This window comes from Adhaeribacter arboris, from assembly GCF_003023845.1.
Taxonomy (GTDB): domain Bacteria; phylum Bacteroidota; class Bacteroidia; order Cytophagales; family Hymenobacteraceae; genus Adhaeribacter; species Adhaeribacter arboris.
The window spans coordinates 1,497,814-1,555,484 of record NZ_PYFT01000001.1; the positions used below are offsets into that span (position 1 = coordinate 1,497,814).

General features: G+C 42.1%; 44 protein-coding genes and 1 pseudogene (2 of these 45 only partly in view). 25 read left to right on the forward strand and 20 right to left on the reverse strand.

Features of this window, described 5'->3' with window-relative positions; all coding sequences use genetic code 11:
- A protein-coding gene (locus AHMF7605_RS06250) for a putative porin (RefSeq protein ID WP_158267459.1) crosses the window boundary here: on the reverse strand, positions 1 to 430 show its beginning. It extends 1,490 nt beyond the left edge of the window; only the first 430 of its 1,920 coding nucleotides appear in the window; its start codon is at positions 428 to 430; its stop codon lies beyond the left edge, outside the window.
- A gap of 31 nt (positions 431 to 461) precedes the next feature.
- Complete coding sequence (gene lpxK / locus AHMF7605_RS06255) at positions 462 to 1,508, reverse strand: tetraacyldisaccharide 4'-kinase (protein ID WP_106927508.1); 1,047 nt, start codon at positions 1,506 to 1,508, stop codon at positions 462 to 464.
- 76 nt (positions 1,509 to 1,584) lie between these two features.
- On the opposite strand from lpxK, the gene AHMF7605_RS06260 reads away from it, so the two are divergent.
- The 11 genes from AHMF7605_RS06260 (at position 1,585) to groL (ending at position 13,474) form a co-directional block, all read left to right on the forward strand.
- On the forward strand, positions 1,585 to 2,682 hold the full coding sequence (locus AHMF7605_RS06260) for a Nif3-like dinuclear metal center hexameric protein (protein WP_106933365.1): 1,098 nt from the start codon (positions 1,585 to 1,587) through the stop codon (positions 2,680 to 2,682).
- 7 nt (positions 2,683 to 2,689) lie between these two features.
- Positions 2,690 to 3,424 carry a zinc ribbon domain-containing protein gene (locus tag AHMF7605_RS06265; RefSeq protein WP_106927510.1) on the forward strand — a complete coding sequence of 245 codons (735 nt, stop codon included), beginning with the start codon at positions 2,690 to 2,692 and terminating at the stop codon, positions 3,422 to 3,424.
- 183 nt (positions 3,425 to 3,607) lie between these two features.
- Positions 3,608 to 4,891 carry an anthranilate synthase component I family protein gene (locus AHMF7605_RS06270; protein WP_106927512.1) on the forward strand — a complete coding sequence of 428 codons (1,284 nt, stop codon included), beginning with the start codon at positions 3,608 to 3,610 and terminating at the stop codon, positions 4,889 to 4,891.
- A 52-nt stretch (positions 4,892 to 4,943) separates the two neighbouring features.
- Positions 4,944 to 5,585 (forward strand): hypothetical protein, encoded by a 642-nt coding sequence (locus AHMF7605_RS06275; RefSeq protein ID WP_106927514.1) that lies wholly within the window; start codon positions 4,944 to 4,946, stop codon positions 5,583 to 5,585.
- A 245-nt stretch (positions 5,586 to 5,830) separates the two neighbouring features.
- Positions 5,831 to 7,261: a tRNA (N6-isopentenyl adenosine(37)-C2)-methylthiotransferase MiaB gene (gene miaB, locus AHMF7605_RS06280; protein WP_106927516.1), complete on the forward strand. Its 1,431-nt coding sequence runs from the start codon at positions 5,831 to 5,833 to the stop codon at positions 7,259 to 7,261.
- A gap of 124 nt (positions 7,262 to 7,385) precedes the next feature.
- Positions 7,386 to 8,648 (forward strand): sigma-54 interaction domain-containing protein, encoded by a 1,263-nt coding sequence (locus AHMF7605_RS06285; protein ID WP_106927518.1) that lies wholly within the window; start codon positions 7,386 to 7,388, stop codon positions 8,646 to 8,648.
- Between the two features lie 100 nt (positions 8,649 to 8,748).
- Entirely contained in the window at positions 8,749 to 9,156 is a 408-nt protein-coding gene (gene lptE / locus AHMF7605_RS06290) for an LPS assembly lipoprotein LptE (RefSeq protein ID WP_233218962.1), read from the forward strand.
- A gap of 154 nt (positions 9,157 to 9,310) precedes the next feature.
- The gene (locus AHMF7605_RS06295; protein ID WP_106927520.1) at positions 9,311 to 10,744 is read left to right on the forward strand and encodes a hypothetical protein; all 1,434 of its coding nucleotides are present in this window, start codon (positions 9,311 to 9,313) and stop codon (positions 10,742 to 10,744) included.
- A gap of 3 nt (positions 10,745 to 10,747) precedes the next feature.
- Entirely contained in the window at positions 10,748 to 11,155 is a 408-nt protein-coding gene (gene secG / locus AHMF7605_RS06300; RefSeq protein ID WP_106927522.1) for a preprotein translocase subunit SecG, read from the forward strand.
- 321 nt (positions 11,156 to 11,476) lie between these two features.
- Positions 11,477 to 11,767 (forward strand): co-chaperone GroES, encoded by a 291-nt coding sequence (groES, locus tag AHMF7605_RS06305; RefSeq protein ID WP_106927524.1) that lies wholly within the window; start codon positions 11,477 to 11,479, stop codon positions 11,765 to 11,767.
- A gap of 66 nt (positions 11,768 to 11,833) precedes the next feature.
- A complete protein-coding gene (groL, locus tag AHMF7605_RS06310) occupies positions 11,834 to 13,474 on the forward strand; it encodes a chaperonin GroEL (RefSeq protein WP_106927526.1) in 1,641 nt (546 codons plus the stop codon).
- Between the two features lie 98 nt (positions 13,475 to 13,572).
- On the opposite strand, the gene AHMF7605_RS06315 is transcribed toward groL, so the two are convergent.
- Positions 13,573 to 14,172, reverse strand: a complete 600-nt coding sequence (locus AHMF7605_RS06315) for a hypothetical protein (protein ID WP_106927528.1) — start codon at positions 14,170 to 14,172, stop codon at positions 13,573 to 13,575.
- A 225-nt stretch (positions 14,173 to 14,397) separates the two neighbouring features.
- On the reverse strand, positions 14,398 to 15,924 hold the full coding sequence (locus tag AHMF7605_RS06320; protein ID WP_106927530.1) for a peptide MFS transporter: 1,527 nt from the start codon (positions 15,922 to 15,924) through the stop codon (positions 14,398 to 14,400).
- Between the two features lie 217 nt (positions 15,925 to 16,141).
- On the opposite strand from AHMF7605_RS06320, the gene AHMF7605_RS06325 reads away from it, so the two are divergent.
- On the forward strand, positions 16,142 to 16,858 hold the full coding sequence (locus tag AHMF7605_RS06325) for a 16S rRNA (uracil(1498)-N(3))-methyltransferase (protein WP_106927532.1): 717 nt from the start codon (positions 16,142 to 16,144) through the stop codon (positions 16,856 to 16,858).
- Positions 16,859 to 16,868: 10 nt separating this feature from the next.
- A complete protein-coding gene (locus tag AHMF7605_RS06330) occupies positions 16,869 to 17,531 on the forward strand; it encodes a DUF4159 domain-containing protein (RefSeq protein ID WP_106927534.1) in 663 nt (220 codons plus the stop codon).
- Positions 17,532 to 17,546: 15 nt separating this feature from the next.
- Here the strand turns inward: AHMF7605_RS06330 and AHMF7605_RS06335 are convergent, their stop codons facing one another.
- Positions 17,547 to 18,044 (reverse strand): hypothetical protein, encoded by a 498-nt coding sequence (locus AHMF7605_RS06335; protein WP_106927536.1) that lies wholly within the window; start codon positions 18,042 to 18,044, stop codon positions 17,547 to 17,549.
- A gap of 240 nt (positions 18,045 to 18,284) precedes the next feature.
- On the opposite strand from AHMF7605_RS06335, the gene smc reads away from it, so the two are divergent.
- Positions 18,285 to 21,812: a chromosome segregation protein SMC gene (smc, locus tag AHMF7605_RS06340; RefSeq protein WP_106927538.1), complete on the forward strand. Its 3,528-nt coding sequence runs from the start codon at positions 18,285 to 18,287 to the stop codon at positions 21,810 to 21,812.
- A 736-nt stretch (positions 21,813 to 22,548) separates the two neighbouring features.
- On the opposite strand, the gene AHMF7605_RS06350 is transcribed toward smc, so the two are convergent.
- The 3 genes from AHMF7605_RS06350 to AHMF7605_RS06360 form a co-directional block, all read right to left on the reverse strand.
- The gene (locus AHMF7605_RS06350; RefSeq protein WP_106927540.1) at positions 22,549 to 23,442 is read right to left on the reverse strand and encodes a glycoside hydrolase family 16 protein; all 894 of its coding nucleotides are present in this window, start codon (positions 23,440 to 23,442) and stop codon (positions 22,549 to 22,551) included.
- 388 nt (positions 23,443 to 23,830) lie between these two features.
- Positions 23,831 to 25,135 (reverse strand): MFS transporter, encoded by a 1,305-nt coding sequence (locus AHMF7605_RS06355; protein ID WP_106927542.1) that lies wholly within the window; start codon positions 25,133 to 25,135, stop codon positions 23,831 to 23,833.
- Positions 25,136 to 25,341: 206 nt separating this feature from the next.
- Positions 25,342 to 26,340, reverse strand: a complete 999-nt coding sequence (locus AHMF7605_RS06360; RefSeq protein ID WP_106927544.1) for a 2-dehydro-3-deoxygalactonokinase — start codon at positions 26,338 to 26,340, stop codon at positions 25,342 to 25,344.
- Between the two features lie 517 nt (positions 26,341 to 26,857).
- On the opposite strand from AHMF7605_RS06360, the gene AHMF7605_RS06365 reads away from it, so the two are divergent.
- From AHMF7605_RS06365 to AHMF7605_RS06385, 5 genes are all read left to right on the forward strand, one after another.
- Positions 26,858 to 27,883: a LacI family DNA-binding transcriptional regulator gene (locus AHMF7605_RS06365; protein ID WP_106933368.1), complete on the forward strand. Its 1,026-nt coding sequence runs from the start codon at positions 26,858 to 26,860 to the stop codon at positions 27,881 to 27,883.
- Positions 27,884 to 27,951: 68 nt separating this feature from the next.
- Positions 27,952 to 29,193, forward strand: a complete 1,242-nt coding sequence (locus AHMF7605_RS06370; protein ID WP_106927546.1) for a mandelate racemase/muconate lactonizing enzyme family protein — start codon at positions 27,952 to 27,954, stop codon at positions 29,191 to 29,193.
- Positions 29,194 to 29,518: 325 nt separating this feature from the next.
- Entirely contained in the window at positions 29,519 to 30,880 is a 1,362-nt protein-coding gene (locus tag AHMF7605_RS06375) for an enolase C-terminal domain-like protein (protein ID WP_106927548.1), read from the forward strand.
- Between the two features lie 574 nt (positions 30,881 to 31,454).
- Positions 31,455 to 32,912 (forward strand): glycoside hydrolase family 140 protein, encoded by a 1,458-nt coding sequence (locus AHMF7605_RS06380; protein ID WP_106927550.1) that lies wholly within the window; start codon positions 31,455 to 31,457, stop codon positions 32,910 to 32,912.
- A 254-nt stretch (positions 32,913 to 33,166) separates the two neighbouring features.
- Positions 33,167 to 34,159 (forward strand): hypothetical protein, encoded by a 993-nt coding sequence (locus AHMF7605_RS06385; protein WP_106927552.1) that lies wholly within the window; start codon positions 33,167 to 33,169, stop codon positions 34,157 to 34,159.
- A 314-nt stretch (positions 34,160 to 34,473) separates the two neighbouring features.
- On the opposite strand, the gene AHMF7605_RS06390 is transcribed toward AHMF7605_RS06385, so the two are convergent.
- From AHMF7605_RS06390 to AHMF7605_RS31270, 10 genes and pseudogenes are all read right to left on the reverse strand, one after another.
- The gene (locus AHMF7605_RS06390; RefSeq protein ID WP_106927554.1) at positions 34,474 to 34,905 is read right to left on the reverse strand and encodes a nuclear transport factor 2 family protein; all 432 of its coding nucleotides are present in this window, start codon (positions 34,903 to 34,905) and stop codon (positions 34,474 to 34,476) included.
- A gap of 202 nt (positions 34,906 to 35,107) precedes the next feature.
- Positions 35,108 to 36,136 carry a mannonate dehydratase gene (locus AHMF7605_RS06395; RefSeq protein ID WP_199200204.1) on the reverse strand — a complete coding sequence of 343 codons (1,029 nt, stop codon included), beginning with the start codon at positions 36,134 to 36,136 and terminating at the stop codon, positions 35,108 to 35,110.
- A gap of 5 nt (positions 36,137 to 36,141) precedes the next feature.
- On the reverse strand, positions 36,142 to 36,267 hold the full coding sequence (locus AHMF7605_RS06400; RefSeq protein ID WP_106927556.1) for a twin-arginine translocation signal domain-containing protein: 126 nt from the start codon (positions 36,265 to 36,267) through the stop codon (positions 36,142 to 36,144).
- Between the two features lie 182 nt (positions 36,268 to 36,449).
- On the reverse strand, positions 36,450 to 37,172 hold the full coding sequence (locus AHMF7605_RS06405; RefSeq protein WP_199200205.1) for a mannonate dehydratase: 723 nt from the start codon (positions 37,170 to 37,172) through the stop codon (positions 36,450 to 36,452).
- A gap of 26 nt (positions 37,173 to 37,198) precedes the next feature.
- Positions 37,199 to 37,633 (reverse strand): twin-arginine translocation signal domain-containing protein, encoded by a 435-nt coding sequence (locus AHMF7605_RS30125; protein ID WP_199200206.1) that lies wholly within the window; start codon positions 37,631 to 37,633, stop codon positions 37,199 to 37,201.
- Positions 37,634 to 37,721: 88 nt separating this feature from the next.
- Positions 37,722 to 39,326, reverse strand: a complete 1,605-nt coding sequence (locus AHMF7605_RS06415; RefSeq protein WP_106927558.1) for a SusD/RagB family nutrient-binding outer membrane lipoprotein — start codon at positions 39,324 to 39,326, stop codon at positions 37,722 to 37,724.
- Positions 39,327 to 39,373: 47 nt separating this feature from the next.
- A complete protein-coding gene (locus AHMF7605_RS06420) occupies positions 39,374 to 42,802 on the reverse strand; it encodes a SusC/RagA family TonB-linked outer membrane protein (RefSeq protein WP_233218963.1) in 3,429 nt (1,142 codons plus the stop codon).
- 203 nt (positions 42,803 to 43,005) lie between these two features.
- Positions 43,006 to 44,061: a FecR family protein gene (locus AHMF7605_RS06425; protein ID WP_106927562.1), complete on the reverse strand. Its 1,056-nt coding sequence runs from the start codon at positions 44,059 to 44,061 to the stop codon at positions 43,006 to 43,008.
- Positions 44,062 to 44,242: 181 nt separating this feature from the next.
- Entirely contained in the window at positions 44,243 to 44,824 is a 582-nt protein-coding gene (locus AHMF7605_RS06430; RefSeq protein ID WP_106927564.1) for an RNA polymerase sigma-70 factor, read from the reverse strand.
- A 297-nt stretch (positions 44,825 to 45,121) separates the two neighbouring features.
- A pseudogene (locus AHMF7605_RS31270) lies at positions 45,122 to 47,324 on the reverse strand (outer membrane protein assembly factor BamB family protein).
- 485 nt (positions 47,325 to 47,809) lie between these two features.
- Here AHMF7605_RS31270 and AHMF7605_RS06440 point away from each other — a divergent pair.
- The 3 genes from AHMF7605_RS06440 to AHMF7605_RS06450 all read left to right on the forward strand — a co-directional run bounded on the left by AHMF7605_RS06440 (position 47,810) and on the right by AHMF7605_RS06450 (position 51,971).
- On the forward strand, positions 47,810 to 49,651 hold the full coding sequence (locus AHMF7605_RS06440) for a PQQ-dependent sugar dehydrogenase (RefSeq protein ID WP_233218964.1): 1,842 nt from the start codon (positions 47,810 to 47,812) through the stop codon (positions 49,649 to 49,651).
- A 107-nt stretch (positions 49,652 to 49,758) separates the two neighbouring features.
- Positions 49,759 to 51,141, forward strand: coding sequence for a glycoside hydrolase family 88 protein (locus AHMF7605_RS06445; protein WP_106927569.1), 1,383 nt, complete (start codon positions 49,759 to 49,761; stop codon positions 51,139 to 51,141).
- Positions 51,141 to 51,971, forward strand: coding sequence for a sugar phosphate isomerase/epimerase family protein (locus tag AHMF7605_RS06450; protein ID WP_106927571.1), 831 nt, complete (start codon positions 51,141 to 51,143; stop codon positions 51,969 to 51,971). The genes AHMF7605_RS06445 and AHMF7605_RS06450 overlap by 1 nt, the downstream gene beginning before the upstream one ends.
- A 516-nt stretch (positions 51,972 to 52,487) precedes the next feature.
- Here AHMF7605_RS06450 and AHMF7605_RS06455 read toward each other — a convergent pair.
- Positions 52,488 to 53,204, reverse strand: a complete 717-nt coding sequence (locus AHMF7605_RS06455) for an IS1 family transposase (protein WP_106925291.1) — start codon at positions 53,202 to 53,204, stop codon at positions 52,488 to 52,490.
- A gap of 163 nt (positions 53,205 to 53,367) precedes the next feature.
- Here AHMF7605_RS06455 and AHMF7605_RS06460 point away from each other — a divergent pair, with 163 nt between their 5' ends.
- The 3 genes from AHMF7605_RS06460 to AHMF7605_RS06470 all read left to right on the forward strand — a co-directional run bounded on the left by AHMF7605_RS06460 (position 53,368) and on the right by AHMF7605_RS06470 (position 57,025).
- The gene (locus AHMF7605_RS06460; RefSeq protein WP_106927573.1) at positions 53,368 to 54,519 is read left to right on the forward strand and encodes a Gfo/Idh/MocA family protein; all 1,152 of its coding nucleotides are present in this window, start codon (positions 53,368 to 53,370) and stop codon (positions 54,517 to 54,519) included.
- Between the two features lie 296 nt (positions 54,520 to 54,815).
- Complete coding sequence (locus tag AHMF7605_RS06465; RefSeq protein ID WP_106927575.1) at positions 54,816 to 55,586, forward strand: 3-ketoacyl-ACP reductase; 771 nt, start codon at positions 54,816 to 54,818, stop codon at positions 55,584 to 55,586.
- Between the two features lie 143 nt (positions 55,587 to 55,729).
- Positions 55,730 to 57,025, forward strand: coding sequence for an MFS transporter (locus AHMF7605_RS06470; protein ID WP_106927577.1), 1,296 nt, complete (start codon positions 55,730 to 55,732; stop codon positions 57,023 to 57,025).
- 465 nt (positions 57,026 to 57,490) lie between these two features.
- Here AHMF7605_RS06470 and AHMF7605_RS06475 read toward each other — a convergent pair whose 3' ends face one another.
- Positions 57,491 to 57,671: the 3' end of a glycoside hydrolase family 31 protein gene (locus AHMF7605_RS06475; RefSeq protein WP_106927579.1), read on the reverse strand. 1,967 nt of this gene lie beyond the right edge of the window; only the last 181 of its 2,148 coding nucleotides appear in the window; its start codon lies off the right edge, out of view; it ends in the stop codon at positions 57,491 to 57,493.

Genomic DNA, 57,671 nt, shown 5'->3' on the forward strand with positions numbered 1-57,671 from the left:
TCCCGTCAAAAATTTGCTGACCGTTGCCCCCCTGCACGTAATTTAACCGCGAATAAGGCGACTTGGTATCGAAATAAACCTGGTTAGTTGGATTAAGATTGTACCGGTCAAAAATGGAGCGGCCGTACCGGGCGCCAATTTGGTCGGGCAAGGTAAAAAGCAAACGTTTAGAGGGAGTAGCTAAATTGCCTAAATCCTGGTAAAAAGTAGTATCATGATACCAATTCCGCAGTTGCTGTAAGTTATTGAGGGTGGTATCTACCGTGGATAAATCGTAATTGCCCCGGAAAATTTCAGTTTCCCGGATTACCTTGGTGGTTTTGGGGCTATAAAGATTAACGGTAGAATCGTTTAGTATTTGCGCTTGAGCGGGGGAAAGTACTGAGAAAGCAAATAAAAACGAGGTTAAAACGGTTAGGATATACTTCACGTTCAAAATTAATTAAATTCCGGTTCTTTCTTTACCTCTTACCGGCCACATGGTTTAAAATAAGAGCGTTAAAACCTATTTGATCTTTTACAAAATTAACTTTTACCGGAATATAAAATAAAGGAATTGTCTTCCAGATGGCAGCTAAGTTTGGTTCAATAAGTTTAACGGCATCTTTTCGGGTAGTTATAACACTCACCGGCTTATCCTGAGCATAACGCCGCCAGTCTGATAAAATTTTCTCTAAATCCTTGATTGTATACGCGTGATGATCGGGAAACTGGTAATGGTGCAGAATTTCATACCCTTGTTGCTGTAAATACTCTTTTAAAGGTTTAGGTTGTGCAATAGCGGTAACTAATAAAATGGCGGTAGCCTGTTGCGTGTGGCTACTGCACGCTACTGGCTTCCCGTACACGTAATGGGTAAAAAATACAGGTACTGGCTTATTCACGTAGTGTTTAATTGTTTTTTGGATAGTATGTACTTCTTCCTTGGGCAAAAAAATTGGGCATTTGGTTACTACTACGGCATCTGCCCGGGCGGCGCCTTGCGGAAACTCACGCAACCGACCGGCCGGAAGTACATAATCCTGAAAAAATAATCGGGAATAATCGGTTAATAAAATATTGAAGGAAGGGCAAACTTTGCGGTGCTGAAAAGCATCGTCCAAAATAATAACTTCTAAATCGGGCTGACTTTGTAATAATTGCGCAATACCACTCACCCGATCTTCGGCTACGGCCACGCTTACCTGAGGAAAATCAAGATAATACTGAAAGGGTTCGTCGCCCAAGGTAGCAGCGGAAGAAGAAGAATTTGCCAACCAGAATCCTTTGGTTTGGCGCTTGTACCCGCGGCTGAGCGTAGCCAATTTTTTATCGGCGAGTAATCGTAGTAGGTATTCCACGTGCGGAGTTTTGCCCGTTCCGCCCACGGTTAAATTACCCACACTAATTACAGGTATGCGAAATTGAGTAGTCGAAAAATACCGACGATCGTACAATTGGTTCCGCACCGCCATTACCGCACCGTAAAGCAACGAAAAAGGATACAGTAAAAATTGGCTTACATTCATGTCCCTCGTAATTTGGAGCAAACTTAAAATTTTTACGGGCCAAAAAAAGGCTCACCATAAAATATCCCTTGCAACCATGACCAAAATTAAAGAAATAATAGCTCTGCTCGAAAAAGTAGCGCCTCTCTCCTACCAAGAAAGTTACGATAATGCGGGTTTGCAGACCGGAAACTCAGAAGAAACCGTTACCGGAATTGTAGTTACTCTGGATTGTACCGAAGCTGTACTGGAAGAAGCCCTAACGAACAACTGTAACCTAATTATTGCTCACCATCCGGTCATTTTTAAACCCTTAAAAAAATTAACCGGTCAGAATTCAGTAGAGAGAATTATAATAAAAGCTTTACAAACTAACCTGGCTATTTACGCCTGCCACACCAACCTGGACAGCATTTTAACCGGGGTAAATAATAAAATTTGCGAAAAGTTAGGTTTACAAAACCGGAAGATTTTAACTCCTAAATCGGGTTTGCTGCGCAAGCTCGTCACTTTTGTCCCCATCGAGAATACCGAAGCAGTGCTGCAGGCTCTTCATTTAGCGGGTGCGGGCAATATCGGGGATTACAAAAATTGCTCTTTTCAGGTTTCCGGAACCGGCAGTTTTCAGCCCACCGGTAATGCTAATCCGGCTATTGGGGAAATTAATAAACAGGAATTTGTAAAAGAAAACCGGATAGAAGTAATTTTCCCGGCTCCAGTAGAAGGTACTCTCTTAAAAGCTTTGCGCGATTCGCATCCTTATGAAGAAGTTGCTTATGATGTCATCCCGCTCACTAACGTAAACCAGGAAGTAGGTGCCGGTATGATCGGGGAATTGCCGGCAGCTTTATCCGAAAAAGATTTTATTCAGTATTTAAAACAAAGCATGAATCTTACGGTGGTGAAACACACCGGTTTTCGGTCAAAAAACATTAAAAAAGTTGCCGTATGCGGAGGCGCTGGCAGTTTCCTGATAAAAGAGGCTATTCGGCAACAAGCAGATGTATTTGTTACCGCCGATTTAAAATACCACGAGTATTTTGACGCCGAAAACAAAATAATCTTGGTCGACATCGGTCATTACGAGAGTGAAGTTTTTACAAAGGAGTTATTTTATGATATTATTACGAAAAGTTTTACTAATTTTGCAGTCTTGTTATCAAAAGTAAATACCAATCCTGTCAGATATAGTTAAGCACTACATGGAAAGTACCGTAGCTAGTAAATTAGAAGCCCTCATGAAGCTTCAGCAAATTGATTCCCAGTTAGATGAAATTAGACGCGTTCGGGGAGATTTACCGGAAGAAGTTAGGGATTTAGAAGATGAAATAGCTGGTTACGAAGTTCGGGTAAACAAATTTGATGAAGAAATAGAAAACCTAAATCAAACGATTGCCGCTAGAAAACAAGCCATTAAAGATTCGGAAAGCCTTATCCGGAAATACGAAGACCAACAATCTAACGTTCGTAACAACCGGGAGTACGATGCCATTACCAAGGAAGTAGAACTGCAAAGATTGGAAATTCAGATATCTGAAAAGAAAATTAAAGAAGCCTACTACCAAATTGATCAAAAACACAACGAAATTGCCGGTACGAAGCAAAGGTTAGAAGAGCGCCGCAAAGATTTGAACTCCAAAACCGGTGAATTAAACGTTATTGTTTCGGAGAGTGAAGAAGAAGAACGTAAACTACTCGCCGACCGCGAGAAAGCCGTTCAAAATATTGAAGATCGTTTATTAAATGCCTACACCCGTATTCGCCAGAACGTACGCAATGGATTAGCGGTCGTGACAGTAAAACGCGATGCTTGCGGTGGTTGCTTTAATACCGTTCCGCCGCAACGCCAGTCGGATATTGCTTCGCATAAAAAAATTATTGTTTGTGAGCACTGCGGCCGTATATTTGCCGATGTAGAGCAAAAAGCAGTTATCTAAGTCTTTCAAAAATTTATAGAATATTACTTAAAAGGATGGCTAATAGTCATCCTTTTTTGTTGATACCATTATGAAAGATACCGCCTCATTCTTTAGCCATTAAATTATATCTAAAGCTTTACATACATTTTTAAAATCTAGTCTTTTGGCTTAAAGTAAGATTTATAAGTTTTAATTTAGCTTATGTTCCAACAGGAATTTTCAGTGGAGGCCTTGCCTATAACTACAGGAGAGTTTAAACAAAAAGCTTTGTATTGGGCCGACTCGTTTCAGCAGGTAGCGTTTTACGAACCTAATCAAATTAAATTCCCGCACCAAGGCTTTCAAAATTTTTTAGCGGTGAGCAACGTTTTTCTGAACTTTGACCGGAATAATGCCTTAGAATCCTTGCAAACCGAAGTGGATCATTTGCAGCAAACCCTGTGTTGTATTCTTAGTTACGAATTAAAAAATCAAATTGAGCCTTTAACAACCAGCCACACCCATAAAATTAAATTTCCCATAATCCATTACTTTTATCCAGATATAAGTATAGTCTTCCGAGACAATATAATTACAATAATTTCAAAATCAGACGATTGTAACCTGGTATATAAAGCAATAGTACACACTACCATTCTTCCTAATAGTGCAGAATCTCCAATTCCAGTTAAACCAATTATTTCGCAGAATGATTATATCCAACGAGTAAACCAAATAAAACAACGCATTCTGGAGGGCGATGTTTACGAACTTAACTACTGCCAGGAATTTCAAGCGGAGGTAAATGAATTTCATCCGGTTACAACTTTTATAGCTTTAAACCAACTTTCGCCCATGCCTTTTGCCGGCTTTTACAAGGTGAATGATTGTTATCTACTTTGTGCTTCACCCGAACGTTTTTTAAAGAAATCAGGCAACACTTTAATTGCCCAGCCCATTAAAGGAACCATCCGGCGCGGCAGAACTGACTTTGAGGACAATCAATTAAAGCAGGAATTAGCTTCCAACGAAAAGGAAATTGCCGAGAATATGATGATTATGGATTTGGTGCGCAACGATTTGGCCCGCTGCTCCATAACTGGTTCCGTTAAAGTGGAAGAAATGTTTGCCGTGTACAGGTTTAAACAGGTGTTTCAAATGATAACAACCATCCGTTCCCAAGTAACTCCCGCTACCCGTTTAAGCCAAATCTTACGCTGTACCTTCCCGATGGGTAGTATGACCGGGGCACCGAAAATTCAAGCCATGCGCTTGATTGACCAGTACGAAGTTTTTGCCCGCGGATTGTACTCAGGAAGTATGGGTTATATTTTACCCAACGGTGATTTCGATTTTAATGTCGTTATCCGGAGTATTCAATATAATCGTTCCGCGAAGCATTTAACCTTTGCGGTGGGTAGCGCTATTACCTACGATTCTGATCCGGAAAAAGAATACGAGGAGTGTATTTTAAAGGCAGAAGCCATTCTAAATACACTGAAATAAATATATATTATTGGCATAATATTAGTTATGAGTCAAAAAACCTGATTCATATATGAAAAAAATTCTACCTATTTTATTATTAAGCGGTTCTATTTTCGTTACTGGTTGTGCCTCTTCATTTAAAAGTATTAATCCGGAGAAAGTTTCTTACACCTACACCAACAAAGAAGCTGCGGTGCAGTACTCTTATGCCTATGATGTGTTAGCTATGAAAGGGAACCGGAAATACGTTAAAAAAGAGCGGAAGCATGGCTTGCGGGTGGTTGCCGTTAAAATTGTAAACACTACCGATCAGACATTGCGGTTAAACGATAATTTAAAATTATTAGTAGGCAACAACCAAACTGTACCGGTAAACCCGGTAATTGCCGCGAAAGAATTAAAACAAGGAGTACCTATTTACTTACTTTATATGCTTTTAAACTTTACGGTAGGAGCTACCCAAACTACTACTAATGGGGTAACTACCACTACCGGAGGCACCTATATTCCGAGCGGCCCGTTTATTGCCGCCGGTAACATGATAGTAGCCGCTTCGGCTAATAAAAATCTTAAAACAGAACTCTTAAAGTATAACTTAATAGATAAAAATATTGCTCCCGGGGAAACTGCTTTCGGCTTAATTACCTTGCACACTTTGTCGGCTGATCCTATCCGTTTTGAAATTAATACCGCCGAAGTAAGTAATAAATAAGGTAATATACTTTTAGGTTATTATGAAAACTTTTCAACTTGGTAGATAATAGCCATTTGTTTGATGAATACTTTTTGGTAAAATGAGTATTTAGTTTTTAATTTTTATTCTTGAAAGAATGCCAGGTAAATAAATTACCTGGCATTTTCGTTTAAATTAAGTATTTACCCGCATTATAATTTATATAACTGCCATTCTGTCATTCTAAATAAAATTTGTAAATTTGCCCTCTCTAAAATAATAGCATGAACAACTTAGTGGTAGATCTGGATTTTATCGATAACCGGACAGCGGAACAAGCCGCTTGCGAAACGAAAATCAGCGCGGAGACGAACACCGGTAATTCCCGGAAATTATATATTGAAAGCTATGGCTGCCAAATGAATTTTTCGGACAGTGAAATAGTAACGTCTATCTTATTTAAAGAAGGTTTTGACACTACGGCGGATATTAACAAAGCCGATGTAGTTTTTCTGAATACCTGTTCCATTCGCGAAAAGGCCGAACAAACCGTCCGTCACCGCTTGGTGCACCTCAATGGTTTACGGAAACGTCGGCCGGGTTTAATAATTGGCGTTCTGGGTTGTATGGCGGAGCGGTTAAAGAAAAACTTCCTGGAAGAGGAAAAGATTGTAGATTTAGTGGTAGGTCCGGATGCTTACCGGGATTTACCTAATCTCATTAACGAAGTAGATAATGGCCATAAAGCCGTCAACGTACTTTTATCGCGCGAAGAAACTTACGCCGATATCAACCCTATTCGTTTAAATTCTAACGGCGTTTCGGCTTTTGTGTCCATTATGCGCGGATGCAATAACATGTGTTCTTTTTGCGTAGTGCCTTTCACCCGGGGTCGCGAACGGAGCCGCGACTCTTTTTCCATTATCCGCGAAGTAGAAGAATTGGTGGCGAATGGATTTAAAGAAGTTACTTTATTAGGGCAAAACGTAGACTCTTACCGGTATACCTCCGAAGACAGCTCCGTAGATATAAATTTTGCTGGTTTATTGGCAAGGGTGGCGCAGGTAAGTTCCGATTTACGCGTTCGTTTTTCTACGTCGCACCCGAAAGATATTACCGATGAGGTATTGTACACCATAAAAAAGTACGACAACATCTGCAATTACATTCATTTGCCGGTACAAAGTGGTAATTCCCGGATTCTGGAACTAATGAACCGTACCTATGACCGCGACTGGTACCTGAACCGGGTAGATGCTATTCGTCGGATTTTAGGCGAAGACTGCGGGATTTCCTCGGATATGATAACCGGTTTTTGTTCTGAAACTGAAGCAGAACATGAGGATACGCTTTCTTTAATGGATTACGTTCAATACGATTACTCGTACATGTTCTATTATTCTGAACGCCCAGGCACCTTGGCGGCCCGTAAACTGCAAGATGATGTACCGTTGGAAGTAAAAAAACGCCGGCTGGCCGAAGTGATAGAAAAACAGCGTCAACTTTCCCTTCAACGGAATCAATTAGCTTTAAATCAAATTCACCGGGTTTTAGTGGAAGGATTTTCTAAAAAATCGACAGAATATTTGAGCGGGCGTAACGATCAGAACAAAGTGGTAGTATTTCCTAAAAAGAATTACCAGAAAGGTGATTACGTGAACGTTCAAATAACGGATTGTTCGGTTGGCACTCTAATAGGCGAAGCAATTAATTAGTCGATAGTCCACAGACCGCTGTTAAGTAGGTACGGCTAATAATTTAAAATAACCGATTAAAAACCTTTAAAAATTATTAAATAATTCTATGGACTATGGTCTGTGGTCTATGGACTAATAAAACATGAATCATTCAGAGATACAAAGTATAAAACAAAGGTTCGGCATTATTGGTAATTCCCCCCTGTTGAATTATGCGATTCAGGTGGCGGCTCAGGTGGCTCCTACCGATATGACCGTTCTCATTACCGGAGAAAGTGGCAGCGGAAAAGAATCTTTTTCAAAAATTATTCATTCGCTAAGTCCGCGTAAGCACGGGCAATTTATTGCCATTAACTGCGGCGCTATTCCGGAAGGAACTATTGACTCCGAATTATTTGGTCACGAGAAAGGATCTTTTACCGGAGCCCAGGAAGCCCGTAAAGGTTATTTTGAAGTAACGAATGGCGGCACTATTTTTCTGGATGAAATTGGTGAAATGCCCTTAGGTACCCAAGCGCGCTTACTCCGGGTACTCGAAAACGGCGAATTTATTAAAGTAGGATCATCTAAAGTACAAAAAACCGATGTACGGGTAGTTACCGCTACTAACGTAAATCTATTAAATGCGGTGCGGGACGGAGCTTTCCGGGAAGATTTATATTACCGGCTCAATACCGTACCTATTACCGTGCCTCCTTTGCGCGAACGCGGGGATGATGTGTATTTACTCTTCCGGAAGTTCGCGGCTGATTTTGCCGAAAAATACCACGTAAAACCCATAACCTTGACCCCCGATGCTATAATAGAATTACAACGTTTTCGTTTTCCGGGTAACATTCGCCAGTTAAAAAATATTGCTGAACAAATCTCGGTACTGGAATACGACCGGGAAATAGATAGTACCAAATTGCGGCATTACTTACCCCAGGAAGAAGTGAGTTCGGTACCCATGTTACTTCCTGGCCACCGAGCTGCCGAACAAAACTTTTCGGAACGCGACCTCTTGTACAAGGTGCTTTTCGACATGAAAAAAGACGTAACAGATTTAAAAAAATTAGTGTACGAATTTATCAGTCCGCAAACAAACAAAGCCTCTATACTACAGGAGCACAGCCATCTATTTGAAAATCTGGATAATATAGACCGGCACGCGTATTCCGCTCCTGAAAAAGCCGAAAATATTTTACTTTCGGTAAATGACCACGCCGACGATTACGAAAAAGTAGAGGATATTCCGCACGAAACAGAAGAGGAAACTCTATCTTTAGAAAGTAAAGAAAAGGAAATGATTTTAAAAGCGCTCAAAAAGCACAATAATAAACGAAAGTACGCTGCCCACGACTTAGGCATTTCCGAGCGTACTCTTTACCGCAAATTAAAACAATACGACATTGAAGAGTTATAATGCACTTATCACCAGCTTCATTTTTTGGCTTACTTTTGCATTAACCGGGTGCGGAATTTATTCTTTTACCGGTACGAATATAGATCCATCCATCAAAACCATGAGTGTTCTTAACTTTGAGAATAACTCGGGCCAGGGACCTTCCAATCTTACCCAATTAGTAAGTGAAGAATTTCGGGATTATTTTCAGCGGAATACCAATTTAAAGCTAATACCGCAAAACGGTGATTTACAATTCGAAGGGCAAATTTTATCTTTCAATTTTAGTCCGGCGGCATTACAAAAACAAGGAGAAACGGATGTGGCCTCCGTTAACCGGCTCACCATTAGCTTGCAGGTGCGCTACAAAAATAACAAAGATCCAAAGCAGGATTTTGAACAATCTTTCTCTGCTTTCAAAGATTTTCAGCAAAATCAAAATATTTCATCCATTGATAATGCCGCTCTGCGCCCAATAGTAGAACAATTGGTAATGGATGTTTTTAACAAATCATTGGCAAATTGGTGATAGGTTGCAAGTTACAGGTCGCTGGTTACAAGTTTTACGCTATCGTTGATAAAATAACAAGCAATTAACCTTTCGACTTTTCAACCTTACTTCTAACCTGCCAACTATTCAACTTGTAACTTGTAACCTGCAACCTGTAACCTGCAACTCATATATGAATAAATCAGCTTTACTCCACATGATGCATCACGTCTCGGCCTTGACTGACCAGGACGTGGAAGAACTGGAAAAGTTGGTTAAGAATTTTCCGTACTGCCAGACGGCCCATCTACTTATTGCAAAAGCCTCGTACGATAAGGGTAATATGCTCTCGAATCAAAAGTTGCGCAAAGCGGCAGCTTATGCCACAAATCGGCACTTACTTAAAAAGCTAATTTACACTTCGGATTCGAGCATTTCACTCGCAGAAATCAAGGAACATGAGACTTCTGACATTAAAGCAGAAGCGCCAATAGCAACTCATCCCAATCTTTTAATCAGTTCAACCGCTGATGTTCTACATGAGGTTCCGGAAACATCCAACGAGATGGATGTAGAAAATGCGGAACTAGCTCCGGAAAATACTGGCTTAAACAACGATGTACCGATTCATTCAGCCATTGTTCCAGAGGAAGAATCATTGGTTTCCAGTACAGAAGATGCGGTTTTAAAGACGGTTGAAGAAGAAAAAGAAGAAGAAATTATTGAAGAAGTAATTTCAGGAGAAGAAAGCGATGCTTTAATTCCAGAGTTAGTGGTTTTTTCAAATGATGATTCACTAGTTGAAGAGGAGGCGCTGTTAATCGGTCCAAAACCCGAAGATATATCCCTTTTAAAGCCGGCAAATTCTTTTACTCCAGCGGAAGTAGACGAGTTGCTCCAGGTGGATCATTGGAAAACTAACTTTTCTCAAACAGTAAATGGTGCTTCGATAACGTTTGAGCCAATCGTACCTGAACAGCCCTCCGAAACAAGCATAAACACTCCGGAACCCGCAGAAATTATCCGCTATGAATTAGACGTTCCGGAAGAAATGGAAGAAAGTTCTCTGGACCTAACTTTAGTGAATTTTGATTCTTATTTGTTTAAACCGGAGTGGGACGAATTTATACCTGGTGAATTAAAAGCGGCCACAAACGAAGAATTTATCCGGGAAGTATACTTATCGAACCAGGTAGGTTATTGGATGGGATCGAGCCGATTAGGCGAGTTATTACAAGTGAAAGACGAAGTAACCCGTCATACCCCTTTGCAGTTTTATCCTGATTTAATATTAGAGTACAGCAAACAAAACTACCTTACTCCTACCAATCCGCCAAAGGTAACTACTGTAAGCCGGCAGTTCGAGATAATCGATCAATTTTTGAAGTCTAACCCTAAATTAAAAACTTTTTCAAACGAGAAGGTGCGTTCCGAGCCGCATGATGATTTAGCTTTTAAAAGTACGAAAAACACCAAAAATTTAGCTTCCGAAAATTTGGCTAATATTTTGATACAACAAGGAAAACTTAAAAAAGCTATCAAAATTTATGAGCATCTGATAGTTAAAATACCGGAAAAAAAAGCTTACTTTGCGTCTCAAATTGAAAATCTAAGAAATCAGTTATAGTATATGTACATTACCCTTATTTGTATTATTATTTTTGTTTGTGTTCTGCTCGTTTTAGTAGTTTTATCCCAAAATTCAAAAGGCGGCGGTTTATCCAGTCAGTTTGGAGCGGGCTCCAGCCAGTTAATGGGTGTAAAGAGAACCGGCGATTTACTTGAAAAATTAACCTGGGGTTTTGCCATTGCTTTAGTTCTACTCACTTTAACTTCGCACATTATTTTAGACGAAAATAGCAGCGAGGTACAATCACGGAGCGTTAATATTGAAAAAGCAAGTCAGGAAAGATCGGCTCCCGCAGCAGCTCCGGTTATTCCGCCAGCCGGCACTAGAACACCCGCTGGTAATACCGCTCCTGCTCGGCAACCAGCCGTAAGTACTCCCGGAGTAACCACGGACACCACTACCAAATAACACTTTTAACCAACTAATAAGGATACCGGTATTGCCCCAAGCAGTACCGGTTTTTTTCTTTACACGTTTTACCTTATCTTTCCCGGTTGCCTTACCAGATGGATGGTCAAAAAATGACAGTCATCTTTTACCTGACAGAGGCACCCTGACATTTATGACAGTTTTCAGAGCAGTTAAACTGAAAAAATGGCGATATTAGATAAGATTAAACGCTTGGCACAGGAAATGTAGGAGTCCTTAACGCTAAAGAAAGTATAGCATCTGCTTTAGTCATGCATTCATTTAAAACATCCATATTTACTTTAAACTATAGAAAAACCTATGGCAATTAACATTAAACCATTAGCAGACAGAGTAATTGTTGCTCCTGCAGCAGCTGAAGAAAAAACCAAATCAGGTATTATTATTCCGGATACTGCCAAAGAAAAACCACAAAGAGGTGAAATTGTGGCAGTAGGCGAAGGTAAAGTTTCGGAGCAGGGCGTTTTAGTAAAACCCCAATTGCAAGTCGGCGATCAGGTTTTGTACGGTAAATATGCCGGCACTGAAATCACTATTGAAGGTCAGGATTACTTGATCATGCGTGAGTCTGATATTTTTGCGGTAGTTTAATGTAACCGCTCTTTTATCTGAATAAACTAACTAAACTTTTCATTTACTTTTAAAGATTTAAAAATTATGGCTAAGAACATTTCGTTTGATACCGATGCCCGTAATAAAATTAAAGTTGGCGTAGATAAACTTGCTAATGCAGTTAAAGTTACCCTCGGACCGAAAGGCCGTAACGTAGTAATTGATAAAAAATTCGGGGCTCCTACCATTACAAAAGATGGGGTAACCGTAGCTAAAGAAATTGAACTGAAAGATCCTATTGAAAATATGGGTGCTCAGTTAGTAAAAGAAGTAGCTTCTAAAACTGCTGACCAAGCAGGCGATGGAACAACTACTGCTACTGTTTTAGCACAGGCAATTTACACTGCCGGATCTAAAAACGTGGCGGCTGGTGCTAATCCAATGGATCTGAAAAGAGGTATTGAGAAAGCTGTTACCGCGGTAGTTGCCAATTTAAAAGCGCAATCGAAAAAAATTGAAAACTCAAGTGAGATTTCTCAAGTAGGTACTATTTCGGCTAATAACGATGCTGAAATTGGCAAAATGATTGCCGATGCCATGGACAAAGTGGGCAAGGATGGTGTTATTACCGTAGAAGAAGCAAAAGGTACTGAAACCGAAGTAAAAACGGTAGAAGGTATGCAATTCGACCGTGGTTACTTGTCACCTTACTTCGTAACCAATCCCGAGAAAATGGAAGCTGATTTAGAGAATGCTTTCATTTTAATCTACGACAAAAAAGTATCTACCATGAAGGAATTACTGCCGGTATTAGAGCAAGTAGTTCAGACGGGTAAGCCATTAATTATTATTGCGGAAGATGTTGACGGTGAAGCTCTGGCAACTTTAGTAGTAAACAAACTGCGTGGTTCCTTAAAAATTGCGGCTGTTAAAGCTCCTGGCTTCGGTGACCGTCGTAAAGCTATGTTAGAAGATATTGCCGTATTAACCGGTGGCCAGGTAATTTCTGAAGAAAGAGGTTTTAAATTAGAAAATGCTACTTTAGATTACTTAGGACAAGCCGAAAAAATTATCATTGACAAAGACAATACAACGATTGTTAATGGTAAAGGCGAGAAATCTGAAATTACCGGTCGTATTGCGCAAATTAAAGCGCAAATGGAAACAACCACTTCTGATTACGACCGCGAAAAATTACAAGAGCGTTTAGCTAAATTATCTGGTGGGGTGGCTATTCTTTACATTGGTGCTTCAACCGAAGTAGAAATGAAAGAGAAAAAAGACCGCGTAGATGACGCTTTACACGCTACTCGTGCTGCCGTGGAAGAAGGTGTAGTAGCTGGTGGTGGGGTAGCTTTGGTTCGCGCTATCGAAATTCTGAAAGATGTAAAAGTAGAGAACGACGACCAGTTAACCGGGGTAAACATTATCCGGACGGCGCTGGAATCTCCGCTTCGTACCATTGTATCTAATGCTGGCGGCGAAGGTTCGGTAATTATTCAGAAAGTACGCGAAGGCAAAGATGATTATGGTTATAACGCTCGCGAAGACAAATTTGAAAACTTATTCGCGGCTGGTATCATTGACCCCACCAAAGTTACTCGTTTAGCTTTGGAGAACGCTGCTTCTATTGCCGGTATGTTATTAACTACCGACTGCGTAATCTCGGATGAGCCAGAAGAAGAAAAAGCTGGCGCTGGTGCTGGTATGCCAGGTGGTATGGGCGGCATGGGCGGCATGATGTAATATCCTCCCTCATTAGCATAAACAAAAAGCCCCTGAAATTTCAGGGGCTTTTTGTTTATGCTAATATGTAACTCTAGAGTAATTCTTACTATTAAAGTTTAAGGTAATTCCTTGATTAAGATGGTAATAGCGTGCGGAGCGGTTTCGTCGCCGCCAAAGTAAGGGAAAAGCTTGTATTTGTTTGTATCTCCGGAGCAACCACGTTCCATTTCAACAGTTTTCCCATCCAGCTTAAATACGTATTTACTATCCAAAGCTTCTAATTCATACTCGTATTCTTTGTTTAAATCAACAGCCGTAATAAACTGTTCGTACCGGGTTTGATTTTTATAGGTGTAAGCCAGAATCTCTAATTGATTATTGTACCAGCGCCAGCCAAAACGAGCGCTGTTACTCTGGTGGTCAGAACCACAATCAGAAAATCCGTACAGCTTATTTATATCCGCCTGGTTAGCTTGATCTTTGGTTGTATAAACTGCCGATTCATCAAATTTTACAATAAACTTAAGTTTGTTCGAGGTAACCAAGCCAATATTATTGTTGGTATAGTGGTTATTCTCCAGAATAATATAAGTAGCAAAACCATTGTTGTTAGCTTCTTCTTTGGGCGCTACAGGAATAATTTGTTCTATTTTGTCGCAACTGGTAAATAAGACTGATAAAGCTAAACAAGCACCTGAAAAGTAAGTTTTTAACATATTTATAATTGAATTGCCAAAATTGATTACTATGCCAACATTCCGGAATAAGCTTTAAGTTCTCGGATATAAATGGGTTGTTTGGCAGTTGGCGGAAATACTATCTTCTTCTAAAATAAATTATACTTCTTGTATATCTTTACCCAAGTTTGGAAACTGTTTAAAAATAAAAACAGCCGACTATATGGGCCGGCTGTCTTGTCTTCTCTTATCTAAAATAAAAATTTAAACGGGAGCATTCATCATTTTAACCAGTTTACGATTTACTAAAAACAATATTAAAGATGCTAGAGCCGCTGAAACTACAAACACCATAAAGAAGCTGTATAAATCGGTAATTTCGTACCCAAATAAATTAGGAGCGGGTTTGCCGGCTTCTGGGTATAAACTGCTCATAAAACCAGCCAGGTAATTAGCCGCGGCATTCGCTAAAAACCAAACAGCCATTAATAAAGAACTGAATTTTAAAGGAGCTAATTTGTTTACCAGCGATAGACCAATCGGCGATAAACACAATTCGCCGATGGAATGCAGAAAATACAAACCTACCAGGTAGAACATGCTTACCTTAATACCAGGTTGTAAATCGTCTACTCCAAAACACATTACCAAGTAACCCAACGCCAATAAACCTAAACCTATAACCATTTTTAATGGCGAAGGTGGCTCTAATCCGCGCTGGCCTAATGCCGTCCAGAGTAATGCCATTAAGGGAGCACAGGTAACAATAAAGAAGGCATTTAAATTTTGAAATATACTGGCGGGTAAGGTGTAGTTGAAAATAGTGCGGTTCATTTGTTCATCGGCGAAGAAAGTAAGCGAGGCAGGGGCTTGCTCAAAAGCGGCCCAAAAGAATACTACGAAAAAAGCCACCGTAAATATAACGTAAACCCGTTGCCGGTCCCCGGCCGTTAAAGATTTATCCAACAACACTAAAGCCGCTATACCTAAAGCGGATAAAATAAGTAAGGGCATAATTACCGAAAACGTAGTGGTATCTATCCAAAGAAAACCTAAGGCTAAAGCCAGCATAACCGGTAGTATCATATATACCCCTTTTATCCCTGGCGAAGAAACGGGCGTATTACCAACTTGCTCTCCTTCGGGGGTGTGCAAGTATTTATTTTTCCCCCACTGAAATAAGCCCGTTCCCAGAACCATAGCAATGCCGCAGGCCAGAAAAGCCCAGCGGAAATCTTCGGGCCGGCCGGTATCCCCTACCAAGCTGGTAATGGTATTGCCGATAAAAGAACCTAAATTAATACCCATGTAAAAAATAGTATAGGCTGCATCTCGTCGGCGATCTTCCGGGGTATACAGCGAACCTACCATAGTAGAAATATTAGGCTTAAAAAAGCCATTCCCTATAATCATCCCGCCTAAACCTAAATACAATAATCCTTGCCCAAGTGGAGTACCGTACGCACTACCAGCTGCAAACAAAACAAACTGACCCAAAGCCATTAAAATACCACCAGTTAAAATGGAACGGCGATTACCCCAATACCGGTCTGAAATATAGCCCCCTATCAACGGAGTAAGGTAAATTAAACTGGTATAACCACCGTAAAATTTGGAGGCAAAAGCTTTGTCCATCATCATGGCTTTGGTTAAGAAAAGCACCAGCACTGCCCGCATGCCGTAATAACTAAAGCGCTCCCACATTTCCGTCGCGAAAAGCAAATACAAACCTCTAGGATGTCCCTGGGTTTTGGTACTTGGTTCCGCGTATAAGCTCGTAGTTGGTTCCATGTATAAGTTTTAGAAATTTTTTAAATAAATAACGTATTTTTGAAGAAAGTAAATCTACAATCTATGTAGCAATTACACAATTTTTAATTTTCTAATAATAAGATTTAAATCAGTTTTGATTGTAAATTCTGCTAATAATACATTCTTATCGGTACAAGTCATAAACTAACGTAAAACCCTTATCCTTATTCCAGGTTAAAAATTTATAATAATTCCTATGCACTTATTTTACACTCCGGATATTACAACGGAAACCTACACCTTAAGCGAAGACGAATCTAAACATAGTATACGGGTATTAAGATTACAGGAAGGCGACGAAATTAATCTGGTAGATGGGAAAGGGAGCTTCTATACCGCACAGATTAAAACTGCCAACCCTAAAAAATGTGTTCTCCAAGTAATAAATAAAGCGCCAGATTTCGGGAAGCGCTCGTTTTACGTACATGTGGCGGTAGCCCCAACTAAAAACCTGGACCGCATGGAATGGTTCGTAGAAAAAGCTGTTGAAGTAGGAATTGAGGAGATCTCATTCTTGCTCTGTGACCGTTCTGAGAGAAAAAATATTAATATCGAAAGATTAGAAAAGATAGCTGTTAGTGCCATGAAACAAGCGGTAAAAGCGTATTTGCCTCAATTAAACGGAATGCAGGCTTTCCCATCTTTTATTCAACAAGTTGATGCCGCTAACACGTATATCGCGCACCTCGAAAATCACGATCGCACTTTGCTTAGTCAGGTGCATTTGAGTCAAAAAATTTGTATATTAATAGGCCCGGAAGGAGATTTTTCCGTTAAGGAAATTGAACTGGCCTATGGTCGCGGAATTAAACCGGTTACTTTAGGTACCTCACGGTTACGCACCGAAACGGCCGCCTTAGTAGCCTGCCATACCGTAAATTTATTACATGAACTTAAATCAGTATTACCTTAATTAATTTTATATGAGACTCTTTATTTGTGTGTTGGTACTACTTTGTGTAAGTGCAGTTTCCTTAAAAGCGCAACAAGCCAGTTTTAAAATAGCTAAATTAAAGTATAACGGCGGCGGCGATTGGTACGCGAACAAAACGTCTTTAAGCAATTTAATTCAGTTTTGTAACCAAAACCTACGCATGAATATTTCGCCGGAAGAAGCGGTAGTGGAAGTAGGCAGCCCGGAGTTGTTGTCTTACCCGTTCGTGCATATGACGGGCCACGGGAACGTAGTATTCTCAGAATCAGAAGCGGAGAACTTACGCAAATATTTAATGGGGGGCGGTTTCCTGCACATCGACGATAATTACGGCTTAGATAAATTTATTCGGACCGAAATGAAGAAAGTATTTCCGGAACTGGAATTTGTAGAATTGCCTTTTAACCATCCGGTGTACCACCAGAAATTTGATTTTGATAAAGGTTTACCTAAAATTCACGAGCACGATAATAAACCCCCACAAGGCTTTGGCTTAATTTATCAGGGCCGTTTGGTTTGCTTTTATTCTTACGAATGTGATTTAGGGAATGGTTGGGAAGACCAGGAAACCTATAACGACCCGGAAGAAAAACGGCAACTAGCTTTACAAATGGGAGCCAATCTACTCTCCTACGCTACTACTCAATTTTAAAATTTAAAATTTTAATCAATAATCTACTCGCCGGTTTAAGATTTCCGATAAAACATATGCTGTCCGAACATTTTGCGGATTGCGCAATAATCTGGCATAATTTACAGCTGGAGTAACCGGCACGCTCACTGGAGCTTTAGCCTGGCGCGCCAATTCAATGTTGCTTGGTTTCCGAATAACTTCTTTTGGTTTGACAATTATATTTTCTAATGATTTCGGCCGGATTTCCGTTTTTTCTAAAGTTTTAGCAGGCACGATAGTTCCTTCCGCCGAACTGCTTCTCTCTAAAGATTTTGGTGGTGCCACCTGTTTTGCCCGTTCGTTGGAGGTTTGCATTTCTTTTAGAATATCCTGGTAAGAAGTTGCAGGTGGCTTTGGTGTTGGGTACACATTAGGTGAATTGGACCGCTTGGCAGGATTTGATTTGGGCGACTGAAAAGCTTTCATCCACATCCGGACTACCCAAATAATTACCGCTAATAAAACGTAAAAAAGCCATTTAAATTCTTCCATGCTTTAAGTTAGCGATTTTGGCTGGATGTTTTTCAGGTTAAATTAAAAATACTTCTTAGTCGTTTTAACCTCATTACTGCTACCCGCTCTACATAATAAAAATTAAGTATTGTTTTCTTCATGATTAAATCCATCAAACCTCCACTTTAAACCAAATACCAATCCCTTTACGGGTTTCTTTCAATAAAAAGGAATAAATCGTATTTTTGTATTTGCGGATAAGTTCCGGTTGACGATTAGATGCAAGTATCCAAATTAGAAATTAAAGGTTTTAAAAGCTTCGGCGATAAAGTAACAATCCATTTTAACGAAGGTATTACCGGGATTGTAGGCCCGAATGGCTGCGGTAAATCTAACATTGTAGATGCCATCCGGTGGGTATTAGGTGAGCAGAAAACCCGAAATCTGCGCTCCGAAAAAATGGAAAACGTTATTTTTAACGGCTCCAAAAATCGCAAACCCCAGCAACTTGCCGAAGTATCGCTGACCTTCGATAACAATAAAAATATTTTACCCACTGAGTACTCCCAGGTTACCGTTACACGGCGTTATTTCCGGAACGGCGATAGCGAATATTTGCTTAACAACGTAACCTGCCGGCTCAAAGATATTACCGATTTGTTCCTGGATACGGGTATTGGTTCGGATTCATATGCCATTATTGAATTGAAAATGGTGGATGAAATTTTGAACGACAAAGAAAACTCGCGTCGTACTTTATTCGAGGAAGCCGCCGGAATATCTAAATTTAAAGTCCGGAAAAAGCAAACTTTAAAAAAGCTCGAAGAAACCGATGCCGATTTAGAACGGGTAGAAGACGTACTTTTTGAAATTGCGAAAAACCTGAAATCACTGGAACGGCAGGCGAAGGTTTATGAGCGCTATTCCCGCTTAAAGGAAGAATATAAAACCTTTAGTCTGGAGTATGCTCGTCGTAACATTGCTCAACATTTACAGACTTTAGATCGTCTGGAAACAGATTTACACAAAGAAGCTGACCAAAAATTAAATTTTGCTAAGGAACTGGAGGAACTTGAAAATGCCTTGTTCGAGCAGAAAACAATTCTAAATCTGATCCAGGAGCAATTGGCTGGTGAACAGCGCAATTTAAACGAGCAAACAACTAAAATCCGGCAACTTGAAAACGATTTAAAATTAAAATCGGAACGCATCAATTACCTGAAAGAGCGTTTGCGCACCCTTCATCAGCAGATAAATATTGATTCGGTTGCCCTTACTCAATCCCAGGAAAGTATTGTCCAGTTGCACGAAGAAATCGAAGAGCTACAAACTCAATACGCCGGGGCCGAACAGCAGGTAAGTTTATCGCGCCGCGAACTGGAACAAGCCAATCAGCACAAGACGGTTATTCAAAATACGACCCAGGAATTAACTAATCAACAGCGAGCCAAGCAAAACACGGTTTTCCAGCTCCGGAAGGATATGGAAATTACCCAAATGCAAATCGTAAACCTCACCAACGAAATGGAACGGATTACCCAGGCTCAGCAAAACGACCAGCAAAACGCCGATAAATACCGCACCGAACTGACTGATTTAGAAGAAAGTCTTACTCAGAAAAATAACGAACTGGCGAATTTACAAGAGCAGGAAGAGCAACTACGCGCCGATATTTCCCAATCCGAAACGGATATTCAAACCCTCCGGACCCAGTTACAGGAAGTTAACCGTAAAACAGACGCGAAGAAAAATCAATATAATTTAACTAAATCATTGGTTGAAAACCTGGAAGGCTTTCCGGAGGCGATTAAGTTTTTATACAAATCGAAAAACTGGCAAAAGCCGGCGCCGCTCCTCTCCGACCTGATAGTGTGCGACCAAGAATACAAAGCATTAATTGAAAGTTACTTGGAGCCCTACATGAATTTTTTTGTGGTGGAAACGGTAGAGGACGCACTAGAGGCCATTCAATTACTGAACAACCAAAACAAAGGCCGGGCTAATTTTATTATTCTGGCTGAAATGGAAGATTTAGAAGCTTCTCCCACTGCATCGACCCCCAAATACAAAGCAGCTTACGAAGTGGTTTCGGCGGAGGAAAAATACCACAACCTGGTGCGGTACATTTTGCAGGAAGTGTATATTTCCCACGATTCTACCCCTGATTTTTACAGCCAGGATAACCGGACATTTATTTTAAAAGATGGTTCTGTTATAAAAAAACCTTTGAGTATTTCGGGCGGTTCGGTGGGATTATTTGATGGTAACCGGATTGGCCGCAAGCAAAACCTGGAAAACCTGGCTCAGGAATTACAGCAACTAATGCAGGATGCGGAGTTGTTAAAGGTAAAAATTAATACCCAGCAACAAGTTTTATTAAACTACCAAAACGCTACCCAGCAAAGCACTATTAAGCAATTAGAAAAAAATATTTCTGGCTGGCAACAGGAATTGGTAGCCGTTCGCGTCCGGCACGAACAGCACGAACTTTTGAAAGCAAACAGCCAGAACAAAGTGCAGGAATTAACCAGTCAGTTAAAGGACTTACGCTATAAAAGTTACGAATTAGGGCCGCAGGTAGAAACCGAACAGCAAGAATTAAAACGACTGGAGAATGAAATTCAAGCCTTTAGCGAATCTTTAACGCGGCAGAACGAGGTAATTCAAAATATAACCACCCTCTATAACCAGGAAAACATTAAATATCACCAGCTTAAAAACCGACTAGGCAGTGTACAGCAGGAAATAAATTACAAGCAAAAATCTTTTGAAACCAATTCGGCCCGTTTAAGAGCCCAGGAAGAAGAACTTGGTAGCGCGGAAGAAGAAATTTACATTTTAGAAGAGTTTATCCAGGAAAATTCAGCTTTACTCGATGAGTTCAATATTGAGCGCCAAAAAATTGCGCAAAATTTGGATCAGGTGGAAAAAGAATTTTTTACCGTTCGGGGCGAGATTGATTTGAAAGACAAAAACATCCGTGAACTGCAACGCAAGCGCCAGAATGCCGACGAAATTGTTGCTAGCGTACAACAAGCTGCCAACGAAACTAAAATCAAATTAGTGGCCGTGCGCGAACGCTTACTAGCGGAGTTTACTATTTCGGAGGAAGAAATTATGCAAACTTCGGGGGCAACACTTGACTTGCCAACAGACGAGCTAAACAAGCAAATTGCCGAAATTAAAATTAAACTGGATAATGTGGGGCCGGTAAATCCAACGGCCGCCCAAGCCTACGACGAAATAAACGAACGGCACAACTTTATTAAAATCCAACGCGAGGACTTATTTCAGGCCAAGGAAGCTTTGCTGCAAACCATAAATGAAATTGATACAGTGGCGAAACAAAAATACCTGGATTCTTTTGAAATGATCAAGAATAACTTTGTCCGGGTTTTTCAATCGTTGTTTTCCGAGGATGATTCCTGCGACCTGGTTATTGCCGACCCAGCTAACCCGTTGGAATCTAAAATTGAAATTATAGCCCGGCCCAAAGGCAAACGGCCTTTAACTATAAACCAGTTATCCGGTGGAGAAAAAACCTTAACGGCTATATCGCTTTTATTTGCCATTTACCTGTTAAAACCGGCTCCATTCTGTATTTTTGATGAGGTAGATGCTCCGCTGGACGATGCGAACATTGATAAGTTTAACAACATTGTAAAGAAATTTTCCGGTGAATCCCAGTTTATCGTAGTTACCCATAACAAACGCACCATGGTATCTACAGATATTATTTACGGCGTAACCATGTTGGAGCCCGGTGTATCGCGGGTTATTCCGGTAGATTTGCGACAACTGGCCTGATTTAAATAAGCTGAAAAATAAAGGTCATAGATACGTCCATCCGTGGGCTTTTTTATCTAAGTTTTACTTACAACGCATTCTTCAAATCATTGGGTAAAAAGGTAAAAAATTTTAAAGCTTTTCCGCAAAATAAAAGCTCCAAAATGCACTCTTCCATAAAAATAAGGAATTAGCTTCGTCGGCGATGCTCGTAACGCAAAGCTTAGATAGTATTCAAAGAATAAATGACCAATTGCAAAATACCATGATCCGGATAAGCAACGGGGAAGCGCTGTACCACAGGCGAAAACGTTTACGATAGGAGGAAGAAGAAATAAACTTCGACATAACCGGGAACAATTTGAAATCCATTTCAACCAGATTCACCAGGATTTTATAAAGCGGCTCCGCATCGATTATCCGCAGCTTAGCCACCGGGACCTTAAATTATGTACTTGTTTACGAGTAAACCTTTCGAGTAAAGAAATTGCCTCGCTCCTTAATTCATCGATCCGCGGAGTAGAAACCAGCCGGTACCGGATTTGCAAAAAAATAAATTTCGAACAGGATATAAACCTAACCGAGTTTATTCTTAAATATTAAAACTATAGCCTCTATCTTAAGTTAGCAGAGGCTACTTTACTACATGGAGCTATCAAAAAAATTTCGAGTTGATTTCTGTCGGGGATTTTAAATAACAATTCACAAAGGTTTTAAAATACCCTTAGTAGAAGCTTTTATTGAATTTTTACTCTTTTTACCGCTTCGTTACTTTTACCCAATCCACTAGAACTTTGCCCTGGCCATCTTTAATCTTCTGAACGGTGGCTTCCGGAATGCCATTATAAGGAGTTTTCACGCCGTTGGTTTTAAAAGGGTAGGCCCCGCCTAAAGCCAGGTTAACGATCAAGTATTTAGGATTGTCGAAAGACCATTTACCGTAATGTTCCACCATGGGGCGGGTAGCCCGGTACACAATTGCATCATCTACCTTAAATACCAAGGAATCTTTGGTCCAATCTACCGAGTAAACGTGCCATTTGGTAATGTCGTTACCGGGTTTTAAAAACCCTTTGTTCACCAGCGGAGTTTCGCCGGAATAACCCGGACCGTGCAAGGCTATGCCGGTCCAGTCCGGTTCGCCCACATTTTCCATAATGTCTATTTCCCCAATGTCGGGCCATTTTCCGTCTCCCATGGCCCAGAAAGCCGGCCAAAATCCTGCCCCTTCCGGTAATTTCATGCGGGCCGAGGCTGTACCGTACTGAAATTCTACTTTTTTGCGGGTATCCATCCGTCCCGAAAGAAAATCAAACTTTTTTCCGTCTTTCGTTACAAATCCCGGACTATATTTAGGCTCAATCACCAGCACTCCTTTATTCGCTCCGGCAGCTTCTGTTTTATGCGATATATAAAGGGTAGCGGAAGAATCTACGTAGGCTTGCTGTTCGTTATTAACGTGAAACCCGGTTACAACTACATTCCACTTCGAGCGATCAAGTTTAGAACCCGAAAAATCATCAAAAAAGACGACTTTCTGGTTACTAGCTTTTGGCTGGGCGGATTTAATTTTTGTTGCTTGGGCATAAACCGATATGGAACCTAATAAAATGAAACCGGTAAGAACTAATTTATTTTTGGATACAATCATTAATAGAAAGTGAATTTTATAAGCGAAAATACTAGAGAATCTAAATTAGGCATGGGCGTGTTTAAAGAAGGCTTATTATAAATTTCTTCTTGATCACCATTATAATTCTGCTCATATTTAGAGGCATAAAATTAAGCACAATTAGCTATTCAGAAATACAGCAATAAGTAACGCTACACTTCTGCTACTTAAGTACTACTTCAATTCTACTTCAAACTGCAATAGACGTATTTATTAGTTAATCTGGTTAATAGAAATACACGTTTTAATCAACTTTTTAAATAAGCTATCTGAAGCTATTGGAACATGGCAATAAGAAAATACCCTGAAATCAAAAAGCTAAACTTACCAATGTTTGCATTTTAAAAGCAAAGCTGAGATAAGTTATTTAAGCCAGTTGGTATGCCTCCACCTGCTTCGCTTTGCGGGTAAGTAAATGGATAATAATCCAGGCGGTTAAATAGGTAAAGCCGCAAATGGTAAACAGCAAGTTATAACCCGCAGAAATATTACCCTGCGCTTTATAACTATCGAGTAAATATCCTACCAATATCGGAAAAAAAATACCACCTACGGCTCCGGCCATGCCCCCAATGCCTACCACGGAACTTACGGCTTCTTTCGGGAACATATCCGAAGCGGTCGTGAAAACGTTGGTGGCCCAGGCCTGGTGTACCGCCACCGCTAAACTAATTAATCCTACGGCCACCCATACATCCGTCGCGAACTGAGCCAGAATAATGGCTAATTCTAAAATGGCAAAAATAAATAAAGCGGTTTTCCGAGCTTTTAAAGTAGGCATTCCCCGTTTTATCAGGTACGATGAAAAGTAACCCCCGCCAATGCTACCAACCGTAGTAGCCGCATAGATTATCATTAAAGGCAGACTTGGTTTTTTTAAATCTAAATGAAAAGTAGAGGCAAAATAAGAGGGCAGCCAGAACAAGAAAAACCAGAAAATAGGATCGATTAGGCCTTTGCCGGTAATAAAGGCCCAGGTTTGCGGGAAAGTAAATAATTTATACCATTTAATAGAACCGGCATCCGACTGAATATTAGTTTCCAGATCTTGTCCGGAAGTAATATAGTTTAACTCAGCGGTGGATAAACGTTTCTGCCGGGAAGGTACTTCGTAAAAAACTAACCAGAAAATCAACCAAACAAAACCTAATGCCCCCGTAATCCAAAAAACTTCCTGCCAACCGTAATATCTTAAAATCCAAGGTACAATTAATAAAGCCATTACTACGCCAATGCTGGTGCCGGCATTAAAAATACCGGTGGCTTTTGCTCTTTCACTCTTCGGAAACCACTCGGCTACGGCTTTCATGGCCGCCGGAAAATTTCCGGCTTCGCCAACACCCAAACCCAACCGGGCTATACCAAACCCAAACGCACTGCGGGCAATGGCATGCAGCATTGCGGCAACGCTCCATACCACCACGGTAATAGTGTAACCTAGCTTGGTACCAATTTTATCTATTACCCGCCCCGAAACTAAGAGACCAATAGCATAAGCGGCCGTAAAAGCCATTACAATGCGGGCAAAATCAGTTTCCGTCCAGTTAAATTCTTTTTCGAGAGTAGGCTTTAATAAACCAATTATTTGGCGGTCCAGGTAATTAATGGTAGTAGCCGTAAATAATAGTCCTACTATAACCCAGCGGTAGTTCCCCATTTTAATACGCGGCATAAAAGTATGTTCTGGCTTTTATTTAACAGCAAATAGTTAATAGACTCACTTAACTTTAGAACTTAATGATTTATTAAACCTGGTCCAATTTCTAGCTAAACCATTCCCGCATTCTAATTACCTCTAGTCATCGCTAAGCTTCAAAATCCATTAGAAATTACAGGCATTGCTTTCCAGCATAGTGGTGAGTTATGTATAATTTCTGATCAGATAGGAGTGAGCTGCTGCTCAAATATCCGGACTTGCCCCACCATGGCCGCTTTGTCAATTATTTCCGGCGAAACAACAAGGGTTTGGTCCGTTAACTGCAGTTCTTCTATGGCTCTTTGGTAAAAAGGATACAAATTACTTCCGCTACTTAAAACTATTTGCGGCACAGTTTTTTGTTGCAAGCTTCTTAATTCGGTACCAATCAATAAGCCACTTAAATAAAAAAAATTTTGCGCTTTGGTAAGGTGGTTAAATAGTTGATTCGTCCGGACAGAAAATAAGGTATGCAGAATAGTAGCTTTGGCAGATTCCTGAACTCCTCTACTAAAACCTTCCCAATCTGCCTCGGTTAACTTTTCTTGCTTTGGATTTTTAATGGAGTTTTTTAAAATACTGTGCTGGGCTATTAAATTAAAAAACTCACCCGTCATATAAGTCTGAAAATTTATGATCGCGTTGTTTTGTACCTGGATGTGCTTGGAATGAGTACCCGGAAAAACAAAAACTATTTCTTTTTGCTTGCTATCCGGCAAGTTCATTAAATGCACTAAGCCAATCAACTGAGTTTCTTCACCCCGCATTACATCGCGTTGATTTCGGACCCCTGAGATTAATACGGTTTCGTGCGAAAATTCGGGTTGTTTCTCAAATGACCTAACAGTAGCTTTACTACCATCTAAAGCAAAAGGCACCTCTGCATAGGCAAGTTCTTCCAGACCAATGGAGGAAGATGCCATCCCCGATAACACCACCGGAATATTATTTAAGTCAACTCCCAGTTTAGTAGCTAATACATTAATTTGCTGCTGTAACTTCTGCAGAAAGAATTCTTTCTGCGAAATATTCTTATCCGTACTTTCTTTCCAGGCATTATAGGTGCTGGCAATCCCTTCTTGTCCGGAAACTTCGTCTATAATCTGCAACTCCTGGGTATTTACCCAACTTAAGCGCAAACTAGACGTGCCCCAATCACAGCATAGTAAAGTATTTCTCATGAAGATATGAGTTGGTAAAATAAAGCCGGTACGTATTAATTAGTCCGGGAAAATAATTCCGAAAGAACCTTGAATGGTTTGTAAACTTACTTAAATTTTGAAGTGAGTATTCTAAGGCTACCTTTCTCTTTCCTCACTTAAAACGGAAAGCAATATAATTCGCTTAATCGTTAAAACAAATTCTTCCTAAAACTTTATAAAAACCTTGATTATTGCTTTACTCAATCCAAATTAACTGAAATATCAGCTAAAAACTACTTACATACTATCTTTTCTGACTTCCTATTTTTCTATTTTTTAAATTTGAATGTTCAACTCTAAAATCCTGCTGGTAAAATTAAGGTGATTATTATTGAAAATTTTTCAATAAAGTAAATTTATCATTAAAAAATTATTTGAAAGTACGATTAAATAAATACTTAATTTATAAATTTTTAAAATAAGCTATTTTTTTACTTTTTTGTTTAAACGATTAACCTTATGTTTGATTTGTGTTTCCCCAACAGCTGTTTACCAAGTGAACAAAAAAGTTTCTTTAAAGGACATAGCTCAACAAGCTGGGGTTTCTACAGCTTTAGTGTCTTATGTTTTAAGTGGGAAAGAAAAGGAAAGCCGGGTTGGACAAGAAATCGCTTCTAAAATTAAAGAAATTGCGCACAAATTAAATTACCAGCCCAACCACCTGGCTAAAAGTTTAAGGAGTGGAAAAACGCATACTATCGGTTTAATTATAGCGGATATTTCGAATCCGTTCTTTGCTAATATTGCCCGGATTGTAGAAGACGAAGCCAAAAAATTTGGGTATACCGTTATTATTGGCAGCTCCGACGAAAACTCGGAGAAATCCTGGGATTTGTTAAATGTTCTGCGCCATCGCCAGGTAGATGGTTTTATAATTGTATCCTCCGAAAATTCTCAAAATCAAATATATTTCTTAAAAGAACAACACCTACCTTTTGTTTTGCTGGACCGGTATTTTCCGGAGATTCAATCCGATTTTGTATCGATCAATAATTTTAAAGCAGCGTACGATGCCGGTTTACATTTAATTAAAAACGGCTACCGCCGGATTGGTTTTATTGGTTACAAATCTGAGCTTTTCCACATGCAGGAAAGAATCCGGGGATACCAGCAGGCTTTAAAGGAAAATAACCTGATCGCCAAAAAAAACTGGTTGAAAAGAGTTAGTATTCAGCAAATCGAGAAAGAGGTAAGAACTTCCATTGACGAGTTGATGGCTGCTGACAATGCCGTTGAAGCGATAATCTTTGCTACGTACAGCTTAGCGGTAAATGGTTTAAAGTACCTAAACGAATTAAAGTTAAAGGTGCCAGCCGATGTGGCCATTGTTAGTTTTGGCCAAGCGGAGGTATTTGATTTATATTATTGCCCCATTACCTATTTACACCAGCCCATTAGCGATTTAGGCAAAACCGCAGTAGAGTTATTAGTCAAAAAATTAAAGAATCCGGAAGAAGGAATGCGGCAGGTACTAATGGAAGCAAAATTAATAAGCCGGGAGTCTTCTGAAGCTAAAAGTTAAGTTTTATTTGATTTTTGCTTAATCGATTAACAATATTCACTAATCTATTTAAATTATTTATCAGTATTATGCAAAGAAGACACTTCTTAAAGTCAGCTATGCTCGGTTCTGCGGCCATGTTGGTAGGTTTTCCTCTGATGAAAGCAGAAGCAGCATCGAAAATGAAAATAACGAAGATCCGGTATTACAGCGCTCCCGGCTATAACAAACCTTTGTTTAACCAGGCGCGAGGCATCGTGGAAATTGAAACCAGTGGTGGCATTATCGGCATTGGCGAAGGCGGTTCTAAAGATATGATTGAGCAATGCGCGCAAATGATGATCGGGGAAGATCCTTTTCGGATTGAACATATCTGGCAAACCTTGTACCGGGGCATGTTTTACCCACCCGGCCGGGAAAAGCTGCATGCTTTAGGTGCCTTGGAAATGGCGCTGTGGGATATTAAAGGTAAAGCCTTAAATGTACCAGTTTATGAGTTGCTCGGCGGCGCTACCCGCGATTACGTAGAATGTTATGCTACTGGTTTTCGGGCCTCCAAAGCCAAAGACGAAGACCAACGCGCCCGGGATTGTATTGAAGCCGGTTTACGCGCTTACCGAATTGGCCCCACCGGCGGCAATGGCGATACTCCTTTTGATTTTTACGAAAACGCGAAGAAAACCATTGCGTTTTGCCAAAGAATAGATGCCGCGGTGGGCGGTTCCGGCAAGTGGGCCATTGACTTACACACCCGTTTTGACACCCCCGAAGCTATAAAAATATGTACCGCGCTAGAACAATTAGAGCCTTTTTTTGTGGAGGATCCCATTCGTTCCGAAAATCCGGAGGTATTTAAAACGCTTCGCCCCATGCTCAAAGTACCTTTAACCGTAGGCGAACAATTTGGCGACCGTTGGGATATAAACGCTTTAATCGAACAGCATTTAATTGATTATTCCCGCGTTACCTTGCCCAATACCGGAGGTATTACTGAGTTTAAGAAAATTGTAGCCCTTGCCGAAACCCATTATGTGGGCATGATCCCGCATTTTACCGGGCCATTGTCTACGGCAGCTTTAGTGCATGTTTTAGGTTCGAGCAGCCCCATTCGCGCCATGGTAGAACTGGCGGGCGGGGAACCGGAAAAAATACCTTACTTCAACGAAGATTACGTAAATTTTAAAAATGGCAAGCTCTACCTCAATCCCAGTCCGGGTTTGGGAGTAAAGTTCAACCCTAAAAAAGCCGATTTTGTAATGGAGATTACCACTAATACCAAATTTCCGCATCCCATTCTGCATAGCCCGGATGGTGCCGTGCATAACTGGTAATCCATTAAAGTACATAACCGAAAGCTTCTTTCGGCCAATTAGCTATTCTAAGCAGGAAAGCCGAACATAAATAGACTTTAATAAGGAGTTAGAGCCATTCCTAAAACTTAGAGAAGATTTTATTCGTCGCCTGAATTACCCCATAGCGAGTTGGTCGTGAACCAGGCCCATGTAACCAAAGCCCTTAACCGGCAAAGACCGAATAATCTGGATAACCGGGTATAGTGGAATAAAAAAATTATAATGAATCTATTTCCCGGAGCCAATGAAAAAGGCTCCTTTGCTTTTCTTTATTAAATATTTTAAATAACAAACACCCCTACAAATGGAAGAATTAGACAAAGACGTACTGGAAAGCCGCAGAGAACATTTAAAAAAAATAGGCTTAGGCGCAACTGCCGGGATATTAGGTTTATTTGGCACGCCGGAATCGCGGGCTGACCAACGGGTTACTCCGGCTTATGCCAAAGGCATGAAGCCCGTTAAGATTAAAAGTGTAAAAGCCATTGGTACAGCTCCCCAAGGTTCTAACTTAATCGTAGTAAAAGTAGACACCACCGAACCGGGTTTGTATGGTTATGGCTGTGCCACTTTTACCCAACGGGCCGAAGTAGTAGTAACTGCCATTAATAACTACCTGAATGATTTATGTACCGGCAAAGACGTCGACAATATTGAAGATGCCTGGCAATCGACTTACGTTAGTTCTTACTGGCGCAACGGACCGGTGCTCAATAATGCTTTGAGCGGATTAGATCAGGCCCTGTGGGATATTAAAGGCAAAAGAGCCGGTATGCCGGTGTATCAACTACTAGGGGGCAAAGTGCGCTTCGCGGTTCCTTGCTACACCCACGCTAACGGCAAAACGCCCGAAGAAACCGCCGACGACGCGAAACGGATTATGGACAGCGGCTTTAAATACGTACGGGTGCAGCAAGGTGGCTACGGCGCTACGGCTATCTCCTCTAAACCCGATTTTAAAGATGCCGGCTTTGGTGGGGCGGATGATCAATACATGAACCAAACCGCCTACCTGAAATCGGTACCGAAACTTTTTGAAACGGCCCGAAAAGTGTGCGGCGAAGAAGTAGAAATACTCCACGATATTCACGAACGGCTGGACCCGATGGATTCCATTAACCTGATTAAAGCTCTGGAAGACTATCGGCCCTTCTTTATTGAAGATCCTTTTTCGCCCGAAAATCCGAAATGGTTTAAAATGCTCCGGGAGAACACCACCGTACCGATTGCTATGGGTGAGTTGTTCAATAACCAGAACGAATGGAAAGAAGCCATGATCAACCAATGGTTCGATTACATCCGGATTCACGTGTCACAAATTGGTGGTATTACGCCGGCCATGAAAGTAGCTCGTTTAGGCGAATGGTTTAACGTAAAAACCGCCTGGCACGGTCCGGGTGATGTATCGCCGGTTGGACATTCGGCTCAATGCCACATGGATTTGGCCATTTGGAATTTTGGTATTCAGGAAGCCGTGAGCTTTAATGACAAGACTTTAGAAGTATTTCAGGGTTGCCCTACCATGAACAAAGGCTACATGTCGGTGAATGAAGTACCTGGTTTAGGAGTAGAAGTGAATGAGAAAGCAGCGGCAAAATACCCTATTTCCAACAAAGCGGGTAACTGGCAAGTACGTAAATTCGATGGCACTATCATCCGGCCTTAATATAGAGGTCGTCGGTATTCCTTACGGCAATTTTATAAGTATACTCTTTCCCGAACTGCAAAAACATACGCAATCATGTTAGAACTACAGCACCTGCAACCCTGGTTTTACTTGTTATTCGCTTGACTTTGCCGCTTATTTGATTCTATCATTTTAATAATTCCTCCTAAATAAAGAAGTAAATTTGACGAAAATTCTTTGCAAACTAAACGCCCAGGGAGGTACTCCCGCTTAGCCTTATTACCTGCTTAGGAATTTGCCGCTGAAAGAACCCGCTGGTTTGATTTAGTTCGCCTGGTAATGGTAGAAGCCGCGAATGATAACAAAAACCCTAATGATATGGCACCAATTAGAGGAAGCACCAAAGAAGATTACACTTCCCCGCTACCGTTCTCCGAAACTATATTGAACTCGAATTTACCGTAAAATACCAGTCTCTCATTAGGTAAAATCCATTATGTTCATTGGGAAAGCTCTAAAGTTTAAGTAATTTCTACTTTTAAAACAGGATTTCTGAGAAAGCCACTCCCTCTTTCAGACACTTCTGTTTTATAACTAATCTAAATTCGTCATTATGAGAATAAAGTCTTTTTACCTTGTTATTTTAGGTTGTTTTATCTGCTCCGCTATCCAGGCCCAAATGCAGGTAAGCGCTAACAATCGGTACTTAACCAATCGAAAAAACCAACCCTTTTTCTGGTTAGGCGATACGGATTGGGAGTTATTTCACCGACTTACCCGCGAAGAAGTTGAACAGCTTTTAGAGACCCGCCGACAACAAGGTTTTAATGTCATACAGGCGGTTGCCTTAGCGGAATTTAACGGCATCCGGGAGCCTAACCGATACGGCGATGTGCCGCTCGTAAACGATGATCCCACTAAATTAGCTATAACTCCCGGGGCCAACCCTGCAAACGCGGAGCAATACGATTACTGGGACCACGTCGATTTTGTGATTAAATCCGCCGCTAAAAAAGGCTTGTACATTGGTTTATTACCCACCTGGGGCGATAAAGTAACTCCGAAGTGGGGCGAAGGTCCCGTGGTATTTAATCCGGAAAACGCCGAAGTATATGGTTCTACGCTGGCTAAAAGATACAAAAATCAATGGAATGTAATCTGGATTTTAGGCGGCGACCGGCCGGCAAAATATAAATCGGACCGGGAAGGTCAAATGAAAGAATACGATCAAGTACCTATTTGGCGGGCGATGGCTCAGGGTATCCAAAGCGTTTGGGGCAAAGAAGCTTTCATCAGTTATCATCCGTCCGGCGGTTCTAATTCTACGTCGCAGCAAATTCACAACGAGGATTGGCTGGATATGAACGCTTTTCAATCCGGCCATGGCGCCCGGGAAGCACCCGCCTGGGATTACGTAACCCGCGATTTAGCCCTTACTCCCCCGAAGCCTACTCTGGATATGGAACCTTGTTACGAAGACCATCCGGTAAATCCCTGGGATGGTAAATGGACCCGGGTCCGGGGTTATTTCACGGCCTACGACGTAAGAGCCCGCATTTACCGGGGAGTTTTTGCCGGGGCCTGCGGCGTTACGTATGGGCATCATAGTATCTGGCAGTTTGTAAATCCTAAACTGTATAAAACCATTAACCTGGGCGATACTTTAATCACCTGGCAACAAGCTGCTTTGGCTCCCGGCGCCAGCCAAATGCAATATTTGAAAAACCTGATGTTATCGCGCCCTTATTTCTCCCGGATTGCCGACCAAAGCTTGATTTTATCGAATAGAGGAAGCACTTATTTGGATGTAGTTTCTGCTACCCGCGATGAAATAGGCGCTTACGCCATGGTTTATCTGCCCCAAAACAAACCGGTTACCATTGACTTATCTAAAATTTCCGGACAGGCCAAAGCCATTTGGTGGTACGATCCGCGGACTGGAAAAGCAACCCCTGGAAAAACAGTTAAGGCAAATGACAAACAAACTTTTACGCCGCCCGCCGAAGGGAAAGATTGGGTCTTGGTAATTGATGATGCTTCTCGGCAATTTAAAGCTCCGGGCAAAATATAGATAGTTATACAAACAAGATAAATCTTCTCTAACAACAGTTTGTAATTCTGGTGCCGGAATAAAGAGTTCAAATTCAAATAGAATCAGGTATTAAAAAGAAATGTTAGTAATACAAGTTAATTCTAATCCAAATCGGAGAAGAAAACTTGTTAGAATGCAACTTTATGTATTTTTACAAGAACCTAACGCTAAATACAGTAAATTCATTCATAATTTTAGTATTGTTAATATTGCTTAAAACTTAAAATAACTTCATGAAGAGATTAATCTTTATTTTTTGGTTATTTATAGGATTAACCAGCTTTGTACTCGTAGCGGATTTTCCAGCAGCCGAAATCAAAAATGAATCTATTAAAGCCAAGCTCTACTTACCCGATGCTCAACGAGGCTATTATCAGGGAACCCGGTTCGACTGGTCCGGCGTGATACCCAGTTTGGAATTTCAAGGTCACCAATACTTTGGGCAATGGTTTGAGAAATACGACCCCAAAGTACATGAGTCTGTTATGGGGCCGACGGAAGAATTTATGGTAGTGGGTTATGATGAAGCGAAGCCCGGCGACACTTTTCTTAAAATTGGGGTAGGTTCCCTGCGCAAACTCGACGCTGCTCAATATTTCTTCGCGAAATACTACGACATTGTGGATCCGGGAAAACGGACCGTTAAAACAAAATCGGACCGGGTTGAATTTACGCACGAACTAAAGGATGCGGCCGGTTACTCTTATATCTACCGCAAAGTAGTGCGGCTCGTAAAGGGTAAACCTCAACTAGTACTGGAACACAGCCTTAGAAATACCGGCCAAAAAGCCATTGCCACCAGCGTGTACAATCACAACTTTTTTACCATTGATAACGAGCCTACCGGCCCCGGCATCGAAGTTAAGTTTCCGTTTAACGTGCAGCCAGCTGGTAGCACCCGCGGCTTTGGCGACATGGTGCTGGCCGATGATAGTAAAATAACTTATACGCGACAATTAAACAAAGGCGAACAAGTATTCAGCAGCAGTTTAGAAGGTTTTGGTACCAGTGCCAGAGATTATGATTTCCGGATTGAAAATCGCAAAACCGGGGCCGGTGTTCGCATTACCAGCGACCAGGCTATCCAAAAAATAGTTTACTGGGCCTGCTCCACTACCTCGTGTCCCGAACCTTACATTGCCATTAACGTTGCTCCCGGACAAGAAGTTAAATGGCAGATTAATTATGACTTTTATACTTTCCCCAAAACGGCCGCCACGCGTTAATGAATTATTAATCCAGAGCAGCAGGCTTATGGCTTTCGGGAAGCGGCGCTCCCGCTCTCTAAACGGGAAAAAAGTGTTTGCTTTTAGCAAACAAAATAAAGCTTGAACTGCCAATGGAGCAATAAAATCAGCCGGGTACCGGTATTCGCCCCTCACTTAGATGGCTATCGCTAACTTTCCGTAATGGAAATTGGCCTGGCCGGCTGACACTGATCGGAGAAAACAACCCCAATAAAAGAGCCGGACAATTATACTTTGTCCGGCTCTTTTTATACGAAGCACTACAACGGAAGCTGCAGATTTAGAAATAAGAACTAAGTTAACTTTGTGGCTTGCCGGGCAATTAGTTTCCATTTTCCCTGTTGTTTTTGCCAGATAAGCAACACTGCCAGCTTAGTACTGCCGGGGGTGCCGCCGTTATTGGTTTGAGCGGTAAAATTATGGCGAACAATAGCTGTATTTCCTACCAATTTTATAGTTTGGTCCGTTACATCCATGGTCACAAAGTCATTTTCGCCGCTAACCAATACTTTAATAAAAGTAGCTTTGTCTTCTAATAATCCGTTAGAATGGCCATAGCTTAAATCGGCGGAGGTAACCTGGTCTAATATATTTTTATCCCCGGCCAGCATTCCTTTTCTTAAGTTAGCAACTGCTTCCGCCACGGCTTTTTCGTCCTTGGATTGGGCTTGGGTGCCTACAGATAACACTAAAAATGTTAAAATTACATAAAGGCTTTTTTTCATGCTGTGTTTCCGGTAATAAGATATAAGTAGTTGCTCGTTGTTCGCTTAATTAATCTATGAGGATCAGCAAGTTATCTCACCTGGTAGTCTACACTAACTTCGTCGAAGTACTTAATACTTTGAGAATTATAAATACAATACATAAAGCCTTCTGAGGAAAACATCCGGCAGTTGCTTTAGTTTAAAAAAGCTCCCCGTTTCATTAAGATTTTCTGGCGTTTTTGCTCACTGCTTCCATTAAACCGCGCATGTAACCAATAGCAAACAAATTACCTAAAGTCATATAGCCCGGTCGGGTATTTTCTTCGCCGGCCATGGTGGGCACGTGGTCGGGGCGGATAGCGCCTTTAAAGCCAATTTCGTAGTAGGCTTTCATGGCTTCGTACATATCAATCTGGCCTTCGTCGTGGAAAGTTTCGGTAAATTTGGTACTCGGCAAAACGCCGCTTAAATCCTGCACGTTGCGGAAATGCACAAAATGGATTTTACCGGCTTTGCCCCATCTTCTAATTAAGGAAGGAATATCTTTGCCCATTAAGGCAAAATTACCCTGGCATAAAGTAACGCCATTAAAATCACTCGGCATAATTTTTAACATTCGGTCGAAGCTTTCTACGGTATTCATAATCCGGGAGATTCCTTGAATGCTGTGTACCTGCGGGTCATCCGGATGCAAGGCTAACTTCATTTCTATTTTTTCGGCTTCCGGTACTACCGCTTTCAAGAAGTATTCCAGGTTCTTCCACATGGTTTCTTTGGTTACTTCGCCGTACTTGGTTAAAGGTTTGTTTTTAATATCGTCGTAATCAAAAGCCGTAACCAAAGCGCCTCCCCGGGCTGGCCGGTCCATTTGGGTACGGGCCCAGCTAATTACCGGCATCCAGTTATAACAAATAACATTTACCCCTGCTTTTTTTAAGTTTTTCATGAAGGTGATGAAGTTGGAAATTTCTTCGTCGCGGCCTTCTAAACCTAATTTTGTTTTTTCTCCCAAGGAAGGCGGACCTTCCACTACGGTATAATTTAAACCTACTTTTTTCCAGGCTTCTTTAACCCCGGCAATAGCCTGATATTCCCAGGGTTTTACATCGGTTAACCCGGTCAGTCGGGTATCAATACCCGCCACTGCACCCAGGGCATCCATCTGTTTAGCCAATTCGATTAATTGTTTATTAGCTTCAATACCGGCAAAGTAGGCCGTACTCATTTCCATGCCCGCATCTTTGGCCATAGAGTTTAAAACCGCATTGTTTTTTTAGTAGCAGCTAAAGCCGGAGAAGTAGCAGAATTTATTCCACCCAATGATATGGCTGCGGCCAGGGAAGCACTTTTCTTGATAAAGTCCCGACGATTATCTTTCATGAATACTTTTAATTAAAATGATGACAGAAATAAGTACAAGGTGTTCGTAAAAATAAAAATAGGTCGTTTTAGTAGGTAAGCATATAGGTAGAACAAGGTTTTCTTTTAATGAGTTTATCTTTATTTAATCCCGCATTTTACGAAAAAACAGATAATTTACCAACCTTCTTTTATTTTAAAGCTCAGGCACTTACCCCGGATTCCTTTAAAGATAACACTGCTTGCATCATGGCTTTGGTATAGGCTACATTGTAGGCCTGGGCGGCATAGCCGCCGCCACCCGGATACATATTTTTAATACCGCCGGGATGTTCTTTATCGTAGTCGAGTGCCCGCGGATGTTCGGGGTAAATACCAAATTTGTAACCTAGTTTAAAAATCTCCTGCATCACCGCAAACATATTTACCTGACCTTCATCAAAGAAAACTTCGGAGTACTTTACGTAAGGTTTCTCCACGGTAACATTGCGGTAGTGAATATGATTAATCCGATCGCGCGAACCCAGGTACCGGAAAACTTCAATTGGGTCTTCACCCATTTCGCGGGTAACGCCGCAGTCGTAGGTCATGCCGTTCGAAGGGCTATCTACAATTTGTAAGAGCCGCTGCCAATCTTTAAAAGTAGCCATAATTTGGGCGTGGCCGTGGCTGACCGGAATGGGTGGATCGTTGGGGTGTAAAGCCATCCGGACGCCAGCTTTTTCAGCCACCGGAATGACTGCTTTTAAAAAATACGTTAAGCTATTCCAGAGCATTTCGGCGGTTTGCGGGGTGCCTAATTTGGGATCGGTGGGCAGATTTTTTCCTTTTTCGTAATCAAAACTGGTGTTACCCGCTCCGCCGCGCGTTTTTTCTTCGTAATATCCTTCCATGAGCCGGTGAGCGTAAAAGTTATATTCTACCACCGGTAAACCCGCCCGGCCAGCGGCTACTAACGAATCCTGTATTTTTTTATTTCCTCATCTCTTCCTTCCCGGCCGTAAATGGTATTCGGGTGTTCTCCGATCATCATGTTTATTACCGTTAAACCTTCGGCTTTAAAGCGATCCATTATTTCCCGCAAACTTTCTACGGTCCAGGGGATAGGTGGGCCTCCCATTAACACATAATCCACGCCAATTTGCTTGATCTGCCTCATTTCGGCGACCAAAGCATCGCTGGAAACTCCTACCGTTAACCGGGGCATATTTTCCCCTATTTTAATGGGCCATTCGGCATTTTTAGCGGTATTTGCTCCGCCGGTGCGAACAGCGATAGCATTTTCTGCCTTTTCGTTTCCGGAGGAGGAGCAGCTACTTAAGCCTGCTACCGAGAGAGCGGCTAAAGCGGTACTTTTTTTTAAAAAATTTCTGCGGTTATCTTTCATAATGCTACATTTTTAATTTTAGCTGAACAGAAAATCTTTTTTAAGTTGCTTGGAAAAGCTTCATATACATTTTAAAGCCGCCTAAAGGTTATTCTTTATCCCACCAAACCCGGGTAGTATACAAATCCGGCCCCTGATTCTTAATGGCGTTTTCAACACTGGCCGCATTTAAAGATTTTTCCTCGAAAGAATACATCAAACGTCTTACCGGGGCTCCACCAGTGGCATTGAGCGCATAGTTAATTTGCTGCAGCGTAGGAACTCCGGTGCGCCGCCAGTTCGACCAGGCTTCAAAAAAGTCCAGGTACATGTAATGCGCCAGGTAAAATTGCGTGTGAATTTGTTGCATCATTTCCGGCATGCTGCCGGTTAAAGGATGCGCCGCGATATAGGTATCTATTTCTTCAGGAGTAATCGCCACATTTGCCACGCTGCTGTTCGGGTATAAAGTAGATGACTCCATGTTGGCCCGGATTGCTTTGTGGTAATGCTCCTGCGGTACGCCGGTTTCCCAACCACGCAGGGCAGCTTCGGCCAGCAAAAACTCTACTTCCGAGTAGCTTAAAATAATAGTAGGAGCCGAAAAGTTGGCAATAGTAGCGGTATTAGGCTCAGAGTATTCGCGCAGCAATTCATTTTTCCAACCCGGGATAACCGTGCCGATGGTATTGGGATCGTAGCCGTTGGGCAAGGCTTTTTGTAGTTCGATAGCCGTAGTCTGGGAAATTACCTGTCCTTGTTTGGCGTCAATGTTACCTTCCCATAAAGTCATGTAAAAAGGTATGCGGGGGTCTTGATTGACCTGCAATAAATCCAGAAAAGTTTTGCCCATTTTTACAAAGCCCAAGCCTTGGTTACCTTCCGGTAAACTTTCTCTTTTTAATTCGCGGGCATCCCAGTTCCAGGTATTTTCATTAGCCGAGATATGCGCCAGTTTGGCCATATCGGCGTTGCTTTGCATTACCCCACCCGCAATGGCTTTTTGAGCCCAAGTCTGCGCCATAGTCGGGTCAACTTTGGTTAACCGCATAGCTAACCGAAGCATTAAAGAATAACCAAATGCTTTCCATTTCGGAACGCTACCCGCGTAAATAACATCGGCAGCGCCAAACGAAGCTTTCGCAGCATCCATCTGGTTTATAGCAGCTTCCAAATCCTGCAGCATCCAAGGGTAAATGTCCGATTGTTTATCGTAAGCGGGTTTATAAATACCTTCCGGGGCGCCGGCGGCTTGTTTGTACGGTACGTCGCCGTAGGCATCGGTAACCCGGTGGAGGGCGTAAACTTTCCAGATTTTGGCAATGGCATTTTGATTAATCAGTTCCGGATTTCCTTCGGTTTCCCGGATCACAATCATTAATTCCCGCAAATGCGACGTATAAACCGTTTCGAAGAAATTACCGGTTTGGGCGTTTACCACTCCTTTTTCGCCGTACCAGAAATTTTGCAAAGTAGCGTGGTACTGCATAATCCCCGAAGCATATTTAATATTAGTCCGGTTACGGTCGGTGGTACCGGTTCCTACCGTGCGGATGATGCTATTGGTAAATAAAGGATCAATAGCCGGCTCGGTAAAGGAATTGGGGTTGATGTTCATTTCTTCAAAACCTTTGTCGCAGGCGGTTAAGAAGAAAACTGCTAAAAAGCCGGTTCTAAAAGTGAAGGCAGCTAGTTTACGTTTTATGTTGTTCATAGTATTCTGATGCTTTTTTGGATAAGACACTATTACCTTTATCTATTTTATAATCGCACGCTTAAATTAAAACCGTAGGTGCGCGTAGAAGGCAAACCAAAGTTTTCTAAGCCTTGCGCGTTGCCGCTGCTGTAATTAGATTCGGGATCGATGTTTTTGGTGCTGCGATAGAGTATTAGCAAGTTGCGGCCTACAAAAGAGATATTAGCCGACTGAAAAGGAGTTTTGGCTAACAATTTAGCAGGCAACGTATAGCCAATGTTGAAAGAACGGAGCTTGATAAAATCGGCCTTTTCGACAAATTCGCTGGTGATGGTGTTCCAGATGCCTTTGTAATACGTTTCGGCCGGAACGTTTTTCGTGAAGGCTTCGCCTTTTTCGTTTACCCCGGTAACGGTTACCCCGGTTTCTCTGACATTATTTTCAACGGTGCGTTTATCTAAACCAAACTGGGTTCCGTAAGCGCTAGTAGCCGAATAAATACTGCCCCCCCACCGGCTATCGAGTAAAAAGCTTAAATTAAAGTTTTTAAAGGAAAAATCGTTATTTAAACCTACGGCTAAAGGCGGTACTCCTTTACCCAAAGGCACAACCGGGCCGGCAATAGGCAAACCATTCGAGCTGTTGTAAATTATTTGCCCGTTGGCATTGCGGGAATACGTACTACCGGCAATCTGACCAAAAGGCTGCCCCTGGTAATGGGTAATCCAGCCGTTTTCGGTACGAGTAGTGGCACCCGGTAAACGCAAACTGGTTAAACCTAATTCCGGCGCAATACTAATAACTTCATTTTTATTATAAGCGGTATTTAAAGCCATGTTCCAGGATAAACCACTTTCGCTGGTAATCGGAGAACCACTTAACATTAGCTCAATGCCCCGGTTTTTCATTTTACCTACGTTCAAAGCCACGGCGGTATAGCCACTGGATTGCGGCAAAGTAGCATTTACAATATCGTTGGTGGTAGTCCGGTCGTAAAGAGTAACATCTACTCCCAGGCGGTTATTCAAAATTTTGGTTTCAATACCTACTTCGGTGGTGGTAGAGGTATAGGGCGTTAATAAAGTGGGTAAAGTGGGGTTGGTGACATTCATTAAGGTTTGCCCTAGATGCTGTTGTGATTGCGCCGAAAAAGTTTGGGTAATCGCGTAAGCCGTGGGTGCTCCGCCCCCTACCTGCGCCCAGGAAGCACGAATTTTAGCGTAATCTAACCAGCCGGGTTTAGTAGCCCAGGCATCGGAAGCTACAAAACTCAAACCCACCGAAGGGTAGAACAAACTGTTATTCTTGGGGTCTAAGGTAGAGAACCAATCGTTGCGGCCGGTTAAGGTTAAATACAAATAATTATTAAAATCAATATCGGCGGAGGCAAACAAAGAATTTATTCCTAGTTCACTGTAGTTAATAGCAAAATTCTGGCTTCTGCCGTTCGCAATAAAGTATTGGTAGGGCCGGTTAAACTGACCGCTGGAAAGGCTAAGGCCATCGAAAGTATTGCGCATTTGATTGCCGCCCGCAAAAACATTCACGGAAAAACGACCTACATCTTTCCGGAAACCAATGGTACCCTCCAGGTTGGTTTCGGATTGTACGCTCTGGTCGGTAGTCATGGAGCCGGGCTGGTTAAAGGCGAGTCCGGTTGGTTGAATGGCGTAAGCATCAAAGTTTACCTGGTCAATTCCGAAGCGGGCCCGCACATACAGCGCATCGGTAATATTGTAAGTAGTATTAAAAGAACCAATAAACCGTTTTTTAGTATCGCCGTTTTGTACTTTGTTAATGGCAAAGTACGGGTTGGTGGCGTATTCATAATCGCTCCATTTAAATTCGTTGCCGGTAGGTAAGTAGCCGGGCAATAAAGTTTCGATTGGGATATTGGTGGCCAATAATTGAGCGCCGGTATTCGGGTTTAATTGAAAATCCGCTAAATAGGTCCGGTTTTTTACGTCTTCGATATTGTACTGGGCGTTGCCTTCGAACACAATTTTCTTGGCCAGAGTAGCGCTGGCGCTCAGGTTAAAGGTTTTAATGTTCATGGTATTGTGCGGCACAATCGCTTTGTTATCCAGGTTAGAAGCTGAGAACCGGAAGCGGGCAATTTCATTACCGCCGGTCAGCGCCAGGGTATTCACGAAGTTGGTACCGGTTTGATAGAAATTTTTAAGATTATTTTTCTGCGCGGTATAAGGACGGGGCTGACCATCCGGTTGAATGACCGGTGAATTATCTAACCGGGCTCCCCACGACATGCGGCCGTTGGCAATGGCTTGCGCCTGCGTAGTTGGCGCGGCTCCCAACGAACCCGAACCATACTCGTATTGCCAATCCAATAAATTAACCGCTTGCTGCAAGGTATAATTGGTATTGTATTCTACCCCGATTCCCTTTTGCGCTTTACCCGATTTGGTAGTAATTAAAATGACTCCGTTGGCGGCCCGGGCGCCGTATAAAGCGGCGGCGGTACCTCCTTTTAGCACCGAAATACTTTCAATATCGTCGGGGTTGATACTGGCTAAGCCATCGCCCCGGTCTACGCCGCCAAAAGTACCCGCCGCACCTTGGTTATTATTCGTAATAGGCATGCCGTTCACCACATACAAAGGCTGATTTTCGCCGTTTAAAGAGCCGTTTCCGCGAATCACAATCCGGCTCGAACTGCCCGGACCACCCGATGTACCCGAAGCGGTAACCCCAGCTACGCGTCCAGCTAAGGCGTTACCTACATTTATTTCCCGGGCCTGGGTTAATTTTTCGCCGCCCACTTCCGAAACCGCGTAGGTTAAGGCTTTCTTTTCCCGCTTTATGCCTAAGGCCGTTACTACTACTTCATCTAAAGTTTTGGTATCGTCTAATAATATGACATTAATGGTAGCATTCCCGTTAAAAGGTACTTCTTTGGTAGTATAGCCAATAAAAGAAAAAACGAGCGTGCCGTTGTCAGCGGGCGCCGTAATAGAATAAGAACCGTCGGAGCCGGAAGCCGTGCCCGTGGTGGTTCCTTTTACTAAAACGGTTACCCCAGGTAAAGCTTCGCCGGTAGCCGAAGTAATTTTACCGGTAATGGTGGAGGCAACCATCCTCTTTTTGCTGGAAGCTAATACGGTATGAGTGTTATCGGCGGTAGGCACTAAACCACTGGTTTTTAATCTTTTCAGCACTATTTCGCCGCCGACTGGTTCAAAATCTATCCGTAAAGGAGTGAATAAGTCTGTAAGTACCTGGGCTAACTTTTTATTAGAAGCATTTACCGAAACTTTGCGGGTAGCATCAATTATTTGGGTACTGTAAATAAAATGAATACCGCTGCGATCTTCCATTTCTCTTAGAATAACGCTCAGTTCGGTTTTTTCTAATTTTAAGGTTATAATTTGGTTTAAGGCTGTTTTCGCTTTATTATCTTCGGCTAAAGCATTTCGGTCCACTAGCAAAAAAGTGACGGATAAAAATAATAATTTCAACCAGAGTCTTTTTTTCATAAGTATAATTTCCATAGGTGAGTTGATTTTTACGTTTGATTCAGGTAAAACAAGTGAGGCAAGGCAATAGCTTTCCAGGCATCTTTCAGATGCTTTAGCGAACAGTAGAGTTACATAGGCGGAATACCCGGGGGTTTACCTATTGGGGAGGAGGAGTACTTTTCTAAATCATAAGCGGTATTTTTTAGTCTTTATTTCGAGGGTTATTCTGCGCACCCTTCTCCAAAAATTATAAATTTATCGTCAGCGGATTTGTAGTTAGCACCAATGGATTTACAAATCATTTCGAGTTTTACTTCCAGGGATTGGTCCTGAAAGTAAGCGGTAAGGGTACATTTATTTAACTGCGCCTTCTCTAACCGGATAGAAACTTTATATTGGTCTTCTAACTGTTGGATAACTTCTGTTAAAGGAGTTTCTTTAAATACTAATTTGGCTGCGGTTACTTGATGCGCCCAGTAGTTGGGTTGAATCTTTCTTTTGACTAAAGTATTAGTTGTGGCATTAAACCGGGAACTTTCGTTAGGTCGTAAATAAAGGCTTTCTTGTTCCGGCTCTAAAAACCGGAGAAAAGCGGGCAGGCTATGTACGGTTGGTGTTACGGCTACTTTTCCGGTACGCACCAAAACATCCGTCACTTGCTTAGGAGCATTAAAATCAACTTCAAAACTGGTTCCTAACACTTCTACTTCAATGGCATCGCCCAGCACCCGGAAGGGATGCTGTGGGTCGCGGGCTACGTCCAAAAATGCTTTCCCATTTAACATAATTTTCCTAATTGAGTCAGTAAACTTTTTAGGATATTGAAGCCTAGCTCCCGGTTCTAACCAAATTAAGGTGCCGTCGCTTAAAGAAACCCGTAACGGGGCTACTGTTTTATTTTCCTGTTTCAAGTAAGCTATTTCCGGTCCGGAGAAACTTCCCGGAAACTTTTTCGAATATTCTTTTAGTCCAAAAATCAAAAAAACTACCAATCCCACTCCTACCCAAACCGTTGCTTTTCGGCTCAGCTTAAAATTATTTGGTTTCGTATCCTTCTTTACGGACCGGTAATTTACTTGCTGAATCTTTGCATGTAAGGCTAACCAGTTGCGGAATTTTACCTGTTCTGTCTCCTTTGTACTAATCAGATGAGAAGGTTGCGCTAAATTTATTTTTTCGTACCAATCTGCAATAATGGCTTCTTCTTCCGGGGTAGCTTTACCAGCTAAGTATTTTTGCAAAAGCTTTTCCAGCTTCTCTGGTTCATTCCAATTCATGTAAGTAATCGCGCTACCCTTATTTCTTAGCCGGTTTTATAGATACAGTCAGATAAGTAGCTCCTTACCCTAAAAAATAAACCTAAAAATCTTAAGAAGGTAAGAAATGATTAATAGCCGTGGCCCTTAGCCCATAGTCTATTAACTTACTAAGAATGTCCGATAAGGAAAATAAGCGAAACTAGTGAGATGAAAAGCAGATTAGGAAAAAGGGAATAACAAAATCTTTTAAAAAGACTTTCAGATGTTTCAGCGATTTGGTAATATGAAACTCCACCGCTTTATCGGTTAACTGAAGCTCATAAGCTATTTCTTTATTCGATAAATTCTGGAATCTGCTTTTTTCAAAAATTTGCCTGGTTTTATTAGATAAAGCCTCCAGCGCTTGTTTAAAAGTAGAATTTAATTCTTCGGTTAAAACTTGTTCTTCGGTAAAGTTGGCCGCAGCCCGCGCATGTTCCGCAGCGGCTTTGTATTTATTACGGACTAATTGGGCTTGGTAATAATTAATAACAGAGTATTTAACGGCCGTAAGCAAGTAAGCATCTAAACTACTTTTAATAACGATTAATTTACGTTTGAGCCAAAGGTTTAGAAATATTTCTTGTACCAATTCTTCCGCAACTTCTTTCTGACCGGTTTTGCGATAGGCTACCAGGTATAATTTGCTCCAATACAAATCATAAATCTGCTTAAAAGATTGGGCAGAATCCTGGCCCAAGCCACTTAAAAGTTCTTCATCCGTTAAACTGCTCTGGCTCAAGGTTTATCTATTTGGAACTAGTCAAATATAAATTATAAACCTATTAAAAAAATATACCAAATCACTTAGCCGATGGAAGATTTAAAAATTTACAACTGTTGTACAGCTTTAAAATAAAGAAATAATAAAATCCAGTCTTTTGTTAGCTATAATCCTTCAAAAAAGCTGAAAAAATAAAAATTTAAATTAATAGTAAAGCAAAAGAAAACCAGGATTTCAGAGGCAGACTTAAATAAAAATGCTTCGCCCAACTTTATAACAGTTGAACGAAGCATCTTAAAGTTTTACTTTCTGCTTTTAAGGTAAGGCAAAAGCCACGTATTTACCTCCGGCTTTTAACCCTCGGGCGCCTCCGGCGGCAATTACCACGTATTGTTTGCCATTTACCAGGTAGGTAATGGGTGTAGCAAAGCCACCGGCCGGTAATTGGTATTCCCATACTACCTCCCCGGTTTTCTTGTTAAAAGCCCGGATTTTCTCGTCGCGGGTGGCGGCAATAAATACCAAACCTCCGGCCGTGGCTACTGGTCCGCCATAACTTTCGGTGCCGGTTATCGGGATACCTTTTTTCGTTAATTCCGGGTATTCGCCTAAAGGTACCCGCCACAAATACTCGCCGGTATTTAAATCAATGGCGTTGAGCGTACCCCAAGGAGGTTTAATGGCCGGATACCCGTTCTGATCGGTAAATTTCTTCCAAACTTTATTTACGTAGCGCGGCACGTACGGAAAGCTTTCCTTTTTTGCTGTTTCCGAAGGACCGGTTTCGCTGTGTTCGCTTTCAGCTTTGTCGGCGGCGGTTTCGGTGTTTAATAAATAACGCACAATCGCCGCGCGATTTTCCTTTGGTATATGCTCGAAAGCCGGCATCCGGCCGCTGCCTTTGGCCAGAATAGCCATAATACCTTCCGCATTATTTCTTTTACCAATATCTACCAGGTTGGGAAAATCCGAGCCGCTGCCTTTTCTGTCCTTGCCGTGGCAAACGGCGCAATTCGCCAGGTACAAACCGTTTCCTTTCGACAGGGAAGCCATTTCCTTATTTCTTTCTTCCTGCGACACCATTTGCAATATCCAGGGATCGTCATTGGCATTTTGGTACAAAATACCATCCGGATCAATGGAGTTGCCGCCCCATTCCGCGCCACCACTGTACCCGAACAAAATAGTGCCTTTTATCACTGGGCGGGGTAAACTTATGATCAGTGGGCATTTCTGCGAAGCGTTCTTTTACGTAGGCGTAGGCTTCCGGGGAGATATTCGTGATATCGGCTTCGGTAAAAACCTGGTGGGCAAAAGGCGCCGGTTTTAACGGAAACTTCTGAGTAGGGTAAGGGTGCTCACCGGGTAAAGCCGGCGAAGTAGGCACCGGCCGTTCTTCTACCGGAAACAAAGATTTACCGGTATCGCGGTCTAATACGTATACCAGTCCGTCTTTCGTAGCTTGCACCACTGCCTCTACTTTTTTACCCTTATGCTTTAAGGTAGTTAAATTAGGCGGCGACGGATGATCACGGTCCCATAAATCGTGGTGAATGGTTTGATAGTGCCATTTTCTTTGTCCGGTTTCAGCATCCAGGGCCATAATACAGGTGGCAAATAAGTTTTCGCCTTCGCGTTCACCCCCGTAAAAATCAGAGGCTGGCGAACCGGTTCCAAAGTAAACCGTACCTCTTTTTTCGTCGAGCACCAGGCCGCTCCAGTTGTTGGCGGCCCCTATGTATTTATAAGCATTGGGCGGCCAGGTTTCGTAGCCATATTCGCCGGGTTGCGGCACCGTATGGAAAACCCACTTTAATTGGCCGGTAATAATATCAAAAGCCCGGATGTGACCTGGTGCCGCATCGCCCGATTCGGATACGCTGGAACCCATTACGATGGTATTTTTGTACACTACTCCTGGCGTGGAAGCCGTTACCGATAATTTACTCACATCGTGGTCCAAATTGGTTTGAAGCCCTTCGTGTAAATCAACGGTGCCGTTCTTGCCAAAGCTTTCTATTTTTTGACCGGTTTTAGCATTAATGGCGTACAAACTGGAACCCACCGAATACAAAATTCGCTGATCGTCGCCGTTTTCCCAATAGCAAACTCCCCGGTTCGTATTAAATTTGGTGTCTTCTTTTAAAGGCTCAAATAGCCAGAGCTGCTCCCCGGTGCCGGCTTTCAGGGCAAAAAGTTTAAGTTCGGAAGTAGTGCCGTACAGAACTCCCTTTACTACTATGGGCTGACATTGAATAGCTTTTGGCCGCTGGGGTTTGGGATTATTTGGGGCCGGTTTTTCGGCAGTATCGTACATCCAGGCTACCTGCAGATTTTTTACATTATCCAGATTAATCTGGCTCAAAGACGAGTAGCGGTTACCGGCTTTATTGCCGCCGTAAGTAGGATAATCTACTTCTTTTTGATTCGTAACAGCATTACTTTTTTCGCGACTGGGATTCAAACAGCTTCCTAAAAATAACAAGCCTACGGCTAAAAACTTAATTGGATACTTCATTGAGTAAGTTTAGCTTTGTTATAGTTGATAAAATTATAAATGTAGAAAGTTGAAACAATTTCAGGGTTGAATATATCAAGTATTCAAACTTTAAAAATAAGAAAAATTAACGTCCGCTTTTTTAAAAAACTCTATTTTGAAAGAATTAATATTTTGGCAGATTTTACATTTCTGAATGTCTTTGCGGCAAAACTGTTACCTATACGGCTGGTTTTGATGTTCCTGTGCTCGGGTAATTTCAAAAAATTTCACCTTGCGTTTTAAAATTTTCTTTTTTAACTAGGAAATCTTTTTAACCAAGTACCAAGGTCATGAAAGGGAGTTATCTTTAATTAGTCACTACTTAACCCCTTAAGTCTTTCTTTTTCAAGATCCTTAAAAAGGAGCACGCCAGAATCAGGCAAGCCGGATTTTTGAATTTATATTGTATTCATGCTCAAATGCCTTCTATAATGCGGATAAACCAATTAGTACCTAAATTTATCTTGTCCAGAAAAACACGGCGGCCCCAAACTTATATTGGTTTACTGCTTTTTAGTGGAGTTATTGCTTTTCAAGGGTGCGTAAGCGGAAAAAATAAGGAAAATCAACCAGTCCGTACGAACCAACAAACCAGCGCCAATAACCCGGTTTTCCCGGCAAACCACTCCGGAAATACCGGAGCTAGTGCCTCTAAAAATCCCTATTCCACCGACGAACATGATATCATACACGGCAAGCAGCTTTTTCAATCGAACTGTACGGCCTGCCATAACTTTGAGCAGAAAGGCATTGGGCCTAATTTAGCCGGGGTAACTACCCGCGATACGCCCGAATGGCTGACCAAATTTGTCCGTAATGCCCCGGAGGTAATTAAGTCCGGCGATGCCAAGGCGATTAAGCTTTATGAAGAATACAAGCAAATGATGCCGCCCTTTACCGCTTTTACTCCGGGGGAGGTGCAATCCATTCTGGCTTATTTACATGCGCAGCAACCTGCCTCGGCCATAGACGAAAACACCGCTAAACTAGGACCTCCCCTATCCGACCCTATTCCTACCAAAATTCCAAAATCGGAACTGCTTCTTAGCCTGGAATCAATTACTACCGCCCCGGCTACCGCCGAAAAAATACCCTTGGCCCGCATTAATACCATGGTGGTTTTACCGGGTAAAAAGAACCGGGTTTTTATTCAGGATTTACGCGGAATACTCTACGAAATGGAAGGTAAAAACCTGCGGCAATACCTGGATATGAGTAAGGAACGGCCGGCTTTTATTTCAACTCCCGGTTTAGCCACCGGTCTTGGCAGCTACGCTTTTCACCCGGAATTTTATAAAAACGGTTTTTTTTATACCACCCACACCGAAAAGGCGAACACCGCGCCCGCCGATTTTGCTTACGCCGATTCCATTAAAGTTGCTTTGCAATGGGTGCTTACCGAATGGAAATTGCCTGATCCCCATGCCTCGGTTTTTTCCGGAAAAGGCCGGGAATTATTGCGGGTAAACATGGTGAACCAAATTCACGGGGTGCAAGAGATTACTTTTAATCCATTCGCCAAACCAAGTTCCCCGGATTACGGCTTATTATATATTGGTGTAGGTGATGGCGGGGCGGCGGAGCAGAAGTATTCTTTTTTATGTAATTCGAATAAAACGGTTTGGAGTACTGTTCTCCGGATTGATCCCCGGGGCAACAACAGTAAAAACGGACATTACGGCATTCCGGCTATTAACCCATTTGCCCAGGATAAGGACCCCGAAACATTAGGTGAAATTTTTGCCACCGGTTTTCGCAACCCTAACCGGATTTACTGGGCGCCGGATGGTAAAATGCTGATTTCGGATATTGGCTTAACCAACATTGAAGAATTAAACATTGGCAAAGCCGGCGCTAATTACGGTTGGCCCGCCCGCGAGGGCACTTTCTTACTCAATTATCAGGGTAAAATGGACAAAGTTTATGCTTTACCCGCCGACGATGCCCAGTATAATTATACCTACCCGGTAGTTCAGTTTGACCACGACGAAGGCAATGCTTTTTCGGCTGGCTTTGTGTACAATGGTTCTATTCCTTTACTCAAAAACAAATACATTTTTGGTGATATCGTGAGTGGCCGCGTGTTTTTCGTAGAGAACAATCAGTTAAAATTAGGACAACAAGCTCCTATCCAGGAGTTCACGCTGCAAATGGATGGTACTACTTCTACTTTCCAAACCATTACCGGCAATAAAAAAACCGATTTGCGATTTGGTATGGGACTTCAGAACGAATTGTATCTCTATACCAAAACCGATGGTAAGATTTACCGGGTAAATAACTGCTTGCCGAACAAAAAAATTTAAACTTCAGGTCATTGTTCATTTGCCGGCCGGTGAAAATAAATTCTTTAAACCGTTTTAACTAACTTTTGTGAAATCAGGAATTAGTGTAAACCATACTCCTTATCTGAATGATTCAAACCAAAAAAGAATTACAAGCAGCTGATCTGCAACCTTTATTGCAAAAATTCTGGGAGCTTTCCGGAGAAAAGATCAAAAGCATTGCGCAAAATTACGATACCCGCCAAGGTTCGCCGGTTTTTACGGTAAAAGGCCAGTACACTACCCGCGGCTGGACGGAATGGACCCAGGGATTTCAATTCGGCTCGGCCATTCTGCAGTTTGATGCTACCGGTGAACAGAATTTTTTAGAATTTGGCCGAAACAAAACGGTTGAAGTAATGGCGCCGCACGTGAGCCATATGGGCGTGCACGACCATGGATTTAACAACGTAAGCACCTACGGCAATTTGCTGCGGTTAATGCAGGAAGGTAAAACGGCGTTTAACCAATGGGAAAAGAATTTCTATGAACTAGCCCTCAAAATTTCCGGGGCGGTACAAGCCAGTCGCTGGACTACTACTAAATCCGGAGGCTTTATTCATTCCTTTAACGGTCCGCATTCTTTATTTGTCGATACTATTCGTTCCTGCCGGGCTTTAATGGTCAGTCACCGGTTAGGGCATGTGCTGCAAGGCGAGAACGATGTAAAAATAAATTTACTCGAACGCGCTTTGTTGCACTGTCAGGCTACGGCGCAGTTTTCTGTTTATTACGGTGAAGGCCGCGACTCGTATGATATTTGGGGCCGAACAGCGCACGAGAGTATTTTTAATACCAAAGATGGCAATTACCGGGCGCCCAATTCGCAGCAGGGTTACACCGGTTTTAGTACCTGGACCCGCGGTTTAGCCTGGGCGATGTGCGGTTTTGCCGAAGAATTGGAATTTATACAAACAATAGCGGACGAAGAATTAGCCCGATTTGGTGGCCGAAAAGAAATAGAAGCTTTTATGCTGAAAGCGGGCCAAGCTACCTGCGATTTTTATATTGAACATACTCCAATGGACGGCATTCCTTACTGGGATACCGGCGCGCCTAACTTACCTAAATTAGGCAACTACCTCAACCGTGCGGCCGATCCTTTTAATAACCAGGAACCTGTTGATGCTTCGGCGGCGGCCATTGGGGCGCAAGGATTATTACGCCTGGGGAGATTTTTACAAGAAAAAGGCGAAACAGAAAACGGAAATAAATACTGGCAAACCGGTTTAACGGTAATTCAAACTTTATTGCAGGAACCTTATCTCAGCACTAATCCCAACCACCAGGGGATTTTATTACACTCGGTTTACCATTGGCCCAACGGCTGGGATTACGTTCCCGAAGGCAGCTCTATTCCTCTGGGTGAATCCAGTATGTGGGGCGATTATCATATCCGGGAAGTAGCGCTTTATTTGCAAAAAGTTATTAACAACGAGCCTTATTACACCTTTTATAACGGCGTAAAATAATGGCAAAAGATTTAACTGATTTTAGCCGCTTGTGCGTGCATACCATTACTACTAAGCCGTGGCCCATCGAGAAAGCGGCCCAGGAATTTTCGGCAGCGGATATAGGTGGCATTACGGTGTGGCGCGATGCTTTAACGGGTAGAAATATCAGGCAAACCGGCAACATGCTCCGCGACTTAAACCTGGAAGTGGTGTCGTTGTGCCGGGGTGGCTTTTTCCCGGCTCTTTCTGCTAACGCCCGCCAAGCCGCCATTGCAGATAATTTAAAAGCCATCGACGAAGCCGAAGCTTTAGGCGCCCCCATGGTAGTATTGGTATGCGGCTCGGCTCCCGGTCAATCATTAGTTGAATCCCGGAAACAAATTCAGGACGGAATGGCGGCTTGTTTATCCCATGCGGCCTCGGCCGGAGTAAAATTAACCATCGAACCGCTTCATCCCATGTACGCCGGCGACCGCTCGGCGGTAAATACCTTAGCTCAAGCCAACGACATGGCCGAAGCAATAAACTCTCCGCATGTTGGTATAGCCGTGGATGTGTATCATTTGTGGTGGGACCCAGATTTGGAAAACCAGATTAAACGCTGCGGTAAAAACGGTAACTTATCGGCTTTTCATCTCTGCGACTGGAAAACACCAACTTTGGATATGCTAAACGACCGGGGTTTAATGGGCGAAGGCTGTATTAACCTCAAGCAAATTCGCGGCTGGGTAGAAGAAACGGGTTTTAGCGGTTTTAACGAAGTCGAAATTTTCTCGAACATTTACTGGCAGCAAGACCAGCACCAGTTTTTAAAAAAGATAAAAGAAGCTTACCTGAAGAATTCGTGAGCTAAGGAAAAATCTACAGACATATTTTAGAAACGTAGAAATTAATGTTTTGCCATTCAGAAAAAACCTTATCAGTTAATAGTAATAAGCTTACTTCAGAAGTACAATATTTAAATCGAATATATTTACAATCAATTCACTAGGAGGTAGCATTTAAATAAAAAATAAATGAAATACATTAGGCTAGAGAAATCCTTGAACTTCAAGAAAAATTAAATTTTCCGAAAACTTCTTCCAGAACCTTATTAGAGGAAGATAATTGGTCATTTATGATTAAACTTCATGCTTTGATTGAAGCTGCCTGTGGTTCTTTATTACTCTATTATCTTGACGAACCTGGTCTAAAGTATATTATTTCCAGACTTGAACTTAGTAAGAAGACTAACGGGAAAATAGCATGCTTGTCAAATAAATCCAGGGGCGCAACAAGTTTCCTGCTGAATGACAATATATTTTATTAATTATCTAAATAAATGAGTATTAGGTTTAACAAAAGTAAAAACAAACAGTTGTGGACTACAAAGTATGATGTTTGGCTTTATGTCTATTGCGATAGTCAAACATCAGGTTTAGACTTGCTAAATGGTTTTCCTTCTTTTTGGAGAAGCAGGTTGTTTTTCTGACGAACCGTCTGTTTCTGGCTCTGATGCAAGTATTCACGCCTTCTATGTTTTTAGTGTAAGCTTTTCCTATCGTGTGCTTTGTCGGGGGGATTACCTGAGCAAACGCTTTCCAATGATCAGTACAATATTGTTCTATTTCCACTCCTTTTAGCTTTTTGAGTAGCTGGCGTACTGTTTTAGCGCTTCGGCCGCCACAACTATAAGCCAGTACTTCATCTGTTTGGGGACAGTAAGCATACAACAACCAGTATTTTCCTTTCTTGCGCTTTCCGACAAAGCTCCAGACTTCATCGATCTGTACGGATCTATAATGCTTTTGGGTTGGTTGAATCTTAAGGGCATTCCCCTGTCGGCACAAGTTGCTTAGCACACACTTTCTACTCACTTCCAGCAACTTTTCAATGTCACGAACACCATTATTTCTTTCCAGAAGACGCCGTATCAACCGCTTGGTAGTCGGATCCGCTCCTCTATAGCGATATATTGGCTGAAATTGCTTCTGGCAATTACGACATAGAAGGTTCTGAGAACCATTCTTTTTCTTGCCATTTTTTACTACCTTGCTGCTCTGGCAGTGGGGACAGTTTATTTTGATCTGAACTTCGAACATTCCATCATCTTAAACACTTCACTGCCTCTTTTTATCCCATCATACTTTCTTTACCACTACCAAACAAACAACTTTCTAACCTTAAAACCTTAGAACCTTACAACTTTTTAACTTGCAAGCTGCAACTCAAAACTCTAAACTTTTAACTCATAACTTATAAATCATGTCTCCCACTATTCATAAAGTAGGTATTATCATGAATGGCGTTACGGGCCGGATGGGCACGAACCAGCACTTAATGCGTTCGATTGTCGAGATTATCAAACAAGGCGGAGTAAAAGTCAGTCCTTCGGAATTTATTATGCCGGACCCGGTCCTGGTAGGACGCGATGCCGTTAAGCTGCAAAAGTTAGCGGAACTTTCGGGGGTACCTACCTTTACTACCGACCTGGAAAGTGTAATGAACAACCCGCATTACCAGATATACTTTGATGCCCAGACCACCGGCCGAAGAGCAGACGGGGTGCGACAAGCGGTAAAGGCCGGTAAACACGTATACTGTGAAAAACCCACCGCCGCCAGCACCGAAGTAGCTTTAGAACTATATGAGTTGTGTAAAAAAAACAACATTAAAAACGGCGTGGTACAAGACAAATTATGGTTACCGGGTTTGCTGAAGTTGAAGCGTTTAATTCAAAACGATTTCTTCGGTGAAATTTTATCGGTGCGGGGGGAATTTGGTTATTGGGTTTTCGAAGGCCATACCATTGCGGCCCAACGTCCTTCCTGGAACTACCGCAAAGAAGACGATGGCGGAATTATCGTGGATATGCTTTGCCACTGGCGCTACGTACTCGATAATATTTTCGGAAAAGTAAAAGCGGTTTCCTGTTTAGGCGCCACGCACATTAAAGAACGAATTGATGAAAACGGCCAACCTTACAAATGCACCGCCGACGATGCCGCTTATGCTACCTTTGAACTAGAAAACAACATTATTGCGCATTTCAACTCTTCGTGGACGGTACGCGTGCGCCGCGACGATTTATTAACCTTGCAGGTGGATGGTACCAAAGGTTCCGCCGTAGCCGGCTTGCGGGAATGTTACACCCAGCATTACGGCAATACCCCTAAACCCGTCTGGAACCCGGATATTCCGCAACCCATTAACTTTCTGGAAGGTTGGTCGAAAGTACCCGAGCAGGAAGTATTTGAAAACGCTTTTAAAGTACAGTGGGAATTATTTTTAAAGCACGTAGTAAAAGATACGCCCTTCCCCTGGGATTTACGCGAAGGAGCCAAAGGCGTGCAGCTCGCCGAAAAAGGCCTGGAAAGCTGGGCCAAACGCGGCTGGGTAGACGTTCCGGAATTGTAGTTTAGTCGATAGTCCATAGTCGATAGTCCATGGTCCACAGATCCGCGCCATAGTGGAAGATAAAAACTACCTGCTCTAATTGTAGCCAATTTAGGAGGAGAAGAGCTGGTAAATTCATTCCTCCGTTATGACTAGAGTTCGAGAAAGTAGTTTCTATTATTGAAGACAGTCAAACTTCATATTAGCAAATGGTTCTAGTAATAATTACGCCAATCCGGAAAGAGCGTAAAGCATTTCTCAAACTCTACGATCAACCACTAAATTTAAAACTTTACAAAGAGTAATTAAACTAAAGAATGAGACGTGTAGCATTTATAACGGGTGGCAGCCGGGGAATTGGATTGGGTATTGCTAGCCAATTGGCTCAAGCCGGATTTGATATTGCCATTAATGGAGTTCGCCCAGTTGAAGCGGTAACCGACGTTATTACGGACTTACAGCAACACGGCGGAAAAGTAATTTACTGCCAGGGCGATGTAGCCTCGGCCACCGACCGAAGCCGGATGGTACAGGAAATAAAATCTTACTTCGGGGCTTTACACGTGCTGGTAAATAATGCCGGCATAGCGCCCAAAGAAAGGAAAGATATTCTGGAAGCCACCGAAGCAAGCTTTACTCACGTGCTTACTACTAATTTGCAAGGGCCTTATTTCCTGACTCAAGCAATAGCCAACTGGATGATAGAACAATCAAACGAAACTCCGGATTTTTCCGGCTGTATCGTAAATGTATCTTCGGTTTCCGCCACGGTTGCTTCGGTAAATCGCGGCGAATATTGCATTGCTAAAGCGGGCGTAAGCATGGCTACGCAGTTGTTTGCTGCCCGGCTCGGCGAATATAATATTCCGGTTTACGAAGTGCGGCCCGGCATTATTAAAACCGACATGACGGCCGGAGTTACCGAAAAATACGATAAATTGATTGCGGACGGCTTAACCGTACAAAAACGCTGGGGCGAAGCCTTGGATGTAGGAAAAGCCGTGGCCGCTTTGGCTTTAGGTTATTTTCCTTATTCTACCGGTCAGGTACTTATGGTAGATGGCGGCATGACTTTACCTCGCTTGTAAGTTTCAAAAGAAGATATCCTCCTCAACAACTATAAAAACTGGATTTACCTAAATTCCTTAACTACTCCTAACTACTTTTCAGGGCAAATCAGTAAATTAAAGATTACCAACAGAATAAAGCTTAGTACTTAACTGTCCACTGTATGACTTCTTCCTCCACGTTTCGGCAACTTTTAAAAATACCCGTACTGGTAGCCGCCTTAGGCTACCTGGTAGATATGTACGATTTGTTTTTGTTTAACATTGTGCGGGTACCCAGTTTAAAAGATTTAGGTTTAGCCGAGGAAGATTTGTTTCATAAAGGTTTACTTATCCTGGATGTGCAAATGGCCGGCATGCTGATTGGTGGTATTTTGTGGGGTATTTTGGGCGATAAAAAAGGACGTCTCTCGGTACTATTTGGTTCTATTTTATTGTATTCTCTGGCCAATATTGCCAATGGGTTCGTAACCTCTTACGAACAATATCTGCCTTTACGCTTTATTGCCGGCGTTGGCTTAGCCGGAGAGTTAGGAGCTGGTATTACTCTTGTTGCTGAAATTTTGCCTAAAGAAATCCGGGGTTGGGGTACTACCTTAGTGGCTACCGTTGGGGTATTTGGAGCAATACTCGCCTACTTTGTGGCGTCTACTTTCGACTGGCGGGTTTCTTACTTTGTGGGGGGTGGTTTGGGTTTATTATTACTATTGATGCGGGTACGCGTTTTTGAATCGGGCGTTTTTTTGCACCTGAAAAATAAACACGTAAAGCGCGGCAATTTTATAATGCTATTCTCCAGCGGTACCCGCTTCACCAAGTATTTGTACTCCATTTTAATAGGCACTCCCATCTGGTTTGTTTCGGGGGTTTTAATATTTTTCTCGCCGGAATTTGGGGCGGCTTTGGGAGTAACCGAACCTATAGTAGCGGGTAAAGCGGTTATGCTGGCCTTTGCCGGCCAGGTAGCCGGCGATATGGTTTCTGGATACCTGAGCCAGCGTTTTAAAAGCCGCAAAAAAGGAATGCTTATTTTTCTGCTGGGTTCTTATTCTTTCATGTTGGTGTACTTACTGGCTAAAACGCAAAGCTTAACCACCTTTTACATTTTTTGCGCCGCTCTGGGCTTTTTTAACGGGTACTGGACCTTGTTTATCACGATTGCCGCCGAGTTATTCGGTACTAATCTCCGGGCTACGGTAGCTACTACGGTTCCAAATTTTGTGAGAGCATCGGTTATTCCCATTTCGGCTTTGTTTGTATTTGCCAAAGGCCATTTCGGGCTTACTATTGGAGCTGCTTTGGTAGGAGCTTTAATTGTGGGCATTGCCCTTTTGGCTTTATCCCGCTTAGAAGAAACCTTTCCCAAAGATTTGGATTACGAAGAATGGGAAGGAAAAGAGCCAAGCGTCACCTCTTCTTCGGATTTGTTGCAGCCATCCAAAGTACGTGGAAGAAGTTAAAGTTTATTTCTTATTAGTTTCATAAGACTAATGTTTTCCCTTGAACTACCTTCCATAGGCCGGAAAAAGCAACATTTCCACCCCAGAATATTTTTTGGATTAAGATACCTAGCTGTGTAAGTATCAGTAGCTGTTGAGACTTATACCAGTTTGGCTGTTGAGGGCCTTTTAGCGTTCCGGTGCCGACGCAGGAGGCAGGGCGCAACGGCGTGAGCCAAGGTTCGCTAAACCGCCCGAAAGAGCCAAACGAGGCCTGCCGGCCAGGAGGAAAACGGGTTACTTCTCAAACCGCATGCGCACCTAAATCTGGAAACGGAAACTGACTCCACCGAAAAGACCTTTATTCAATTAAAATCTTCTTTCGCTTTTAGCCTAGTAAAAGAGATTGTAACTACTTCATACTATTTGGTATAAGTCTCAAAGTAGTATCTTTCATATTACTTGGAAAGAACAAGCTACGCCCTGTTAGTTGGAAGGAGTCATAAACTCCCAACGAATGTTCTTATAACGAAAATTCTTATTATTCGGCTTTGGAGTATTTCCTTTCAATAAACCTTTCTTATTTTTAGTAACTTCCAGTTTGGTCCAGGTATAAGCGCCTTGTTCGTAATCAAAGGTTTCGCCATCATCGTCGTACAAATTCCAG

What these genes read in the sequence shown, in the direction of transcription:
- AHMF7605_RS06295 (WP_106927520.1), top strand. Translation starts at nt 9,311, where the DNA reads ATGAATAAATCAGCTTTACTCCACATGATGCATCACGTCTCGGCCTTG.
- AHMF7605_RS06390 (WP_106927554.1), bottom strand. Translation starts at nt 34,905, where the DNA reads ATGAAAAAAAGCCTTTATGTAATTTTAACATTTTTAGTGTTATCTGTA.
- AHMF7605_RS06350 (WP_106927540.1), bottom strand. Translation starts at nt 23,442, where the DNA reads ATGATTGTATCCAAAAATAAATTAGTTCTTACCGGTTTCATTTTATTA.
- AHMF7605_RS06415 (WP_106927558.1), bottom strand. Translation starts at nt 39,326, where the DNA reads ATGAACAACATAAAACGTAAACTAGCTGCCTTCACTTTTAGAACCGGC.
- groES (WP_106927524.1), top strand. Translation starts at nt 11,477, where the DNA reads ATGGCAATTAACATTAAACCATTAGCAGACAGAGTAATTGTTGCTCCT.
- AHMF7605_RS06370 (WP_106927546.1), top strand. Translation starts at nt 27,952, where the DNA reads ATGCAAAGAAGACACTTCTTAAAGTCAGCTATGCTCGGTTCTGCGGCC.
- AHMF7605_RS06465 (WP_106927575.1), top strand. Translation starts at nt 54,816, where the DNA reads ATGAGACGTGTAGCATTTATAACGGGTGGCAGCCGGGGAATTGGATTG.
- AHMF7605_RS06450 (WP_106927571.1), top strand. Translation starts at nt 51,141, where the DNA reads ATGGCAAAAGATTTAACTGATTTTAGCCGCTTGTGCGTGCATACCATT.
- AHMF7605_RS06285 (WP_106927518.1), top strand. Translation starts at nt 7,386, where the DNA reads ATGAATCATTCAGAGATACAAAGTATAAAACAAAGGTTCGGCATTATT.
- AHMF7605_RS06470 (WP_106927577.1), top strand. Translation starts at nt 55,730, where the DNA reads ATGACTTCTTCCTCCACGTTTCGGCAACTTTTAAAAATACCCGTACTG.
- lptE (WP_233218962.1), top strand. Translation starts at nt 8,749, where the DNA reads ATGAGTGTTCTTAACTTTGAGAATAACTCGGGCCAGGGACCTTCCAAT.
- AHMF7605_RS06335 (WP_106927536.1), bottom strand. Translation starts at nt 18,044, where the DNA reads ATGGAAGAATTTAAATGGCTTTTTTACGTTTTATTAGCGGTAATTATT.
- lpxK (WP_106927508.1), bottom strand. Translation starts at nt 1,508, where the DNA reads ATGAATGTAAGCCAATTTTTACTGTATCCTTTTTCGTTGCTTTACGGT.
- groL (WP_106927526.1), top strand. Translation starts at nt 11,834, where the DNA reads ATGGCTAAGAACATTTCGTTTGATACCGATGCCCGTAATAAAATTAAA.
- AHMF7605_RS06330 (WP_106927534.1), top strand. Translation starts at nt 16,869, where the DNA reads ATGAGACTCTTTATTTGTGTGTTGGTACTACTTTGTGTAAGTGCAGTT.
- AHMF7605_RS06400 (WP_106927556.1), bottom strand. Translation starts at nt 36,267, where the DNA reads ATGAAAGATAATCGTCGGGACTTTATCAAGAAAAGTGCTTCCCTGGCC.
- AHMF7605_RS06265 (WP_106927510.1), top strand. Translation starts at nt 2,690, where the DNA reads ATGGAAAGTACCGTAGCTAGTAAATTAGAAGCCCTCATGAAGCTTCAG.
- smc (WP_106927538.1), top strand. Translation starts at nt 18,285, where the DNA reads ATGCAAGTATCCAAATTAGAAATTAAAGGTTTTAAAAGCTTCGGCGAT.
- AHMF7605_RS06385 (WP_106927552.1), top strand. Translation starts at nt 33,167, where the DNA reads ATGAAGAGATTAATCTTTATTTTTTGGTTATTTATAGGATTAACCAGC.
- AHMF7605_RS06375 (WP_106927548.1), top strand. Translation starts at nt 29,519, where the DNA reads ATGGAAGAATTAGACAAAGACGTACTGGAAAGCCGCAGAGAACATTTA.
- AHMF7605_RS06420 (WP_233218963.1), bottom strand. Translation starts at nt 42,802, where the DNA reads ATGAAAAAAAGACTCTGGTTGAAATTATTATTTTTATCCGTCACTTTT.
- AHMF7605_RS06445 (WP_106927569.1), top strand. Translation starts at nt 49,759, where the DNA reads ATGATTCAAACCAAAAAAGAATTACAAGCAGCTGATCTGCAACCTTTA.
- AHMF7605_RS06460 (WP_106927573.1), top strand. Translation starts at nt 53,368, where the DNA reads ATGTCTCCCACTATTCATAAAGTAGGTATTATCATGAATGGCGTTACG.
- secG (WP_106927522.1), top strand. Translation starts at nt 10,748, where the DNA reads ATGTACATTACCCTTATTTGTATTATTATTTTTGTTTGTGTTCTGCTC.
- AHMF7605_RS06380 (WP_106927550.1), top strand. Translation starts at nt 31,455, where the DNA reads ATGAGAATAAAGTCTTTTTACCTTGTTATTTTAGGTTGTTTTATCTGC.
- AHMF7605_RS06360 (WP_106927544.1), bottom strand. Translation starts at nt 26,340, where the DNA reads ATGAGAAATACTTTACTATGCTGTGATTGGGGCACGTCTAGTTTGCGC.
- AHMF7605_RS06455 (WP_106925291.1), bottom strand. Translation starts at nt 53,204, where the DNA reads ATGTTCGAAGTTCAGATCAAAATAAACTGTCCCCACTGCCAGAGCAGC.
- AHMF7605_RS06270 (WP_106927512.1), top strand. Translation starts at nt 3,608, where the DNA reads ATGTTCCAACAGGAATTTTCAGTGGAGGCCTTGCCTATAACTACAGGA.
- AHMF7605_RS06315 (WP_106927528.1), bottom strand. Translation starts at nt 14,172, where the DNA reads ATGTTAAAAACTTACTTTTCAGGTGCTTGTTTAGCTTTATCAGTCTTA.
- AHMF7605_RS30125 (WP_199200206.1), bottom strand. Translation starts at nt 37,633, where the DNA reads ATGAAAGATAACCGCAGAAATTTTTTAAAAAAAAGTACCGCTTTAGCC.
- AHMF7605_RS06260 (WP_106933365.1), top strand. Translation starts at nt 1,585, where the DNA reads ATGACCAAAATTAAAGAAATAATAGCTCTGCTCGAAAAAGTAGCGCCT.
- AHMF7605_RS06320 (WP_106927530.1), bottom strand. Translation starts at nt 15,924, where the DNA reads ATGGAACCAACTACGAGCTTATACGCGGAACCAAGTACCAAAACCCAG.
- AHMF7605_RS06355 (WP_106927542.1), bottom strand. Translation starts at nt 25,135, where the DNA reads ATGCCGCGTATTAAAATGGGGAACTACCGCTGGGTTATAGTAGGACTA.
- AHMF7605_RS06395 (WP_199200204.1), bottom strand. Translation starts at nt 36,136, where the DNA reads ATGGCCAAAGATGCGGGCATGGAAATGAGTACGGCCTACTTTGCCGGT.
- AHMF7605_RS06325 (WP_106927532.1), top strand. Translation starts at nt 16,142, where the DNA reads ATGCACTTATTTTACACTCCGGATATTACAACGGAAACCTACACCTTA.
- AHMF7605_RS06425 (WP_106927562.1), bottom strand. Translation starts at nt 44,061, where the DNA reads ATGAATTGGAATGAACCAGAGAAGCTGGAAAAGCTTTTGCAAAAATAC.
- miaB (WP_106927516.1), top strand. Translation starts at nt 5,831, where the DNA reads ATGAACAACTTAGTGGTAGATCTGGATTTTATCGATAACCGGACAGCG.
- AHMF7605_RS06275 (WP_106927514.1), top strand. Translation starts at nt 4,944, where the DNA reads ATGAAAAAAATTCTACCTATTTTATTATTAAGCGGTTCTATTTTCGTT.